A 57,671-nucleotide genomic window follows, 5' to 3' on the forward strand; every position below is an offset into this window, starting at 1 on the left:
CTTTTCTGACGGTAAAAGACCTTGAGCTTCATTGGGAATTTTTAAGATATTCCCTTCAAAAATTTCGGGCAAGTTTTTGGGATTTGCCAAAACGGTTTGCATTTTGTTTTTTAATCCTAAAGCGGACCACGCCCCCAATCTGACAAGCTTTTGGAAGCGTAAATAGAATTCCTCGGACTTGGCGTACTTTAATGCTTCTTTAGGGGAAGAAAAGGACCCATAAAGGGCCGCCCCCAAAGAGGCTCCGCAAGCGGCAAGGATTACATCCGGATTATAGCCCGCATCTTTGGCGCCCGCGATCATGCCTAAGGCAACACCTGGCGTGATACCACCTCCGCCAATGACCAAGGCTTTTTTAAAGGGTTTAGAGGGGCTTGAAAAAGCCGTGCAGCTGACAAACGTAATAAGGCTGATCACTGTCAAAAGTTTATTCATTCAACTGCAATACGATGCACGTTAAAGGCATCGTTTCCCTTTGCGAAATGGATATTCAGGATTTAGACCAGCCGCGTGCAGTGAAAGGTTTGTCCGTACCCAAGTAGTCGATCCCCAAGGCTTTCATCTCCTGATAGGTTTCGGGATCATTCGCGTTCCACGCCGTGACGGTGAATCCTGCCTGATGGCAAGCTTGAACCAACTCTGTATCAATCCAATTTACGCTGAGTGAAAGCCCTTGGGCTTTAGCGCTTTTGACAATTTCCACGGGATTCATGGGTAAGCCAAAGAGCAAGCATGTGGTGCGAATATCGGGGGCGGAATTTTTAAATTCGAAAAGCCAGCGATGATTAAAAGAAATAATAGTGATTTTAGAAACGTCGATGGACGAGCGCAGAACTTGGGCCAGAGCCTGGTAATTCCCTGGGGACTTCAGTTCGATTTGTAATTCCATCGAGGTGTTTTTGAAAATTTCCAGAACTTGTTCTAGGCGCGGTAAAGGGTCGCCTTCATGAGTTTCTATTTTGCAGAGTTCTGCCCAGGATTTTGAAGATAAATGTCCTGTGCCTTTCGTAGTGCGTTCCAAGGTGTCATCGTGATGAACCACCCAAACTCCATCTGCACTTTCGTGAATATCAAATTCAACAGCGGGGATGCCAGCTTCGATCAGGTGAGAAAAAGAACGTAACGTATTTTCTGGAGCTTTATCCCGTGCCCCGCGGTGGCCCATTAATTTCATAGGCGCCATTAAAGCAAAAATGGCGCCTAGGATTCAAGCTAGTTTCTTACGTATTCCACAAATTTGCAGTTGCGAACATTTTCTGTTTTTACCTTGGCTGTATAGTTTTGACTTAAGATAACGCGCACGTCCGCTTGGCAGCGATAAAGGTCACAAGAGCCTGCATCGTTGCGGGGATCAAAAGAGCAGTTTTCATAGCTTTCAAAATCATTAGCCAAGTAAGTGATCTCAGTCACTCGGTTGCCATTGCTGATCACGGCCTGCAATACAAGTCGGTCGATGCTAAAAGGAAGTTCTTGAAGATCTGAAGTCGAAGCTGCAATCGCTGACTTTCCAAGTTGAGCCACTTGCTCTTCAGAAGTAGCAGCAGCAAAGGAAGTTAAAGACACCAGAGACAATAACGCAGAAAAAAGAATGGCTTTCATTTCGGCTCCTTAGGGTTGTTTCCCCTAGGCAAATAGTGCATAAGTCCGCGAAAGAAAAGCCTTAACCGCCATTTTATGAAGTTTACAAATTTACCTTGCCTGGCAAGGCAAGTATCGAATATCTTCCGCTCATCAAATGACTAACTAGCTTTCCAAAACGCAGTTTTTTATATACGACCGCCCCAAATAGGGTTCGCGGCGTTTAGTTTCTATTTTTATTTTAATTTATTTCGGAGTTAGTCATGAAATCTCAATTTCACGAAGATTTTTATTCGTTCGCAAAATATTACGATATCGCCTTTGATTTTAAAGATGTTCCCCAGGAATGTCGGTTTTTGGAAGACGTATTTCAAAAACATTCAAAATCACATTTAAACTCATTTATAGAGTTCGGCGCGGGCCCTGCTTTGCACTGTCTAGAAATGGCTAAGAGCCTGCAAAGTGTGACCGCCGTGGACCTTTCGGCAGAGATGACCACCTATGCCCAAGACAAAGCGGCAAAAGCGGGTGTCGTCGTTCACTGCGAGTGCGCTGATATGATCAAGTATCAGTCTGAAAATCGCTATGACTTAGCCGTTTTGCTGATGGATTCGACTTCGTACTTGCTTTCAAATGAAGCCGTTATTGAACATCTCAGGTCCGTGGCGCAGATTTTAAACCCCGGTGGTTTGTATATTTTAGAGATGAGTCACCCCAAGTCCGTTTTTGAAATATCTAAATCCACCGCGAGTGAATGGGAGATGGAGAAAGACGGCATTAAAGTGAAAATCCAGTGGGGTTCCCCCAGCGACACCTTTGACCCTGTTTCCCAGATAACCAATGTATCGTTGAAAATGGAATATCAAGACGGGGAAAGAGTTGGAACCCTCAAGGATCAATCGCCACAGCGTTGCTTTACCGCGACGGAATTCGCGGCCCTGGTTGCGGCCTCGGGGGTATTTGAGATTGTCGATTGGTATGGCGCTATGTCCACGGGCGTGCCGTTTAATAACGCCGAAGCGGCCTGGAGAATGGTTCCCGTTCTTAGAAAAAGCTAGCGCCCAAAGCGCCTAGGACCGTCCAAAGCAGGTTGTCATTATTGTTCGGTGGAACGCCGGCGGCTTTATCTTGTTCGTAAACGATCAAAAGATCATTAAAGCCGGCGTCCACATCTTGAGCAAAAGCAGGGCAATTGCGAACCAGGATCATCGACTCCATATTTAAAGAATAGGATCGTTGATCAATGTTAAAGCTGCTGACGATAATATCTTTATCATCGCGAACGCCGACTTTGCCATGCAGGCGGTATTCGGTGTTAGGCGGGGATAATAACCAGTTATCTTGCAAGGCTCCGTGCATGGAAATCTGTTTTACGGCCATCGAACCTTGGTTTTGCAATCGAGCCGCACGATTGTTATGGCTGTCCTCGGCGTATTTCAAAATACCCGGGCCATCCATATTGTCGTTGGTGATAAATAAAACCGGAATTTTCTTCCAGCGTAGGTCGAAAAACTCATAGCGCATATTTTCATGCGGCATCAGCGACCAGTTTTCCATCACCATAGTTTTTTTAGTATTGCGAATGAATTTTAAAAACTCAGCCGTCGTATGTTTGCCTTTGCTTTCAGCCATTTCAATGCCGTTGCGATGTTGATCTAAAATTTTAGCACCGGGTTCATCAGCGATGAAATGGGTGTCAGGACAAGAACGTAATGGCAGAGCGTTCACCAGTTCAGTGCGGTATTTATTAAAATGATCTTTGATTTCAGCAGCCCGCTCGGACTCATCATATTCACAAACTTCTTTCCACGAAATACGAGTATGCGAGGGCTTGACTGTTTTCGTCCAAGAAGAGGCCCACATCGTATTAAAAACTTTTTGTGCTTCTTTCGCCGAAGCACCTTCCACGAAAGCATCACGATCAATAAAGTTGGCGCCTTCAAAAAGGCCGAAGTATTCGTCCGCGTAATTACGTCCGCCAGTGATATATTTTTGCCCATCAGAAACAATCAGCTTGATGTGCGAACGGAAGTTCAAATTTAAAAGCGGACTGGTATTAAACCAACGGATCTGAATCCCCTGTTGAGCAAAATAGTTGTTCAACTGCCACGCTTGTTTTTTATCGTGCATAAAGGCATCAAGCAGGATGCGCACTGAAACTCCTGAACGCGCCTTAGCCGCCAAGGCATCCATCACCACCAGAGTGCTAGCATGGCAGGGTTCAAAGATAAACGTGGTCATATCGATCGATTTACGCGAGTTCTGAATGATATCTAAAAAGCTCGCCAACGCGCCTTCAGAGTGAGGAATATAACGAACTTGGTCGGCAACCACCGCTTTAGAAAAAAGAAAAACGCTTAAAGCAAGAATGATAGAACGCACCAGAGCCTCCGAATAGGAGGATCCATAGCGAAAAAGATGCCACAAGATAAGGACCCTAAAATCATTGTCCAGATTTACACTGGGAAGTTTCTATAGGCCGGTGACAAAAGTTGCGCATCCATCAGCTGCATTTTCATTTAATTATTACCATGGCAGGGTTTTAAGAATCAGGAGAGTCCAATGAAATCAATAAGTCGAAGAGCATTTTTTAAAAACGCTGCCATTGTTGTGGGTGGAATAACGGCGTTTAATTTTGTAGGTCCATCACGAGCTGAGGCCCAGGCATCAAAAGGTGTCATCCCTCTTTTAATCCCAGGGGATTCCACCGCCAAGGCGGTGAAATACGTTGAAGACTATAAAAAAGTTCCAGCAAGTAAAGGCAATCACTGCGCAAACTGTGCATTCTATGCAAAAAAAGAAATTCGGGCAGGAAAAGAAGTTGGCACTTGTTTGATCTTTGCTGGCAAATACGTTTTAGCCGACGCCTACTGTGCATCCTGGGCCAAAAAGTCTTAAGAATTTTTTTGGGGGGATTAAAATAAAAAAAGCCGACTTATCCAGTCAGCTTTTTGCGGATCTCTTTCAAGAAGAGATTTGGTGCCCCGCGAGGGACTTGAACCCCCACGCTTGCGCACTAGATCCTAAGTCTAGCGTGTCTGCCAATTTCACCAGCGGGGCACACCTAAAATTCGAAAGTCATTTCTAGCCTAATCGGCCAGGCGCTTGCAAGTAAAAAATTACTTCTCAGCGATCAATTTTTTGTAGTCCGGAGCACGCATCAGATTTGCGAGTTCCTTTTCAGTATCCATTTCGATACGAACCAACCAGCCTTCGTTCACGGGGTCGTCGTTCAATACTGAAGGGTCATCACCCAAAGAAGCATTTACTTCGATAACAGTGCCTGAAACCGGAGCATAAAGGTCGCTCACGGCTTTAACCGACTCAACAACACCAAAAGTTTGGCCTTGAGTGATCTTTTGACCTTCCTCTGGAAGCTCAACGTAAACGATCTCGCCCAATGAATCTTGAGCAAACTCAGTGATACCAACAGTGACGATGTTCTCATCAACTTGAGCCCATTCGTGTTCTTTAGTGTAGTAATAGTCTTCAGGAATATGAAATGCCATGTGAGGCTCCTTATTTAGTCACAAAAGGGGTTTTGCAAACCACCGCTTTAACACGGCGACCGCGAACATCTAGGTGGAATTCCGTTCCTTCTTTGGCGTAAGCCGCATCAATGAAAGCAATTCCGATAGGTTCATCCAGGGTCGGTGAGTGTGTCCCACTAGTTACCTTGCCGATTTCTTTGTTGTCAAAAGAAAACAGGGCGTAACCCTGACGAGGGATGCCCTTCTCAAGCATCTTAAATCCCACAAGATTTTGGGTTAAACCTGCCTCTTTTTTGCCCACGATAATGGACTTCCCCATAAAGTCTTTTTTAGCCGGTTTAATCACCCAGCCAAGACCCGCAGAATATGGATTCGTCGTGTCATCAATCTCATGGCCGTAAAGCGAGTACTTCATTTCTGTACGCAATGTATCGCGAGCGCCTAAACCAATAGGGGCGACTCCCAAGTCCTTGCCTTGCTCCATAAGGGCCTTCCATAAAGCCGGGGTTCCCGCAGCTTCCACAAAAACCTCACAGCCTTTTTCGCCGGTATAACCTGTGGTTGCGACCATGATTTTGTAGTTTTGGAATTGGCCCGTTTTCACGGTGAAGGATTTCATTTCGCTGACTTTAAAGCCAAAAACGCGATCGCAAAGCTCTAGGGCTTTGGGTCCCTGAATCGCAATCTGACCCCACATATCGCTTTCATCTGTGATGTCAGCACCTTTGTTATGTTTGGTCATCCACGCAAAGTCTTTGTCTTTGTTCGAAGCATTTACGCAGACCAAATAGTCCGAATTTTTTGTTAGGCAATAAACGATGATGTCATCAACCAAGCCACCTTGGTCATTTGGAAGCAAAGAGTACTGAGCTTCGCCGTCGTTCAATTTAGAAACGTCATTGGTGGTTAACCATTCTAAAGTCTCAAGAGCTTTAGGTCCTTTAACGCGGACTTCGCCCATGTGAGAGACGTCAAACAAACCCACATTCTTACGAACATTGTCGTGTTCTTCGCGAAGGCCCGTGTATTGAACAGGCATATACCAACCAGCAAAGTCGACCATGCGGCCGCCGGACTTTTCATGAGTTTCTGCTAAAGGTGTCTTTTTCATCTTAATCCAGTTCCGCGGGCTCACCCGCTGCACATCTTGCGGCGCAAGCCGCCAGGCGAGTTTCCTTTCCCCTGGACAGACAGTCAACGAGGATTCTATTTATACTGCTCGATGTTCAAACTCTCCCCGCGCATGCAGCTTATTTACGATCAACTGATTCCCGGAAACCCGGTGTGGGACTTCTGTTGCGACCATGGCTATATGGGCCTGAATGCCTATGAAAGCGGTGAATTTCCGTCTATTCACTTCGTAGATCAGGTTCGCCATATAATTGAGCAACTTGAGCGGCGTTTTGAACAAGAGCATTATATAAAAGATCATTCCGCCCAAGCTTTCTTTCTGCCTCTAGCGGGGGAGGATTTATTGACACCGGTTGAGGGCAACGTCGTGATTGCGGGGGTGGGCGCTTTTACCATCGAAAGGATTTTAAGATCGATTTCTTCCCGTGGGCTTCTGCGAGCAAAAAAATTGATTTTATGCCCCCAGGGTAGAGCTGAAAAATTACTTCAGAGTTTGCCTGAGATTCCTGACTTTGATTACGAAATCGGCAATGAAGATTGCCAAATTGATGAGCGAGGACGGATTCGTAAGCTATTGATTTTTAATAAGAAATAAAATTTTTTTAATCGGAACTTAACGCAACCTCTTTGGGCAGCATTAAATGTATGTAAGGCGTGAACAAGTTATTGATTATTCGGTCTGCTATCAATAATTGTGTCCTCATGCAGGATGTAAATAAAAACTCAGATTTTAGACAGTTTCTTGAAGATGAATTGGCTCGCCGTAGCCAAAACTATCCTCGTTACTCGCTGCGTGCTTTCGCACGTCATTTGGAAGTGGACTCGTCATTCTTGTCCAAAATTCTTAATGGCAAACGCACAGTAACAATGCGTACTATTCGCATGTTTGGGGAGCGTTTAAACCTTTCACCGGAAGAATTATCTCGTTTTGGCGAGATGAGCCGCGAAAAGAAGATGAAACGTAAATTGGAGCGCCTTCTAGAAAAGATGCCAACTGAAGAGCGCGAACAATCTACGATCTCTATCAACGTGGATGAAAACCGTCTTCCAGAAGCCAAAGAAAGAATCAAAGCTTTCCGCCGCGAGATTGCCCAGTTACTAGATGCAGGGGCAACTCCAGGGAAAACTTATCAGATCTCTTTGTCGTTGTTTCCAATCTCCGGATTCGGTCTTAACGATTAAGAAGCGGTCTTCAGCCTAACATCGGAACGTTTCAAGGCTGCGATTCAAATTAAAACTCGACTATTTTTAAACACCCGGGGCTTGGACGCCTCGGGTTTTTTTTCGTCTTCGATCTGGCGAATGAAAAGGGCCCATCCACTTCGTTGTGCGGTTCGGGCTTGCTCTCCGACGTACTAGGAGTACGCCTCCGTGGCAGCCGAAATCCTCCGCCTCGCGGCTGAACCCTTTTGATTCGCCTTAGTTTGTAATCGTAGGAACATGTTCTATATCTAAGATCTAGTTTTTAAATTTTGATTCAAAATTAACAATTAATTGTTTATAATTGTTTCGATGGCAAAAAAACAAAATCAAAAAAAATGGCTTCACAGTCCGCTATTTCGGACCTTGGTATTTGCAGTCACTACCATTGGAATTGCACTATTGGTCGGAGTGACTGTAAATCAGACGACAGACAAAAATGGAACCGAATGGAATAAGCTTTTGTCCCTGTGGTCTTTTTGGCTACTCATTATTTTAATTCCGATTGCATTTTGGTACTATTATAAAATTGAAGACGCAGATAGACGCCTTAAGTCCCTCGTCGGTGATATCCAATTAGAGTTATCCGACGTGATTGTTCAACGATATAAAGATCTCGTAGCTGCGGGAAAATATGACGACGAGTTGGTCGATAGCAGTGTTATAAAGGACATCATTAAATGAAATTACTATTTACGCGCCACTCTAGAGATAAAATTGAAGAGAGTGGGGGGGCTTACTCGGGACTCTCTCAGTTCATTGAAATGGTCGAGTCCGCAAAAAATAAAGATCAGGTGATGAGGAATTCAGAGGAAATTGGTGAGGATCGTTATCTTTACAAAACTAAAGATGGCTTGAGAGTCATTTATTCTTTGACCGCCGATGAACACAGTCATCCGACGGCGATTGTAATTAGCGTGATGAGCCGCAAAGACTATTAAAATTCTTATATTAGGTGCCGCGACCTATTTTAGGTAGCGGGCCATTTTTGGGTCGTTCAGATTTGTGAAGGTGAAGCCTTCGCGTTTCAATCTGACGATGATTTCATCTAAAGAATACACTGTGCGCTGATGCACTTCGTGCATGAGTACGATACCACCATTAAGGCGTCGGACTTCGCTCAGAACGTGTCCGGCAAAGTTCGCGGTGTTAGCGGGTTTCACCGCGCAAAGAGCGGCTTGTTTTGATGTAACATAACCGTTCTTAGAAAAGGCCCAATCGCAAGAATCCACATGCCAGCCTACGATTTTATACCCTTGTCTTTGTGCTAAGGCGTTCGTGCTGCAAGTCGAGTTTCCGTAAGGATAACGGAACAGTTTGGTCGAAGATGGCATCTCTGAGCGCAAGATCGAATCTGTTGTTGTGAATTCACTGACTTGAGTCCCTTGTGATAATGTGTGGAAATTCGGATGGCTGTAAGAATGATTAGCCACGATGTGGCCTTCGGCGTTCACTCTTTTTACGATGCTCATTTTTGAAGTGGCGGCATTGCCCTTCATAAAGAAGGTCGCTTTGACCCCGTGCTTTTTTAAAATATCTAAAACTAGGGGAGTCAGTGACGAAGAAGGACCGTCGTCAAAAGTCAGCACCACCGTTTTTGCTGGGGGCGGAGAGAAAATACTAGAAACGTATTTACAGCTGCCTCCGGCGCGAGGACGCGCCCATGTGCCGCGCATCCAGTTTTCTTGAAGTTCTTCAAAATATTCTTTTTGTTCAGAACGGATTTGTTCCGTCATTTCGATTTCGGCATCTTGATTTTCGATGTCATCGAATTCGTGAGCATAGGTTGTGTTCGAAATTAAAACCAAGGAAGCAATAAGGCTTTTAAGAATGATTTGTTTTTTCATGGACCAAAAAATAACTCGGCCCCGAAAAATTTTAAAGAGCGAAGGCGGTCTTTGAAAAATCTAGCCAGCTAATGCTTTATTGGCCTTTTTAAGTCGGGTTGAGAGGGTTTTTACCAGCGCCTTAGCCCATGACGGCCGGGTAAAGATGACGTTGTCTACCGCCGAATTAGGGATGGCAATCAGCTCGACATCCGTAATCGCTTCGACGGTGGCCGAACGAGGTTCGTGATTAAAATGCCCCATTTCGCCGACAAACTCACCGGCAACGATCTCACCTAAAGTGATTTTGTCCCCTTCGGGGCTGGCGCAATAGGCGCGCAGGCTGCCTTTTTTTACGATATAGGTCAGCTCGGTTTTTTCACCTTCCGCAAATAGAATGGCTCCGGGTTCAAGCTGTTTGATTTGATATTGAACTTGAGTTTCTACCTTATGGGGTGAAACTATTTTCGAAACACACTCTACCAGGGCCGACTCGCGGTCGGGTTCATTTAAGAACTGCACGCGGCCGGAGGCCACTTCTTTGGTAAAGGCATCATGGTCACTCACGTAAGACATGATGATAATCGAAATGTCATTGTTGTTACGCTCTTTTAAAACCTTGGTGACGACGTCAAAGCCCGAGCCTTTAGGTAAATACTCATCCACCAAAATGGCTTTGGGATGGACGTTATCCAGCTTGTATTTTGTCTCGAACCATTCGGCACTGTGAAAGATTGAACAGTTAGGGAAATTGCGATTTAAAATGTCGGTGCACTTCTGCACGCGCACTTTATCGCCACTGACGATCAAGAACGTGTTCTTTTTTTCCTGTCCCATCTTAAACCTTCCATAATTAAACCCGTCTCACTTAAGGACGAGTCAATGGTGACACCTTTTACATTTTCGCTTACTTAGGAACACCTCACAAGGGTAAGGGGTCAGATCGAAACTGAATGTCGTGATTTGAGATTTTAAACTAGGACCTAGCTAATCAAGCCAAGAAGAAATCACATCAAGGGGTGGTAAACTGACAGAGTCAAAACGATAGGAATAAGCAAGACTCAGTTCAGCCAAGGTGCCACCGATTTCCCCATCGCCGACGTTAGAGCCTACGCGCTCAGCTAAAACCTGAAGTCCCACGACATGTTTCTGGCCATTGTAACCGGCACCCATTCGAAGGGTCGAATAAGTGCCCAGATCTTTTTTATTTTCCTGACCGCCATCCGTACTTTTAAACTGGGCATCTTGATAACCTAAACCTAGCGCCAAGAGTCCCGTGGCATAATATTTTTCTTTGAAAATCAAGATCGCACCAAAGCCCGCTCCACCGGCAAGCGTGAATCTATTGATATCAGTGATATCGGCAAGCGAGCCAAAAGTAGGCGCGGCACTCGCCGGGATGAGGGATTGATTGCCATTCGTGATTTTTGATTGGCTGGCGTGACCGAAGACACTCCAGCCCAAAGCATTTTTACGTTGATGTCCCGCCTGATCAAAGGCCACGGCAAAAGAGAACTCTTCGTCGTCTAAATTCCAGAAAAAATTCATCCCATAATTTTGAGTTTTTAGGTGGGGATACAGAATTTTTTTATCAGTATTTACATAGGCTGGATCAAGCTCGGCCGAGTTATCTAAATAGTAGCCATGATAGGACTGGTAAAAGAACTCATAGGTTCTTTTACCATAAAGTCTGAATTGAAAGTCGGTTCCATCACTGCTGCCTTTGGTGGATTCATCTTCGTGGCTTTGCGCTTGGGTCGTGGAAGCGGTGGCAGAAAGATTGCGATAGCCTAAATTCAAAAATACTTTTGAATTTGCATTGGGTTCAAATTTCGCTTTGGTTTTGTTTGGGCTATCGAATTCGACACTGTATCTGGGGACTGAAAATCCCGTTTTGACTTTTAATTGATCAGATTTTTGCGGCTCCCAAAATGGAGTTTCTTGAGATTGGTATTCTTCGGCTAAGATTTCTTGAGTGCTTTTAGTTTCTTCCGCAAAAGTCGTGGCTGAAACAGCTAAAAGAATCAGGAAAAGAAATCTTTTTAATAAGGACATTACTTTAATACCTTGATTTCTTGATTCACGCGAAGTTCGTTTGAAACCTTTGGTAAATCCGCGGGCAGATCAATCAAAACTCCGCGCGGAATTTCTTGGCGTAAGCCTGTTTTATGCAGCCACGCTAGGAATTCCCTTTCGGGACTGCGGCAGACCATCTGGCGGTCTTTGCCTTTTTCCTCTAAGCGATCACCGACCACGCGAGCCGCCAGGATTTTTGGGGCCGGTGTTTTTCGCATCAATACATAGCTCATAGTCAGCGTGCGATTTTTCATCGGCAGTTGCTCTTCCATTTTCAAAAACCAAGAAGGGGCGGCAAAGTGAACGCGATCATGACACCAATCGTGTTTTGATTGGGAATAAAGTGGGCAAGCTAATTGATGAGTGCAGGGCGCCCAGGCTTGATAGCCCTTATCAATGAGTTTTTGTCTTAAATCTAACAACTTCCGCCCATCTTGCTGGGTGGAAGGTTCCACCAACATCAAGGCCTCGCAATTGTAAGCCCAATCAGGGATGTCGGAAAGTTCGGTCAAAGAGTAACTGAATAATGCCAAAGTTTTCTTGGGATCTTTGAGGTTTTGTTTGCCCCAGGTTTTTTGCCACTCTTCAGCCTTAAACTGTGTGAAATATTTTTCGATCAGTTTTTGCGGTTCTTGGGAACGTTCGACCAAGTGAAACTTGAAATGATGCTTTTCTGAAAGCGTCAGGGATGCGGTGGCGAGTCCTGCGCCAAAATCAATCACATGTTCGATACCTTCAAAAAATCCACGAGCATCGGCTTCATGCACCAACCGATTTAAGCGCGTGGCATTTAAAGGAAGGAAATAGGCCAGGTAAGCGATCTGCGCCCAAGATTCATGCCACGGCGTTTGTCCGTCGGGCTTTTGGATAAAGTAATCTGAAAGAGCCAAGACACATTTCGCCAAGGCTTTAGAGTCTTCCAATGTCAGATCAAAGCTTTTTAAAGCTTCGCGAATTGAGGATTCAAAAGACGGGGGAAAGCTCCAAGATGTGTGCATGCTTTTATAGTGCTCTTAAAGCTTTCAGCAAGTCACTGACTTTGATTTCAGACATGACTTCCGGCCCGACGTCATCGGGGTCATGCCCTTCGGGCATAAAGATTTGGACTTTATCTCCTCGGGCCGCCCAACGACGCGGATGCTGGACGCGCACCGGAGAATAAATTCCTAATACCGGCGTACCTAAAGAGGCGGCGATATGCGCAACCCCCGTGGAAGGAACCACGAGGGCTTTTGCGTGCTTTAAGATCAACATGAGCTCTTTGGTGTTAAGCTTATTCTGTAAAATCAAAACACGCGTGTTGTGTTTAAATTTTTCTTTGATTTCTTTAAGCCAAGGTTCATCTGCCGGCGTGCCAGTGACAACCACTTGGGTCTTTTCAGCCACTTCGGCGATCAATTGCAGGTAATTGGGAATCGGCCAGTTTAAAGCCGACCCCGCCATTCCAGGATGAACCACGATATATTCTTGCGGCGACAATTGATGCTTTTCTAAAAGTCCTGGGGAGCTAGGTGCGATCAATTTTAAAATTGGCGTCGCTTCGGTTACCGGGGTTGCATCAAAAGCATGACCTAAAAGATCTTTATTGTAATCGGCTTCATGCTTATTCGCGATGCTGCGACGTTGGCGTAAGCCTTTATTCAAAAACAAAAAGCTGTGCCATTGGGATTTTACACCCGCACGAACCGCTACGCCTTCGGCCCACAGAGCATAATTCACCCACCACGGAGCTTGAAAGCTGACCGCGATGTCGGGCTTAAATTCCCGAATGAATTGTCTTAAAGCTTTTAAGGACGTCTTCCAATCTTCTTTAGAAATTTCGATGAAAGAGCGTCTAGGATCGGCATTTTCAGGGATAAAAGAAAGTCCTTTAGCGATCACCCATTGAACTTCACAATCGGCTAGAAAGCGGACCTGATCGACACACAAAGTGCAGATCAGGTCTCCGATTTTATCTAGGCGAATCAGCAGAACTTTTTTTGCCACTATTGATATTCTTCAATCGATGGGCAAGAGCAAACAAGGTTACGGTCACCGTACGCATTGTCGACCCGGCCTACAGAAATCCAGAATTTATTTCCGCGCAGCCATTCTAGGGGATAAACCGCTTCTTCACGTGAATACGGATGATTCCACTCTGGTTTCATTAACATCTGTGCGGTGTGCGGAGCATTTTTCAATGCGTTGTTTTCTTTATCCATTTTGCCGGACTCTACCGCGGCGATCTCTTTACGAATCGCCACCATTGAATCGATGAAACGATCTAATTCTTTTTTAGATTCAGATTCAGTCGGTTCGATCATCAATGTACCCGCAACCGGGAAGCTCATGGTTGGTGCGTGGAATCCGAAATCCATCAAACGTTTCGCGATATCTGTCACATCAATCCCCGAAGTCTTCTTCACTTCGCGAGTATCAACGATACATTCATGCGCCACCAGACCGTTTTTACCTTTGTAAAGAATCGGGTAGTGCGGTTCTAATTTTTTAGCGATGTAGTTGGCGTTCAGCATGCTCACCAAAGTTGCTTTACGTAAGCCTGCCGCCCCCATCATCGTGATGTAGGCCCAAGAAATTGGTAAAATACTAGCGCTGCCCCAAGGAGCCGACGTTGTCGCTGTGATACCCTCTTTGGGTCCCGCTTCAGGAACCAAAGAATGCGTTGGCAAGAACGGCGCTAAATGCGCCCCCACGCCAATCGGTCCCACACCTGGTCCGCCCCCACCGTGAGGGATTGAGAAGGTCTTATGCAAGTTCAGGTGAGAAACGTCAGGACCAAATGTTCCGGGACGGCACATACCCACAAGGGCATTCATGTTCGCGCCATCCATGTAAACTTGTCCGCCGTTATCATGAACGATTTTGCAGATATCAACGATACCTTCTTCAAACACACCGTGAGTTGAAGGGTAAGTGATCATCAACGCCGCCAAATTATCGCGATGCTGTTCCGCTTTCACTTTTAAGTCGGCAACGTCCACGTTCCCTTGATCATCACACGCGACAACCACGACCTGCATGCCGACAAGGGCGGCTGAGGCTGGATTTGTTCCGTGTGCTGATGAAGGAATCAAGCAGATATTTCTGTGACCTTGGCCACGAGATTTGTGATATTTGCGGATCACTAGCAATCCTGCATATTCCCCTTGGGAACCCGCATTGGGTTGTAAGCTTACGGCCGCAAAGCCAGTGATATCGGCTAATTTCTTTTCAAGATCGTGAATCATTTCAATCAAGCCCGAAGCTTGTTTTACCGGAGCAAACGGGTGAAGTTTGCCGATCTCAGGCCATGACACGGGCACAAGCTCTGTCGTCGCATTTAGTTTCATCGTGCAAGATCCCAGTGGAATCATTGAATGCGTCAACGTCAGATCTTTATTTTGCAAGTGATGGATATAGCGAAGCATTTCAGTTTCGCTGCGATGAGAGTTAAACACTTGATGAGTCATGTAAGTCGACGTGCGTTCCAACGCCGTTGGGACTTTCACGTCTGCCATGGCGTCATCAATGGACTGAGCCGTAAAGGCCGCAGGCTTACCACCGTTAAAGGCGGCCCAAATTTGTTCAATGTCTTCTAAAGATGTTGTTTCATTCAATGAAATGCCCAAAGTCGAATCATCCACTTTGCGGAAATTGATTCCTAAGTTTTCAGCTTGGGTCATAATGGCCGTAAGCTTGTCGGTTTTCACGGTCACCGTATCAAAGAAAGAAGCTTTCACTGTAGGCGTGCCAAGTTTTGCCAAACCTTCAGCTAAGATTCCGGTCAAGCGTTGTACGCGCAAAGCAATTTTTTTTAGGCCTTGAGGTCCATGATAAACCGCATACATCGAAGCCATATTTGCTAGCAATACTTGCGCGGTACAAATATTGGAAGTCGCTTTTTCACGACGGATGTGTTGTTCGCGCGTTTGCAAAGCCAAGCGCAATGCCGACTTCCCTTGAGAATCCACACTCACACCCACTAAGCGGCCTGGCATCAAACGCTTGTAAGCATCTTTCGTTGCCAAGTACCCCGCGTGAGGACCACCAAAACCCAATGGAACGCCGAAACGTTGGGAGTTACCCACAACCATATCCGCACCCCATTCACCTGGAGGAGTTAAAAGAGTCATCGCCAACAAGTCTGTTGAAGCGGTGACTAAGGCGCCATGCTCTTTATATTTTTTCGCAATCGCTGAATAATCCTCAACCGCACCGCGAGTGTCTGGGTATTGGAAGAACACGCCGAATACGGGTTTAGAGAAATCGTATTTCGCCGGATCCATGATGATCATTTCAAAACCCAAAGGCTCAGCCCGTGTGCCCATAACCTCAATCACGTGAGGATGCATGTTCGGCGAAACCACAAAAGCGTTTGCTTTATTTTTGCAAAGGGAATGTGCCATGAACATGGCTTCTGCTGCAGCGGTGCCTTCATCAAGCAATGAAGCATTGGCGATCTCCATGCCGTTCAAATCAGAGATCATTGTCTGGAAATTCAAAAGCGCTTCCAAACGACCTTGAGAAATCTCTGGCTGATAAGGAGTGTAAGCCGTGTACCACACTGGATTTTCAAAGATATTTCGTTGAATTACCGTCGGCGTGATTGTGTCGTGGTAACCCATGCCGATGTATGATTTGAAAACTTTATTTTTCGAAACCATGCTTTTCAGTTTGTTCAAAAGATCGTATTCAGAAATCCCTGAACCCACATCTTCAAAAGCGTGTTGGGTGCGGATTTGGGCCGGAATAACTTTATCGGCCATTTGATCGAGTGAATTAAAACCTAAAGTTTTCAACATCTCGTGGATGTCGCTGTCAGTAGGTCCAATATGACGGGGGATGAATTCGTTCTTAGCAGAAAGATCAGCAATTTTCATAGATACCTCGAGGATACGGGCTTTGCGCGATAGCGTAGCACACCCATTACGACTATGAAAGATCTGTAAGGACTGCGGATAGGCTAATGCGAGGCGTCCTAGAGATGTTCACATTCTGCGCGCAGTTCTTTGGCGGGACGAAGTCCTTTTTGGCAGCTTTGAATGAGCTCTCGGAAGCTTTGGATTCGATCTGACTCTTTTTTGAGCTCGTCCCATTTTTCAGGCAGGTCGGGCAGTTCGGCCAGGGCCGCTCCTTCGAAACGCAGGGACCAGGCCATTTTCTGGGTCCAACGAGGTTGGGACTCGCGATTTTGTTCCACATCCCTCCAGACACTTCGAAATGAAGTTGGGAACATTTCGGACAGAATGCTAAGCTCGCGCATCTTTAATTGGAAGGTCGGATCTTGCAAAGCCTTCGCGCCATTTTGGCGATAATAGTTTTGCAGATAAGGGGTGCGTTCTTCGAGCATACGATCTTTATCAAAAGAGCTGCCGTTACAAATAATTTCACACAAACGCGGTGACTTATGCGAACTGAGTTCTGTTTTAAGTTCATCAAATTGATTCAGCTCCGAAGCATACTGATCACCCACGCGAATCACATCTAAGATGTTGGCATTAATCCAGGTGTCTTCCGGAACAGCTTCGGGATCGACTTCTTTTTTGGATGCAGGTTTTGCTGGGGTTAGTGGCGTTGCTAATGTCAGATGCTCGACAGCGTAATAAGACACCGCCGTTAACGTCACGAAGGTCGCCAAGAGAGCGCCTAAGACAAAAGCTATTATCAATTTTAAGAATGTTCGCAAGTACCGCATGAAGATTGAATTTAACACGAAGGGTACGGTCGAGAAAAGTCCGTCCGCACCTAAGAAGGTGCCCTCGCAGCCGCTTCGTCCTTGGATCTTCCATCCGAGGATTTTATGTCCTTTCCTTAGTCCAGTACCTTGATGAAAAAGGAGAGATTTAGACCATCAAATTAGTGCAGTTCTTTAATCAATCTTATAATCATTAAGATGATCGCGAGAATTTGCTTAAGAATTCTCAAGATCATCCGAAAAGACCTATAATAGTTGTTTTTGGTCATTTCGGACTCCTTCGGATAAATCCGGACGGGAGCTCCTAAAAAAGCGAGTCTGCGAGAGCAAGATTCGCTTTTTGCATTTAGCATTCCAATGTTTTTGAATTGATGTGCTCAAAATAAAAAAGGGAAGTCGAATGACCTCCCTTTTTATTTAAGCTCGAATAAAACTAATTACTTAGCTTTTTTCGTCGCTTTGCGAACGGTCTTTTTTGCCGCTTTTTTTACAGTGGCTTTTTTCTTAGAAGTTTTTGCGCTCATTGTTTTGTTGAAAACTGATTTTTCCCATTTTGCTTTTTGGGCAATCGCTTTCTTTTTGTAAGCCGCGATATTTTTTTCTAAAGAATCAGCAGAAGCTTTTACGTTCTTAATTGTTTTGTTCACTTCTTTTTCGATCTTCTCTTCAGAAGCGCTTAAAGCTTTGATGATTTCTTGGTACTTCTTCCAAGCCATCTCAATTTTTTCGTCACGTTGTTGATCAAAAGCAGTTTTTAGTTCTGTTTCTTTCTTTTTGATCTCGTCGTTCAATTTTTGGAAACCTTCAAGAAGATTTTGAACACCTTTTGAAGCCGTTAAGTCTTGAATCATTTTTTGGAATGTTGGTGTAGCCATAGTGGCCTCCTTCTTTAAAAACAACCTACAGGGCGAACATACACTTCAAAGTGCAGAAATGAAAGCCCCGGTCTGCTATTTAACCGTAAAATTACGAGTTTCTAACCAAACTTCACGTTGTGCAGAAAATTGGCCTGGGAATTTCTCTAAGCCTTTTTCGCGGGTTTTCATTGCGTATTCAGTCATGTAAGTTTTCATGGCCTCTTCGTTTTCAACCTTGTAACTGATCATTACATCTTTGCTGGAAGCTTCCATGCTGCCCCCTTTTCGCAAGCAAAGATCAGCGGTAACGAAGCCCGGTAGAGCTAATACTTCAGGAATGTGTTCGGCTTTTGCCCATTCGACAAACTGCTCATAAACTTCATGACGGACCATAAAACGCACAAGATAAGTAACCAAGGAACACTCCTAAAGCGTGAATTTGAAATCTTTGACTAACATGCCCGGAACCTTTTTGCCACCGAAAGAACGGCTTTCATAAGTTCCAACTTGAGGATCGGTTTCTTGGAAGTCCGTAACCCCTAAAAGATTTTGCCCCAAGCAGTCATACAGGTTTTCGTCAAACCGCAGATCTTTAATGGGACCTACGATTTCGCCTTTTTCGACCCAGAAGCAGGCATATCGAGTCATCCCGGTAATACGAGCATTCAAACGATCTGACCAATTTAAATAGTGCAAATTCGAAAGATAAAGGCCGGTGTCTAGTTGCTTTAAGATCTCGGATTCTTTCAAAGTTCCTGGCAAGACTTCCATCGCGCGGGGACCTTCCCAGCCCTCGGCAGCGTTACCGGTGGTGGTGTATTCTTTGGCTGAACGCGTACTGACTAAGAAGCTTTTAAGTTCGCCCTTAGAAATTAAATCCAAAGTTTCGGGAGCCAACTCGCCCAAGGAGTTAAATCGGTGAGTCAGGCCCAAGCCGTAGTTTTCACGAACTGAAAACAAAGGCGATAAGGTTTTTTCTTTATCCGCGAGTTTGGCAAGACCACAAGCCCCTTGTTTGTAGGCATTATAACTTAAAGCCCCCCAAGCCAGCATCGATGTGAGTTCGGCCACGGCTCCCGGTGCCAGATAGGTGCGATAGGCCCCCGGTTTAAGTTCCACCTTGGGCCGATTCATAAGGGCCAGCTGTCTTTGGGTGTGGGTAAGGTTGGCTGCGAAATCCTTTTGGTTCCACTCTGTCCCCGCGTAAACGGCTTTGACCGCCTTTTCGCCCATGTACAAAGAATAATCCATAAAGAAATTTTCATTGGCAAACCAATGGCTTTGACCCATTGAGTTTTTATTAGCGGAAATCAAAGGACCCGCACAATAAAGACCTGCAAGGTCTGAACCCGCAGCTGGTGTTGTGATGGCTTCAACGACGTTGGCAGGATCTAAAAGTTTCCCTTGGAAGCTGTGATCACTTTGTCCGTTGTTTTGCAAAGGCACTTGAAATGGATCTTCAGGAAGTAAATCACACTCCGTGCGCGCCATTTTCAAAAACTGATCGGCGCGTTTTTTATCGTCTTCGATGTTCCCTGTGATTGAAAAGCTCAGGTTGATAGAACGGCTATTTTTTTGGAGCAATAAAGACAGTCCGCGCTGTTCAACTTGTGTATTCTGACGAACTTTATTGTTGTTAAAGCGAATGAAAGTTGAATCTTCTGCATGCAAATTGATGTTCGCGGCTTCGTTGTTTTGCAATTGATCTAAAATGTGATCGGCAACTTTGTTAAATCCATCTTTGGTTTTTTCGGTGAAGTTCATGCTCATCTCCTAGGCCCCAAACACTTCAATGTTCGCGAAAAGACAATAAGGTGTTGTATGACCCACACGGATCACTTGATTTGGCTCGCCCTTACCGCAGAACGGGGACCCGTAGGTTTCACGGGCTTGGCTGACGGCTTTTAAGCTGTTCCAGAAGGGCACCGTGATGCCGCGATAGTTAGGATTTTTCAAAGTCTTCGTCAATTGACCGTTTTCAATGAGTTTGGCGTACTCGCAACCGAATTGGAATTTATTGCGGTAGTCGTCAATTGACCAAGATTTATTCGCCATCATAAAGACGCCACGCTCAACAGAAGCGATCATGTCCTCGAGGCGAGATGTGCCTGGCTCTAAATTGATATTGGCCATGCGATCAATTGGCGCACGATTCCACGAGGAAGAACGCGTGTTCGCCACTCCCGGAAGTTTTAAGCGGGCTTGAGATTCTAAACCCCCCAGGCCACGTTCTAACTTTCCTTCGCGGATTAAAAATTCTTTGGTCGCTTTGTTGCCAGAATCATCAAACGCGTAAGAGGCCATCGCATCTTGCACCGTCGGATCGAAAGTGACGTTCATAAGTTTTGATCCGTATTGCAAAGTGCCGAAGTCTTGAGGCTTCACGAAACTCCAACCAGCATAGTTGCGCTCATCACCTAAAATGCGATCGTATTCGAGTGGATGACCGATGGACTCATGCACTTGCAAAGTCATTTGGTCCGGCGCCAACAACAAATCCATGGTTTCATTTGGGCAGTTTTCTGAAGTCAAAAGTTCGACGGCTTCTTCAGCCACACGACGGCTGCGCTCTAAAATAGAAACACGATCAAAGATTTCCGCGCCGACTTGGAAACAACGGGCTAAGCCCCCATTTTCGGTGCGAGTTTGAAACTCACTGCCTTCGGCCGCCGTGGCTGAAAAGTCAGTACTGACGATGGAAAAGTTTTGTTCCATTTCAGAACCGGACGAAGAAATAGAATAGAAATGAGTTTCCACGATCATCGCGGTTGCCTGTCGGCTGACAATTTTATCTGAAACCTTCATGGCTTTATTGGCATCAACAAAGATGTCTGAAATCTCTTTTGCTGAAAAACTATCTAAAGGCTTGATAACAGGAGATTTATAGCGACCTTGTGACTGGGGTCTTTGCTCTAGTGTGAAGTTAAACGCTTTTTTGTCCACGGCAGATCTTGCCATCAAAACCGCTCTGTCAGCGGCTTTGCGGATACCGGCGTCAGAAATGTCACTGGTGCCAGCATAGCCGAAATGACCGTTCACCAAAACTTCCACCATGACACCATCATCGTAAGAGATCTGATTTCGGTCCGGTTTTTCATCGCGGTAAGAGCGAAGCGTAGTTTTTTCTGTAACGTGGCGTAGACTGATCCAATCAGCGTGGTTTTTCACGGATTGCAGAGTGCGTTGTAGATCCATCATTCGGAAAACCTCTCTCAAAAAATGAGCAATAGGTGCTTTGTACTGGTGACAAAATAACTTGGCAAGGCCTTTGCTTTAACAGATTTGCAGGGAAAAGTGGGGACGATTTGGCGCCTCTGCTTAGAGCTTCGGCTTGGCCGAAGTAGGACGGGGATTTTATGAGAGTATTTTTAGCAGCTTTAGCCACCATAGCAATTGCACTTTTTACACAATTTAACATCGCCCAAGCGATGACGATGGATGAAACTCCGGCGTGCTTTGTTGCGAGTGAAGGAATTTATCGCGGATCATGGGTGAAGCACCGCATTTATGTGAACGAGGACGTGGTTTTTGGCGCCAATGATCTTGGTTCCATCCTAAATCAGCTAGAAAACTTGCGCGGACAGGGGACTTGCCGCTAAAGTCTGCCTGTTGAACAGAGCAGAATACCTTTCCCATCATTGGACTTCTTATCCCGCCATGCCTTCCGAAGTGAAAGTGGCGGGAAGGATATATAAGATCGAACGCGAAGAAGGTTTAAAACTTCAACTTATTCGCGATGAAAAGATCCACAAAGTTTCGTTTCAAATAGCACCGCCACATTCTGAACATCTGATTGAAGGTGATTTGGTCGCAGTGACTTCAGCTGAAGAAATAGTTTTACTCTCACCGCAATTAACGGCGCTGCCGTTAAGACATTTCGATAAAGTTTTTTTGCAAGAATGGTCAGCTTATTTAAATCAAATTCGCGAGTTCTTTAAAAAGAAAGAATTCGTGGAGGTGAAAACTCCAAGTCTGGTGCGTTGCCCGGGAACTGAGCCGAGCTTAGATGTGTTTACGACTTTGTTAGTTCAAGGTTCAAGACAGGAGCGCCTTTACCTCCCGACCAGTCCGGAACTGCATTTAAAAAAAGCCTTAGCCTTGGGCGGAGAGAAAATTTTTGAACTGGCCCCCTGTTTCCGCAATGGGGAAATCACCCAAAGACATCAGCCCGAGTTTTTAATGTTAGAATGGTATCGCGCTTACGAAGCGTTGCCAGCGATCAAAGATGATGTCGTGGCTCTTATTGGGCATATGGTAAAATTTCTTAATGTTGCAGCACCGGTCTCGGTTCATACTTATAGTGTCGCGGAACTTTTTAAAATATATTGCGATTTTGATTTCACGCCGCAGACTTCGGCCATTGATCTAAAAAATTTGGCGGATCGTTTAGAAGTCGATGTGCAAAGTGCAGAAAGCATTGATGATCTGTTTTTCCTGATCTTTATGGAAAAAATTGAATCACAGTTACCACCGGAAGATTTAGTTTTCGTAGAAAAGTATCCACCTTATCAAGCAGCCTTAGCGCGACTCACTGAAGACGGATGGGGTGATCGGTTTGAAGCTTATTGGAAAGGTTTAGAACTGGCCAATGCCTTTAACGAATTAAACGATCCCTACGTTCAGCGCCACCGAGCTCAAGAAGACCTCAATAAGAAAAAAGAAAGTCATCGCGAGCCGGTGTCTTTAGATGAAGAGTTTTTTCGCTGCCTGGAAGCGGGGATGCCGCCATCAGCGGGGATCGCCTTGGGAGTCGAGCGGCTCTATATGGCTTTAAAAGGCATCTCTGACATCGAGGACTTGCGTCTTTTTCCACAATTAAATTTGCGCTGGTAGTCACATAACTTATAGCGTCACGTGTTTGTGTTGAGACATACTTCGGACCCCGATAGGGTTACGAACATGAAATGTAAGCATCCAACAATCATTCAAGGTGGCATGGGTATCGCGGTTTCTAACTGGAACCTGGCAAAAACCGTTTCCATGACGGGGCAACTGGGCGTGATTTCTGGAACAGCTATCAATTCTGTTTTAGTTCGACGTTTGCAAGACGGAGATCTTGAAGGTCATGTTCGTCGCGCAATGCGTGCATTTCCATCGCAAACTATCGCCAACAGAATCTTAGAGACTTATTTCATCGAAGGCGGCCGCCAAAAAAATCAAACCTATAAAAGATCGCCTTTATATTCTTTAGAGTCGCCGCTGGCGCTACAACAATTAACGGTGGTGGCGTGTTTTGTCGAGGTGTGGTTAGCGAAAGAAGGCCACGACGGTGTTGTCGGTTTAAATCTTTTAGAGAAGGTTCAGCTTCCGAACTTGGCTTGCCTTTATGGTGCGATGCTTGCTGATGTGGATTACGTCATTATGGGGGCGGGTATTCCGCGCGAAATCCCGGGGGCGTTGGATTTATTAAGCGAAAATAAAACGGCCAGTTTGAAAATTTCAGTCGTAGGTGCTTCTGAAGAATCACTGACCTACTTCCACCCGCACCAAGTGATGGAAGAAACAGAGTTAAAACCTTTAAAACGTCCGTTCTTTTTTCCGATTGTCTCTTCAGCCGTACTTGCGGCGAACTTAAAGAAAAAATCCACGGGCCGCGTGGATGGTTTTATCGTCGAAGGCCCTTTGGCGGGCGGGCACAATGCTCCGCCACGGGGGCCGATGAAGCTGACTGATCAGGGCGAGCCGATTTACGGTGAACGAGATGTCGTTTCTTTAGAAGACATGAAGGCGTTAGAACTTCCATTTTGGATGGCGGGATATTATGCAACGCCAGAAAAGATGGCCGAAGTCCAAAGCTTGGGTGCTCACGGCATTCAAGTGGGAACATTGTTTGCGTTTTGTGATGAATCAGGAGTCGCGCTTGAGCATCGTGAACGCGCTATTGCTGATATTTTGAAAAAACAAGCCCCGGACGGAAGTTGGATTTTTACAGATCCACGTTCTTCACCAACAGGTTTTCCGTTTAAAGCGGCAAAATTAGATTGGACCGTTTCCCAAGAAACTCTTTACGCGCAAAGAAAACGTATTTGTGATTTAGGTTATCTTCGTCATGCTTATCAAAAAGAAGATGGCAGCGTGGGGCAGCGTTGTCCGGCAGAACCCGTGAAAGACTATGTTCGTAAAGGCGGCTTAGAAGAAGACACCGTCGGGCGCAAATGTTTATGTAATGCTTTGATGGCCGATATCGGTATGGGACAGATTCAGGCCGGTGGCATTGCAGAACTTCCGCTTTTAACTGCAGGTGATGATTTGAATAACGTGGCTCGCATGCTAAAGCCCGGTAAAAAATCTTACGGCGCCAAAGATGTGATTAACTATCTTCAGTCGCCGTTAGCCGTAACCGTTAAAATTAACGATGATAATAAGTTTCCGTCACGCCCCCACAACGACCGTGGTGAGCAAAACGCTGAAATTTTTTAAGCTTCGAAAATTTCCCGTACTTATAAAAAGGACGGTGAAAGTGGTGCGGGAAGATCATCATGATGACGATCTTCCATAACACAAAAGCCCCCGCGATATGCCAGAATGGAATGTCCAAATACTGAGCGGGCAGCTGCGAAAGATAAATCGGGGACAAGTAATTCCATAAAAAATAAACTGGAAGCGCCCACACAACAGGTCCAATAAGTCTAAATAATCTCATCTGCAAAGTTCCTTATTTGTTTAAACCAAATGCTTTTAAAAAGGCCTCGTTACCGTCGATTTCGATATCTGATAGGTGAACGTTTATAATTTTTAAATCTGACAAAGTGACGTTGCTGATCTTGATATCCGTCAGCGAGCAATCGCTGAACATCACTTTAGTAAGGTGACAGTTATCAAGCTTCATATCGGCAAAGCCTTTCTTTTTTAGAATCCATGTTCCTTCAAAAGAAATGATCACCTCATTAAGTTGCGAATTTATAAATTCGACGTCTTGAAAGCTGGCGCCTTTGATCACGCAGTCCTTAAGGGTTGATGATACAAAGTGCACGTCGTGAAAGGACACACCATGGGTTTCAAGGCCATCGATGGTGGATTGTCCCAAGGCCACATCCTTTAAAGAAGTGCCATGTAAAACCGAATCTTTAAACTGGGACTTTCCTTCAAAGTGAACATCATGAATCACGCAGCCATTGCACTCAAGATTATCTATCGCACTGCCTTCTTTGATAGCCACGTCGCTTAACTTGCATCCGTGAAAGTGCGTTTCAGACAGGGTCGCGTTTCTCATCTGCAAGTCACTGATTGAACTGCCAGCGACGCCGAGGTGAGCGATTTCGCTATTTTCGATATCCAGATCGCTGACCTTGCTGGCATCAATGCGGTTGTTGTTCATTTTAGAATTTTTCAAAGCAACGTCCGAAAAAGACGACACCGTGATCGCATTTTTATTAAATTCAGACTGCGGTCCGCGAGGGGCTTCGAATTTTGACATGGTGATAGAGTTCCCCTCGCCCGTATCTTGGCCGAAGGGACCGCCCATAGCTTCGTGCATTTTTTCGTGGATTTTATCATGAATAAAAGACGCGAAATGAGGAGGACCTCCGCGGAACTCGCGCGGTCCATGAGCCCAAGGACCACGGCGACCACGGCGTTTGAAGCGTTCATCGTGATGGTGATCATGACGTTCATGACGGTCACCGCGACGATCGCGTTCATCCTCCTCATTTTGTGAGTTGGCTTGGGCCGAGCCCTCAGCTTGGGCCTTCTTCATCAACTCCTCGATAAGGGCGGTGGCCTGATCATCGGTGAGTGCGCCAGATTTATTCATTTCTAAAACTTTTTTGATTTGTTCGTTCATCACTTTGAGCCTTTCTTGATCTGTTTCATAGCCTGATCAAAAGTGATCTCGCCTTTTTCAAGACGAGAAAGAACTTCTTCGGTCGCATTTGCCGAAGAAGCGGGTTTAGGTTTTTCTCCCACTTCGCTTTCTAATCCGACGGCGAGCTTATTTTTTAGCTGGGTCAAACGATTGCGGATGGTGGGATAGCTCAGACCCAAAGCGGGTTCCATGTCGCGGACTCTTCCTTCGCACTGAATGAAGATTCGCAAAAAATGTAAGTCTTCCGGTGGCAAGGTCGCGAATTCATTTAACTGAAAAGGGCCTTCCACGCGGATGTTACAGTGACCGCAAGACAAGACTGTTGGGCTCAAAAAGCCATTGCAAGCGGGGCATAGAATGTTTGAATCGATATTGCTCATATTCACATTTATAGCGCTTTTTATTTAAAATATCAATATCGATTTTAATATATTAAAAATTACATAGAAATACTAAGAATTTTAAGGGGTTATGGAAGGCCCCTTGAAAGTCGGCGCGATTCAAGATTTTCGGGTAATTAAAAATAAAAAAGGCTGCTCACGAGCAGCCTTTAGTTTTCTAAGCTTCTATCAAAAGACTTAGTTTTTGCCTTTATTGATGTCTTCTTTAAGTTCTTTTCCTACTTTAAAGAAGGGAAGTTTTTTCTCTTCGACATTGATGATTTCACCCGTGCGAGGATTGCGTCCTTTATAGGCGCCATACTGACGATTGACGAATGAACCAAAGCCACGAATTTCAATGCGGTCGTCACGCATCAAAGCTTCCACCATAGAATCAAAAATGGTGTTCACCACAGTCTCCGCTTTTACGCGAGTGATGCCTGCTTTTTCCGAGATCAAATTTATTAAATCCGCTTTCGTCATGCTGGTTCCTTAAAGTATTGATAACACTCTCGATTATACAGAGCCTGGGGGCTCTGACTATCAAAATCCCTGGTTTTAACTCATTGCTTCTTATACAAACCGGTATTAATCAGGATTTTACGATAAGCATCAAGGGTTGCCTGGACCATTTTGGGCGTATCGAACAGATCAACCACTTTTTGGCGGGCTCTTTCGCCTATTTCGTCCGCCGAAAGAGTGCCGGAAAAAATCTCTACCAGCACATTGGCCATGGAATCTGAATCGGCAGGTCTTAATAAGAACCCATCACGTCCGTCTTCAATGATATTGGCAATCGGGGACACTTCCGAACCCACAACCACCTTTTTTTGCGCCATCGCCTCTAAAGTCGAAGGTTCAAAACCCGTCGTGCGCGAGCCCATGTTTACAAAGACATCACCCAGGATGATATAATCTTCGATTTCCTGAGCCGGAACCGCGCCGGTCATTATCACGCGATTACCTAAGGCGAGGTTTAGAATCTCAAATTCAATATTTTTAAATTTGGGACCATTGCCGACAATCATCAAATAGCTATTAGGCTTTTTTAAAGCGACTTTCTCAAAAGCTCTTAAAACCGGCAAAATTTCTGCTACTTCCGTCATGTCTGAAATAGTCACGGCGACGTGAGCATTTTCGGGAATAGCTAATTTTTTTCTTAGCTCTAAAGACTTTTCTTTCGGAGTTAAGTCCCCCAATTCGATTCCGTAAGGAACCGTGTAGGTGTGAAAATCAGGGTAAAGATAATAGCGCTCTAAGATAATTCTTTGCTGAGGATTGGTGACAAAGATTCCGTCGGCGGTTGATAGCAAGCGACGATCGCCGCCGTAATAAGTCGTTAAAAACTTATAAGCGGTCGCCAGTCCCGTGGAAAGCATGCTTCCTAAGGTGTCTTGTTTCATGGCTAAGATCGCAAAAAGTTGTGACATTTGTGTCGCTTCCACGTCGTATGCGATCGCCACATTCAGATTTTTTTTTCGTGTGCCAATACGATAGCCTGATTTATCGATGCTATGAACGATATGAAAGGGCTCTTCTTTATGAAGCTGGGCAAAGCGTTGGCGCACGGCCATTTGGAAGTTTAAATGCGAAAGATTCTTGGCACCTTCGTGTAAGAAAAAAACGCGGACACCATCACGCACCACTTCAGGTTTCTTTAGTAAAGAACTTGCAGCAAGAACCGTAACCTTATGCCCTTCTTTGGCTAAACCTTTAGCAATAGGCCAAAGAAAGCCATGATCGGTTGCACGACTTAAAATCGGGAACCGATGAGACGTCAGACAGATGTTTAAAGATTCCGGCAAAGCCTTTTTAGCCATACTAATCCAGTTCCGCGGGCCGAGCCCGCCGCACCTCTTACGGCGCAAGCCGCCAATCTATCTTAAGTGATTGAGGGCTCGATTGTACAGACGATTGAGTTCATTTAAGGACGAATCCATTAAGTGACGCTCTTGAGAAAATTGTTCGGAAAGTGTTTCGGCAAGCTTCAGGCTTGGTTTGGCCAAAAGTTTTATGAGGTCTTTTTGCAACTGTTCATGCTGCAGGACCCAACAGTTCACGCCGTTTTTCCAAAGATCGGCATGGATGCTGGATTGTTTTGAATCCAAGACCAGGACGGCATGGGACTGAATCGCCCGCATTACGTATTCGGTCATTTCAATCGGGGTCAAAGATTGGCCAGCTAATACCAAAGCCGTGCTTTTTTGTAAAAGGGTGCGACTGATGGAAGGTTCAAGTTCACCGGTGACAGCCCAGTTGCCCGCGCATTGATGGGCTTCCATCCACGCGGCGAATTTTTTTCTATCGCGCAAGGACCAGTGAGAATAAGACCCCCACAAGATCACTTTAAATTTTGCAGCGATGGTTCTAAGACGAATGAAGGCGTCGGAAGAAGGTTTAAATCCTGTTTCTCGAAACGGAATGACGATAAACTCTCCTTGAGTCAGGCTATCGACAAAACGCAAAACTTCTTCGTCACTTGTGATAATCTCTGAGGGGTGTTGCAGATCCAAAACCGGTGGTAAGATGCCGCGTCCTTGCCGCCGAGAACTGACATTAAGACCACGCAATTGGCCAAGGTTTTCAACGGTCGGACAAGTGATGATGTCACTTTCTTCCACCAAATAGCGCACGGGATTTCGACGTGTCAGTCCGTGTTTAATATTTAAAAGCGAGGTTGTAAGAACGCAAGAGGGATGAGATTTGGCGAATGTGGAAAGCACAATTTGTGCTCCATTCATGCGATCTTCTTCTAAAAGCAGATGGAAAATCTGGGGCTGTAAGCCAAAAAGTCCCGGAATGATTCTTAATCCTTCAAGGGCGCTCCAGCGACGAAAATAAGCCATGATTTCAATGCCGTTGCTGTTTTCTGGAGGCACTTCTCCATAACTGGTCATCAAGACGACTTCGTGCTGTTGAGATTTGAGGGCTTTCGCCAATTGCCAAGAAGTCGAGTTGATATGCTGACTGGCCAGAATTATTTTCGCCATTCAAGTCCAAGGGCTTTATAGATTTTATCTAAGATTTTACGATTCGCTTCAGGGATGTTGCGATGGCGCAGTTCTTCAGGGTGAATCCATTCCAACATCATGTGATGTTTGGCTTTGGGTTGTCCCTTCCAATACAGAATTTCGTAAAATAAAATCAAAATGCCGACGTCACCAAAAGAGTGAGTGCAAGCAAGCTTTAGGTCGCCGACCTCGGCTTCGATACCCAATTCTTCATTGAGCTCGCGAGCTAAGGCTTCTTCGGGAGTTTCGCCAGATTCGATTTTGCCGCCAGGGAATTCCCATTGACCCGCCAGCGAGTTATTTTCAGGACGTTGACCGACCAAGATTTTACCGTCTTTGCGCAAAAATCCAGCGACCACGGGAATCCAGTGGCCTTTCCTAATTTTCGACTTTTTCGGCTTTACCTCGACCGCATTATCGTCCGTCATTAAACCTTCTCGCGACTTCATGGAAAAAATCGGGGCCATGAAATACAAGCGCACTATAAATTTGAACAAGATCTGCGCCCATTTGCAATCTTTCAAAGACATCTTCTGCGGATAAGACGCCTCCAGCGCTGACTAATAGTAATCCCTCTCGTTTTTTGCCTAAACTTTCAACAGCAATTTGCAAAGCGCGCTTTGAAAGGTCTTTCAAAGGTGCTCCGGAAAGACCACCTTCTGCAGGAAAATGACAGCCAGCGGGACGGGATAAAGTCGTGTTTGTTAACACAAATCCGTCAATGCCCAACTGTTGGCAGTGCTGCACAGTTTCGGAAAGAAGCTCTTCCCCCATATCCGGAGAAAGTTTTACGAGAACGGGTGTGGGTTCGAAGTGAGAGACTTTTTCTAAGATCGGACCCAGCAGATGGCTTAGATTTTCTTTGCTTTGTAAATCACGCAGACCTTTGGTGTTCGGACTCGAGATGTTAACCACAAATGCGTCGGCAAAAGGTCTGAATTTATCTATCAGGGTGACATAATCATTCACTGCCTCTTCATTGGGCGTGTGACGATTTTTCCCGATGTTTACAAAAATCGGGGTGCGATAGTTGGGTGCATAGCCCGCAAGATTAAAAAAAGTTTCGTCAGCCCCCGCGCTGGGAAATCCCATCTTATTCCACATCGCTTGCAGATGCAGATCGCGATCCATAATTTTTCCCGGATTGGGATCTTGGGGGCGAGGAGTGACGGTGCCGACTTCAACAAAGCCGCAACCAAGTTTCCACCAATCATTCAGATGATCGGCATTTTTATCGACGCCCCCGGCAATTCCCAAGGGGTTTGCAAAGTGCAGGTCACGCCAAGTGAAACTTTTCCAGTGCGGAGTTTTTTGTCCGTAAATTGCGGAGTAGAGAGGAAGAGCCAGTGAGCTCAAATCATGAGCCCACTGGGGTGGCAATAAAAGCCAAGGACGCATATCAGTCCTATCTTGGGTAAAGACCGCGAAGAAGCATCGCTTTTTCTAGACGTTGAACTGAAACCGCCATTGCCGCAGATCTCATGTCGACGTTTTTTTCTTTAGAAAACGCGTAACCTTTATCGAAAGCCTTGGTGATAATACCTTTTAGACGACCGTTCACTTCATCTTCATCCCAGAAGTAAGACATAACGTCTTGAACCCATTCGAAGTAAGACACGATCACGCCACCGCCATTGGCGATAACGTCTGGAGCGATGAAAACTCCACGTTTATGAAGAATTTTTGTCGCGGAGTTTGTGATAGGTCCGTTGGCACCTTCGCAAATAATTTTTGCCTGGATTTTTTCCGCATTGTGCGTGTCGATTTGATTTTCAAGCGCGCAAGGGAAAAGCGCATCACATTTTACTTCAAGCAATTCTTCATTCGAAATCGGTTGAGCTTTTGGATAGCCTTTAAGGACTTTGTGAGTTTTTACATATTCCATGACGTCGGCGATATCTAGACCATCACCGTTGTGGATACCGCCTGAAACGTCGCTCACGGCCACGATGCGGGCGCCACGTTCGCTAGCAAATTTTGCCGCGAAAGATCCTACATTACCGAAACCTTGAATCGCGATTGTCGATCCGCGCATGTTCATGCCGCAAACTTCGAAAGCTTTTTCGGCAACGTAAACAACACCCAAACCTGTGGCGTGGTTGCGACCCAAAGATCCACCGATTTCCACCGGCTTCCCTGTCACAACACCGGGTTGTGCAAAGCCACCTTGTTCTTGTGAGTACGTGTCCATGAACCAAGCCATGGTTTGCGGGTCTGTGCCCACGTCAGGAGCTGGAATATCTTTAGTGGGTCCGACGAAAGGTCCAATTTCAGAGGCGTAACGACGAGTTAAATTTTGTTTTTCAGTGCGAGACAGTTTGGTTGGGTCAACAGTGATACCACCTTTTGCTCCACCTAAAGGAAGGCCCAAAACAGAATTTTTGAAAGTCATCAAAGCCGCAAGGCCGACAACTTCCGAAAGATCTACGTTTTGGTGATAACGGATACCGCCCTTGTAAGGGCCTAAAGTCGGAGAGTATTGAACACGGTAACCAGTGAACACTTTCACACTGTAGTCATCCATGCGCACCGGCACTGAGACGGTGATAGCACGACGAGGTCTTTTTAGACGCTCAAGAACGTTTGGATCGCAGTTGATAAGTTTTGCACCTTCTTCAAGAGTTTGAAGGGCGTTTCTAAAAAGAGGCCCGTCATAGAGGGGCTCAATTTTGTGTTCCATGATTTTGTATCTCCATTTATTGAGTCTTCTGTGCGGAATTAGTCACAGTAAGACGGGAAAAGTTTATTGAAGTAAATACTCAAAGTCACCCCGGAAAAAGCTTGATGACTCAGTGGTTCTTTTTCGATATGAGGACCTATGCTTCAGTCGTGTCTTTTGACTCTCTTTTTATGCTTTTTGTCCCTGACGCTCACGTCAAAAACGTCGGCCGCCGCGGGAATCGTCTCTGAGCAGCGGGCCTTTATCGAACAATTTGCTAGTTCGCGCTTTTCAATACCCTCTGAAACATCTCCGTTGATTGACAACCCAGGGCGTTATCCGCAGCCCTTAAACTTCCTTTTTCAAAACGTTTTTGCTTGGACGCCGACGGGTGAAGCGCCCGAGTTTAGCGACGCTTGTTCCCGTGAAAAATGGCAAGAACATATGATGGATCCGCGTCTTGCTAACTCATTGCAGTTGCAGGGCGCTTTGGTGGAAAAGTACTTTAAGGACTGTCGTAAAGAGTTGGAAACCGGCTCTCAGAACACGTTGATCAATGCCTTACAAATCATGTCGCTCAGCTATGAGCCGCAAACTCATCCGTTCTTGCGTCGGGTGATCATCAACTTACCGGGGAACATCAAGCTGAAAGGTCTTTTGGCATTAAAGGGAGATTTGAAGCGCCGTCCGATGGTGGTGGTGCGCTTAGGAATCTTTTCGAATGTCGAAGACTTTAGACCCGAGCGTGGGTGGCTGATGATGCTCTTTGAACAGTCCCCATTTAATGTTTTGGTTGTTGAAAACATGACCAGCAATGATTTCATCACAAATAACACCCAGTTTTCTTTCGGTGGATATGATGAAGGGATTCAAAATATTCATATCGCAAAATTACTGACCAGTCCCGATGAGCCTTTGTCAAAGCTCGTCCAAAGTGTGCACATGTTTGGTATTAGTCTTGGCGGCCACGGCGTTTTGTTTTCATCTTTGCTGAATAAGTTTAATTCCTCGGCGAAGGACAATCTAATCAACAGTTTTACAGCGCTGTGTCCGGTTGTGAATTTAGAGCCGACCATGCGTAATATCACCGAAAACGGTTGGCGTTCGGCTTTGGTGGATGTTTGGAGTCAGCAGCGCCTTTCAGGTTTGGATGAAAAAGTTCCCAGCTTAAAGCAGTACGAGATGTTTCATTTCATGAGCAAAACCGTCAGCGAAATCGCTCGCACTTATAAAGGGGGGCTTTCTTATGTGTCGACGATCAAGCTTCCACCTGGTATGAAAGATCGCGGGGACTTTTGGGCGCTGAATGATTTTTGGAGCTATTATCAGGACGTTAAACAGCCCGTTGTTATCTATGCAACTCAGCAAGATTCTGTTGTTCCGTTTAATTTAAATTCAGAAAAAATTCGTGACGGCGCAATGAAAATCACCAGCAAAAATCTGCACGTGATTGATTTCCCACAGGGCTTCCACTGCACTTTGCCCATTCCTTATGACTGGTCGGCATTAACCACGATGTTCCAATCGTACATTTTGTCTCATTCGCCCGGATTTCAGTTAGAAGAAAAAACTTTCGAAGTCGATTTAAGCGATGAAGAGTGGAAGGGTTTTTTTGATCAAGGCACTCACGTGAAATTCAAAGTGCAAGAGCCTTCAACCAAAGATAAATTTGTAACCATCGCCTTTACGGTGAAGAACTCTAAGAACGCGGAAAAATCCATGCGCTTAAGTTTGCCGTTATCGGGTTTTGATTTTCAGTTTAGAAATGCCGAGCTTTCGCAGTCTGAAAAAGACATGATCGTGCGTTGGGTGAATCAAAACTTAAAAACGCGTATGACCGTTAAAGCCGGTAAACCCGTGCTTGTGGCTTCTTGGAAGATCGCGCAATAATTATTTTAATTGTTCTTTAAAGAATTCAGATTTTTCCGCAAGCTTTTCTACGTAGCCGCGCACATCCTCTTGGGCGGCGGCGCCCAAACGTGAAAACGGCACGATGTGATCATCGGGCACATAGCGGAAGGTGAGGTTGATTCTGCGGGTGTTAAAGTTCTCAATCTCGTTCAACTTAAAATTCAGATCTTCTTTTTCTTCCACGCGTTGGACGCGGTGAAAAAGATGTTTTTTAAACTTATCCCCGCCAAAGATTTGCAGCGAGCGATCTTCCAACCACTGTTGTAACACGACTTCTGATTTGGATTCGGTGCCGCGGCTTGAAACAAACTGAAACAAGGCGCGCTCTCCAAAAGAAACGGATGCGACCGGTCCCGGTTCAAAGTCTTTGTGTTCACCCACGCGGGCACAATCAAGCTCTTTGCCTTCGGGGGTGACCTGATTGCCGTAATAGTTGATCAAACAGGTGTTCAGATGCCAACCGCGAGGAATATCGCGAGCTTCAAAACTTTCATGCACCAAGGCTTCGATCTTTTGAACTAAGTATTCCAAAATGGGGGGATAAGGTTCGGCCGTCACACAACGGTCATACAAGCCCTTCGGCGGATGATAATAATTCAAGCACGCAAATTGCCAGTTTCCTAACCAATAAACGGGGCGCAAAAGGGGGCGCTGCTTTTGGTTTTCTGGGGGAGGATTGTTTTTAGAATAGCGCATTTCCCAAATCGGAAATAGCGAAAGAAGGTATTTTAAAATCTCCTCTTTTTCGCGCAGGGAGATATAGCCTTGTTTATAAACCAAGCCGCGGGCCTTCGGCGGACCTTTTTGGTTCCCAGCACCAGCAGTGGCGGAAGCTCCGGAGCGGGGTTTGTGAGAAGATGGAAAACGTGATTTGGGCTTAAACATGAGCGGCGGTTTTACCACACGGGGGCCTCCCAAGCCAAGTGCCACCGCTTAGAGAGTGACATTGGGGTTCCTGTCGGCTAAAAACAAGCGTGGGGAGGATGAAAAAATGACAACTCCAGTGAAAGCAAATGTAGGTCCTCAGGAAAAACAACTTCTTATAAATCAGATCCCAGCCCTTAAAGGGAAAAAGATTCTGATTGTCGGTGACGTCGGCCTTGATGAATACCTTATGGGTGAAGTCCGTCGCATCAGTCCTGAAGCCCCGGTGCCGGTTCTTGAAGTCGACTCTGAAGACATGCGTTTGGGTTTATCCGCTAATGTCGCGCAAAATGTGGTGAGCCTCGGTGGCGAAGCCATGCTGGTGTCGGTGGTGGGTGATGATACTGGTGCCAGCCTATTAAAAGATCTTTGTGAAAAAAATGGTGTGAGCTGGGAATACATGATCGTGGATAAATCTCGTCCCACGACCCGCAAAACACGCGTGATGGCGAAGCACCATCACATCGTTCGCGTGGATCATGAAATGCGTAAATATCTTTCTTCGGAAGCCGAGGCGCGCTTGATCGCTGCGGTAGAAAAAAATGTTTCTAAAGCCGATTGTGTGATCATGGAAGATTATGCCAAAGGCGTGATCTCGGGTCCGGGTGTCGCCAAGATCGCGGAAATTTGTCATAAAAATGGTAAAAAACTTTTAGTCGACCCACATCGTAACAATCACGCGGCCTTTTATTCGGGCGTGGATTTAATTAAACCCAATTACGATGAAGCCGTCATCATGGCTGGTCTTGATTTCAATGAATTGCGCGAAAATCCAAACCAGGTGGTGCAAGTCGGTCGGGCTTTACAAAAAATCACGGGCGCAAAAGAGCTGGTGGTCACTCGTGGTAAAGACGGGATGACGATTTTTTCTGGCGATCAAGTCACAGAAGTTCCGACTTATGCACGCAAAGTGTTTGATGTCACTGGGGCTGGCGACACGGTGATTGCTGCGTTGGCTTTGGGGTTGGTGTCCGGTCTGTCACTTGTGCATTCTTGCATGTTAGCTAACTATGCTGCGGGTGTGGTCGTCGGCAAGGTGGGTTGTGTGCCTTGTGAAATCCCTGAATTGATTGAGTATATCAAAACCGCCCATTAATCTGGTAAATGACATGTGGCCGCCAGACCGTGCTTTGTAATAGATTGGAATTTATGAAGATCGTGGTCTGGAGCTTTTTGATATTTGTACTTACAGGACCTTCCTGCCAAAGCATTCCAAAAAATTTTAATGCGACCCCCAGCTACCATTTTTTAGACACTGAAAACACTTACTGGGGAAAGTACTTCGCGAAAGAAATAAAATCTAAAAAGGACCAATCCGGTTTTCACCCGTTGGTGGCGGGCACCGACGCCTTGGTGGCGCGATTGGAATCCATTCGTCATGCGGAAAAATCTTTAGATGTTCAATATTATATCTGGCACGACGATGACACCGGTAAACTCATGCTCAGTGAGATTATTAAGGCCGCGGATCGCGGCGTGCGCGTTCGACTGTTGTTGGATGATCTTAATATCGGCAAATATCAAGATTCTTTATTGGTTATAGATTCACATCCCAATATCGAAGTGCGAATGTTCAACCCTTTTGCGAACCGGACATGGAGAATCTTTGAAGTCTTTCGCTTTGGCGAAATCAATCGGCGGATGCACAATAAGTCTTTGATCGCCGATAACCAGACCGTGATTATTGGTGGTCGTAATATCGGCAACGAATATTTTACTGCCAGCAGTGAAGCGAACTTTGGTGATTTTGACGTCTGGTGTTTTGGTCCTGTAGTTAAGGAAGCTTCCCAAAGTTTTGATCTGTATTGGAATGACCGATTGGCCATCCCCATCGCAGAACTTTATAAGCGCTCTCTGCGACCCGAGGACCTGTCTCAACTCAAAGAGGCTCTGAACGCCGATGCCAAGTCATTGGCCGCTTCCGAATATCAAAAAAGTCTGAACGAGGCTCCCTTGAGCGTTTTTTTGAAAACGGAAAAACTTAAGACATTTTGGGGCCGGGGCAAGATTGTTTCTGATTCGCCGGCAAAAATTCGTGGCGATGAAAATGCGGGCCCACCTTTAAATCAGGTCACGGGGTTACCGATTAAATCTCAAAAAGAAATTTTCATCGTCTCTCCGTATTTTATCCCAGGAAAAAATGGCGTTGATTATTTTGCAAAAAAGGTCAAAGCGGGTGTCCAGGTTGATGTGTTTACGAACTCTTTAGCCTCCAACGATGTGGGATTGGTTTTCGCCGGTTACAAAAAATATCGTAAAGGACTTATCAAGGCGGGAGTTCGCCTTTATGAGATGAAACCCAAGGTGCGCATTCCGCAAGGTTCTAAAAGTCGCATGGGCATCACCTCCGCGGGGCGCCTTGGTTTGCATGGAAAAGTTTATATCTTTGATCGACGGGTGATGTTCGTGGGATCCATGAACCTTGATCCACGGTCCGTGGATTTAAATTCGGAATTGGGGGTTCTCATTGAAAGCCCCGAGCTTGCCGATCTTTTTGTGACGAATTTAAAGCGAGAGATGTCTGAACTCGCCTACCGTGTCACCTTGGATGAAAAAAATAAACTGCGCTGGGAAACTCGAGAGGATGACCAGGATGTGGTGCTCACCTCGGAACCGGAGGCCTCGGGGTGGAAAACTTTTACTTCCGGATTTTTGGGACTTTTCGTTCCCGAAAGCCTGCTTTAGTCATCCCGCGATAAGAGAACCGCAATAAAGAGCGAAAACCACAAGCGAAGCGATGCTGGCGATTAGCACAGCACCCGCAAGGCAGTCCTTGGCAAAGCCAATTTCAGTGTCATGCCCGGGGTGAAGCTTGTCCATCAAAGCTTCAAGGGCGGTGTTAAGTAATTCCAATACCATCACGCCGCTTGCAGCCACCGCAAAAAGAGCGCACCAAACAGCGGGTGGTCTTTGAATCAGGCAAAATAATAAAATGAAGAGAGTGGCAGCGATATGCCATCGAAAACTGACTTCACGGCGAAAAGCGCCCGCGATTCCGGCAAAAGCAAAGCTCATTCTTTTGGTGAAGCTTAAGTTTTTCATTCGTTGATCGTATATGGCTGTCTCTTAGAGGGTCAGCTCCTATTTGTGGAAGCGGCGCTTCTTCAATCGAGGTGAGTCTTTTTTAGTGTGGCAAGTCACGCTGAATCTGTTTATGTTTTCGCTAAGAGGAAAAATAATGACGACAGAACAAAATACGGATGCCGCTCAAGAAGGAAAACTGTACCGCTTTTTATTAAAGGTAGAAAAGGTGGGAAATGCATTACCCCAACCGGCCTTGATGTTTTTGGCTTTATGTCTCTTTGTCATCATCTTTTCGGCCTTGGCCACAGCCTTTGATATGCAAGCGGTGCATCCGGTGACTAAAGAAGTCATCAAACCCGTGAATCTTATGTCGGCCGCGGGTCTTAGTAGCATCTTGACAGACATGATTAAGAATTTCACGGGCTTTGCTCCGCTTGGAACCGTGCTGGTGGCGATGTTAGGTTTTAGCTTGGCGGAAAAAAGTGGATTGCTAGGAACCGTATTGCGTTCCATTTTAGTTAAATCACCCCGAGCTTTAATCATTCCGGCAGTTTTATTGGCGGGAATCATGTCGCACACGGCGGGGGATGTCGGATATGTGCTTTTGATTCCTCTTTCGGCAATGGCTTTTCACAGTGTGGGTTTGCATCCCTTGGCGGGTTTGGCGATTTGTTTTGCCGGGGTTTCGGGCGGATTTTCAGCAAACTTTATTATCAGTGCGCTGGATCCTTTGCTTTCAGGTCTTTCTCAAGAGGCGGCTCGTATCATTGATCCACAATACTCCGTCACACCTTTGGTAAACTGGTATTTTATGTCGGTGTCTTCGATTTTGATTATTGCGGTGGGAACTATCGTCGCGAAGAAAATCACTTTGCCATTTTTAGGTGAATACAAAGGGGATGCAGAAAGATCTGAGCCGGCCCCATTGAGTGCTTTAGAAAAACGCGGTCTTTTGTGGGCCGGTATTGTGGCCTTCGTGCTTATTGTGGCGATCCTCATCGGTACTGTTCCCGAATCAGGTTTCCTGCGTAATCCTACCAACGGATCGTTGTTAGACTCTCCCTTTTTAAAAGGGATCATCGCGATCATTTTCTTTTTTGCGGCGCTGACGGGTCTGGTTTATGGGTGGGGAGCTAAAACTTTCCGTTCACAGAACGACGTCACAAATGCGATGCAGGAATCTATGGCGACCATGGCGCCTTATTTGGTGATGGTGTTTTTTGCCGCGCAGTTTATTGCCTTGTTTTCGATTTCTAACATGGGCTTAATCATGGCCGTTCATGGTTCAGACTTTTTAAAGAGCATGAACCTCAGTGCGGTGCCTTTAATGATTGGGTTTATTATTTTAACATGTGTGCTGGATATTTTTATCGGCAGTGCATCCGCGAAGTGGGCTTTGATGGCGCCGGTATTTGTGCCGATGTTTATGATCTTGGGTTTAGCACCTGAATTAACGCAAGCGTCCTACCGCATTGCTGATTCCGTGGTGAATATTATTTCCCCACTGATGCCGTACTTCCCGTTAATCTTGGCATTTGCGAATAAATACGATCCGCGCGCCCGTGTAGGCACATTGATCGCGTTGATGCTTCCTTATTCGATTGCTTTTTTGATCTCATGGTCGATCTTGTTGTTTATTTGGATTGGTTTTGAATTGCCATTAGGACCGGGCGCACATTTGAAATATATCATGCCATAAATGCGGCATCAGGATGCCGCATTATTTCAGTACGCGACGCTTCGGTAATTAGGAGCGGGCACTTTCAGAGTTACGATAACGCAGTAGTGCTACCTACGTAGGTAGCACTAGCGCGTTAAGCCATGAGCCTTAAAAATGCTTTGGTTATTACGACGAAAACTCCGCCGACGCGGGAACTAGCTGTGCAATGTTACGGACATGCTTTAAAAATTTCTAAATCAAAGATGCCGCAAAATTTCTGGAAGCTCTCGCATATCAGAAAACACCTTGGTTGAGCCTAGCCCTTTAAGAGTATCCGAGTGACCCAGCTGAATATGTTGTCCCCCGGTAAAGCCCAAGACTCGCATTCCCGCAGCGAGGGCGGCCTGAACACCCGCAACACTGTCTTCGATTACAATACAATCCTGTGGCTGCCACTGCAGGGTCTTTGCCGCATACAAAAATAAATCGGGTGCGGGCTTTCCTTGGCGCACCATCTGACTGCTAAAAATAGATTTAGGAAAATGGGGCAGCAGGCGAGTGAACGCCAGTTTGCGCACGATGGATTCTAAATCACTGTTTGAGGCGACACATTTGGGAAAGTGTAATTGATTTAAGGTTTCATGAATTCCCGAAATGGCAGAAAGTTCTTGTTCATAAACTCTTTGGATGCGCTTGTCGACCACATCTAAATAATCGTCGGGCAGACGTGACAGCTCTTCTTTCACTAAGGGATGATTTGTCGCAAGGCCCGTAAACTTGGCGATATGATCTTGAGTTGAAATGGGAAAGCCTAGCTCTGTTTTATATTCCGCTTCCACGCGGTTGGCGATGATCTCGCTGTCGACCAGGACTCCATCGCAATCAAAAATAACGTATTTAGGTTTCATTCCTAAATCCTTTCGTGATCGCATGAAAACAGGACGCACCAATGCCTTGGGGCGAAACGCCTTCGCGCGAAAATGTGCAGATGTTATGGTTGATCACTTTGAAAACAGATTTAGGAAAAAGATATTTTCCTGCTTGGTGAATTTCTTTGTCGCCACCGTTGCCAATGGTTTTTAAAATTCACTTCAAAGGTCTAAGCCAACCTTCAGGGTACCCGCCGAGTGTTTCGATAATCCCTGTTCCTCGTCACCTGTCTGCAAAGCCAGGCCTGGCGCTCATGATCAGAATTTATATCTCATTTTTTACTGCGGTTGGGAAGTTCTTTTATCTAAGGCTGATGCGAACGTCGTGGTCTTTGTCTTTAAGCTTATTGAGCTCGGTGAACAAAACCGTCATGCGATCATAAGTATCAATGGAAGAGTCCTGCCATGGATTTTGAAGGCGAGCGCCATCCGGGTTAAGTTCAGAGACGACTTGTCCATTGCGCGTGCGCAGAAAGATTTTATTTTTGGTGTCGATTTCAATGTCCGCGTTTAACAGTGCGGTTAATTTTTTGGTACGTAAGTAGGTCGCCGCCGAACGAATGAAATGGCGTTCAAACTTATCGGCAAGGTCTTCAGGAGTTAATTCAACATCTTCTTGGCCTTGCTCATCCATCGAGACATTGGTGTCATTGGAGCATTCCTCCAAATTCTCTTCGGCCTCTTCTGCCAATTGACGATACCAATTTAAACCCACCGCCAAAATCGAACGAACCGAGGTGAAAGTTTCCGGTTCAAAGCCATGCCGTTCGCAGAACAGTTGAAAGCCGGCCTTTAACAATTCAGCATCAAGAGGTTCATAGAACATATGTTCATCAAAGCTGGGCGAGCGTAAGGAAAGGCTTAAACGTAAGATAGAATCTAGTGCCATGGCGTTGGAAAAAGGACCGATGACATGCTCTTCATCTGCTTGATTGCGCATGGACGTGAAATCGCGATTAAAAAAAGCCAATTCACGACGGCCGACTTTCAAGCTGATATTGTAAGGTGGGTTCCACTTTTTTATTTCATCAGTTTCTAACAAAGCAGACTCTAAGGGACTGCCCACCACGGTCACGCGCAGATCCCATACTTGGGTGAGCATTTCTAATTTTTTGGAATCCCGATTTTTCTGCCCGCGGAAATAACTGTTCACACGATCATGCAAGGAAGTCGCTTTACCGACGTAAAGGATTTCACCCCAACGGGAGAGCATGCGATACACGCCGGGCTGCTTTGGCAGGCCGAGACGTTTTTCTTTGGGCAATGGGTATTCGTATTTTCCACGAGCCGTTTTCGGAGTTTCCGCCAGCCATTCATGAATAGCTTCAAAAGTCGAAAGGCCTTTTTCTTCTAACGCGGCCATAAGACCCTGCCAGATCACCTGCGTGGCTTGCACGTGGCCTTCAGCGCGCTTTAATTCGCCAGAAGGGCAACCAAAGTAACCGGCTAAGCCCTTAATGCCGCGAGTGGGAAGGTTCGGGAAAAGACGTTTGGCAATTTCATGGGTGCATAAAATCTGAAATGGCATTTCTTCGCCCAGCTTTTCGAAGGCATCCATCAAAAACGGGCGTTCAAATTGGGCGAAGTGAATGATCGCCAAAGGTTTTTCTTCGTTCAAAGATTTTAGTGATTCTTTAAAGTCTGATAAGACTTCTGGTAAAGTTTTTGATGCCAGCATGACTTCGTCTTTAATTCCCGTAATAAGTTGAATTCTTTTGGGAATTAATTCGTCATTTGGCAATTTCACCGTACGCGAATGCACGGCTTCACCATGCATAAAGGACCAAGCCATTTCTAAAATATGAGCGGTGTCGGGTTTAGCGCCCGTGGTTTGTAAATCTAAGAAAATAACATTCTTAAGTTTAAGCGCCATGGGCCTCCCAAAACAGTTTTACGTCTTGGAGGATTTGTCGTGATACTAATTCTTGCGGGGAAGTTTCAAACCAGCCTTCGGGCATAGTCTCAAAATAGCTATTTTGTAAGAAGCGAGAATCCAGCATCACAATCACGCCGCGATCACTTTCAGAACGAATCACGCGGCCCGCAGATTGAATGGCTTTCGCCATCGCCGGATAAACGTAGGCATAATTAAAAGCATGATCTTTGCCGTAACGCCTTTCATAGTACGAACGTATCTGTTCACGTTCAAAATCAAAGCTCGGCAATGCGGGCCCCACAATAAAGGCGCCAATCAACATGTCACCTGGAAAGTCGACGCCTTCGGAAAAAACGCCGCCTTGAACACCGAATAAAATCGTCGGCTCTTTAGCCGCTTTTAACTCTTCAAGATATTCTTGGATCTGCGATTGCTTCATCTCGCGCTCTTGCACTAAAAGCTTAAACTGCGGCAGGACCAGTTTATCTTGAGCCATGCGCATGAACTCAAAGCTTGGAAAAAGCGCAATATAGTTTCCGGGCTTCACCGAAGAAATACGCTGAATAGTTTCTGCAATTTTCCCGGCACTTTGATGTCGGTCCGAAAACTTCGTGGAAATTTGTGGAATTATTAATAGTTTCCGATTTTCTTTTTCAAATGGCGATTGGAATTCCACTTGTTTGGCGTCTTCGTCAAAACCCAAAAGCTCTTGGTAGTAACGAAAAGGTTTTAATGTCGCCGAAAAAGCCACCACATTCTTAAATTCGTCATAAGCGAGCTTCAAATGTTCAGAGGCATCACAGCAGGTGATCTTGATCATCTCGTGATGATTTTGGCGCTGATACGTTTGAAAAAACTCTTCCCCAGCAAACTGAATGGACGCTGTAAAGTCCGTCCACAAGTTCATCAGTCGCAAGATCGGATCTTGGGATAAGATTTCCACATCTGAATCTAAATAATCCGTGGTCAAATCGCGGATGTCTTTTTCTAAATCTAAAATAGGTTCAAACTCGACTTTGATAATTTTTGAAACACCATCTGTACCGTAAGATTGAATCAAACGCCGGGCCCGAGCCGTTAAGCTGTGCGCTTGTAACGCATACTGGGCGGGCAATTTAACAAAATCTTTTTCCAAGATATTAAACTGCAAGGTGGAAAGAGTCGGGGAAAAGTAGTCTTGAGAACGTGAAGGCAGGTTGTGGGCTTCATCAATCACCAGATTTGCTTTTTGATCCGGTTCGAGCAAAGGCAAAGCCAAGCGGCCTACCAAGCTGCGCGGGGCAAAGACGTAATTGTAATCACCAATCACGACATCGGCTTGTTCGATGGCCTCAACCGATAGCTCAAACGGACAGACTTCAAACTCTTCGCCCATTTTTTTTAGCTTCTCGGAATTCAAACTGCGGAGGCGGGACATCTTATTTACCAAATCATGCGTCGCCACTTTGGCGTAATAGTCTTTAGCAAATTCACAATATTTCGGATTGCACAAAGGTTCGTTCTTAAGGCACATCTTGCTTTTGGCCGTGATAGTCAGTGAACGGACTTTGCAGCCTTGCTCTTGAATTTTCTCGACCGCTTCTTCGGCCACTTGGTGCTGGGAATTTTTCGGCGTCACGTAAACAACCTTTTGCCCTCGCGACAATGATTCTTTAAGTGAGGGATAAAGGATGCCCGCAGTTTTTCCTAAACCCGTCGGCGCTTGCACCAACAATGCCTCGCCACCTGAAAAAGAATCCGTGATTGTTTGCACTAATTCTTTTTGACCACGACGAGGGGATGAAAATGGAAAAGTCATTTCTTCAGCCATGGCCACGCGTTTTTTAAATAGCTTTTCTTTCACTTTAGTTTCTTCAAGCAACTCTTTTAAACGCAATCCCAACCAGAACTCATAGGACTCAATATCCAGATCAATTGACAAAGTGTGGGATTTAAAATTTCGCGATGAGACCAAATGCAGATTTAACTTGGGGACCACGCCGGTTTCTTTATAATGAATGTATCCATAGGTGCGCAGTTGCCAAACGTAAGGGTGATCGGGCTCAAAGCGCATTTTTCTTTGCAGCTCTTCGACGTCAAAAGCTGATTTGATTTCTTCAATCATGGCGGGTTCAGCGACAAAGCCATCCGCGCGACCAGAAACGACAAACTCATAGGGACCAGACAAAAAACTATAAGATAATTTTTTTTCTGCTTCATATTTTGGATTTTCGCGCAGGCGCTGACGTTGCACAGACTGATGAATTTCTTGCCCACTGGTCGGCGCATTGCCATAGCCAGAGTGGGTTTCGATACTTCCCACTCGTGGACAAGGCAGCGCGAATTGTTTAACGTTCAGGGCAATTTTTCTCATTTTACTCTATGTTAAAACTAAGTTGGCCATGGCTTCGACTCGGGTCCAAGTGGGCTGGGGGTCTTTTAAAATGCGCCACGGACAGATTCAAGTCTTTCATGTTCAAACCATATTTGCGAGTGTAAAGCTTAAACATCTGCGCCATGGCGTCGGCTCTAGGGCCTTCTCCGCGCATCCTAGAGCCAAAATTAGGATCATTCAGCTTTCCACCGCGGATATCACGCACATAGTTAAGAACTTTATCTTTTTTTAATGGGTCGTGAACTTCCAGCCATTCCGTAAAAATCGGTAAAACCGTTGAAGGAAGGCGCAATGGAGTAAAACCTGCCGACGTCGCCCCCGCATCTGCTGCGGCTTTTAAAATTTGCGGCATTTCATGATCATTTAAACCGGGAATACAAGGAGCGACATTTACGCCGACAGGCACACCGGCTTTGGCTAAAGTTTCAATGGCTTTAAGGCGTGCTTCGGGATGCGACGTGCGAGGTTCTAAGCGGCGTGCCAGGTCTGGATCTAAAGATGTAATAGAAAGATAAACTTTGGCGCCACTCCACGCCGCCATTTCTTGCAAAATATCAACATCACGAGTGACCAGGGCATTTTTGGTGATCATGCCCACGGGGTTTTTAAATTCAGCCAGCACTTTCAAGCACCCGCGGGTCAGTTGCATTTTTCGCTCTAAGGGTTGATAGCAGTCCGTGATCCCACTCATAAAAATCACTTCTGGCTGCCAAGATTTTTTCATCAAAGCTTCGCGCAACAACTGGGGTGCTTCTTCTTTCACAAAAATCTTAGATTCAAAATCAAGCCCTGGCGACATGCCCAGGTATTCGTGGGTAGGGCGCGCATAACAATACGAACACCCATGCTCGCAGCCGCGATAAGCATTGATGGAATAGCTAAATCCAATGTCCGGACTTTTATTGCTCGTGATAATAGTGCGTGAGGAGTCCTTGAAAACTTGCGTTCTCAACACCGATTTTTCATCTTCTAAATAATTATCGAAATCTTCCTCAGTAGCCTCGTAAGCCAGGGAATCATAGCGGTTGCTGACGTTGCTACTGGCACCACGACCACGAATGTCCTTGCGAAACTCTCGTGTCATAGGGAAATTATCACCTATTTACACATTATTTACACCAAATAACTTTGCGAGTCGAGGTAGAAAAAGAACTATTTAGCGGTCTCGCGATGAAAAATAAATCGGTATGAGTTGATCATCACAAACGACAGAACCACGAAACCCAATCCCGAAAGAATGGCATTCTGAATTCCAATTAAATCCGTTACTTTTCCGATCGCTAAATGCATGACGATCAACATCAACGAATCCGTCGCCATCATGTAAGACACAACAGTGTCGAGATCTTGAGGGAACTCTGACGAAATCCAAGAAATGGACAGCGGATAAAAGGGGGCGATCGTAAATCCACCGAAGGCTAAAAACAGAGGGTGAATGTAAACACCCAATAAAATAGCAGCACCAGTTGAAACAATCGAAGTCGTAAGTAAAAACCGTGCGGATTGTCTGAAATGCACAAGAGTGAAAAGACCGCGACCCAGCATCATAAAGATAAAAAAATAAGAAACATACAGGCTTGAAGTTTCCATGTCATAGTTCCACACCCGTTGCATGTACAAGGCCAATCGTGAAGACAACATCAGCTCCGTCGCCACGGCAAAGCTTAACATCAAAGCCAAAAAAATCTGCGGCTTAAAGTTTTTGGCTTTGTGAGCTTTATGTTCTTCGGGCGTAAAGGTCGAGCGAGTGTGCAAGTTTTTATGACTGCCGTGAAAGCTGTAAGCTAAAAGTGAAATCGGCGCCAGCATCGCCACCGCAAAAGTCCATCGCCAGTTGCCTGCAACGAGCTCAACCCCGGCCGCCAAAAGAGGGGCCATCAAACTGGCAACCCCATACATCGTGTGCAGGCCCGAAAGCATTTGCTGCTTGCGGTGCGCGCTGGAACCTAAAGACACCAAGACATTGGGAATCAACCCGATGACCCCTTGGCTGAGGCCGAATGTAAACGCAAAGATCAAAAAGACCCAAAAATAAGGCGCAATAGCTAAGCCCAAAAGTGAAAAGATCAATCCGATAGCGCCCCCGCGCAAAACAGTCAGGCGGTCATAGCGACGCAAAAGGTGGCGACATGCATAACTTGAGATCAACCCGGAAATATTTCCCAGGGCGAAAATGAGTGACCCCATAGAGTCGCTCACCGCAAAGTGTTTCATAATCTCAGGGAAAAGGGGCCCTCGGATGTTGTCGCTTAAGCCGTAAACCAGAAGACTTGCGTAGGAAATGATAATAAAGGGCCAAACCATGGACACACTTTAGCGGGCGGGCGTGGGGATGACAAGGACGGCCCCCAAAAAGGTCTGGAATACGAGCCCATGTATTTTTTCATTCCGTTGAAATCGCTAGGCAATATGGGGTCCCTATGCTAGAAACCACCCCACATAAACATCCTTAACTAACAAGATCACCAAGATCTTTGCTGTAACAAGCACGGCTGTGAAAAGCCAAGGAGCCCCGAAGATGGAATTAAAGACTGAAATCACCGCCGATGGTGTTTCTACTGCGCCTTTTAACTATGCTGACGACGACGTCGCTAAACCTGTCGAAAACAAACCCGTCAATTTCTATTCACTGACCTTAGATGATTTGAAAACTTACCTCAAAGGTAAAGGTAAAGAGCAATTCCGCGCTCAGCAAATTTTCAAATGGGTTTACGAACAGCGTATCACTGACGCTGAACAGATGACGAATCTTTCAAAAGATTTCCGTCAAGCTTTACCGCAAATTTTGACTTTCGAATTACCGCCTATTTTGACTCACTTAAAATCGGTCGATGGCACGCAAAAATTCCTTTTTGATATGGGCAACGGTCAGAGTGTAGAGTCCGTCGTGATTCCTTCTGAAGGCCGTCAGACGCTTTGTATTTCCTCTGAAATCGGATGTAATATCGCTTGTAAGTTCTGCTTTACGGGAAAACAAAAACTAAAACGCCGATTGCGCACTGAAGAAATCATCGGTCAATACATGCAAGTGGCCGATCGCATGCCGGAAGGTCAACGCATCACCAATATCGTATTCATGGGTATGGGCGAGCCACTGGACAATCCAGAAGCAGTATTTAAAACCATCGACGTTCTTCATTGCCAATGGGGGATTAACCTTTCCCGCAAAAAAATTACGGTTTCAACTTCAGGTATCGTGCCTGAGATGTGGCGCATCGCTGAAGCCAAAGTGCGCTTAGCGGTAAGCCTCAATGCTCCCAGTGATGAGATCCGCTCGCAAGTGATGCCTATTAATAAAAAATGGGACACAAAACAGTTGTTAGATGCGTGTAAAGACTATGCTCGTAAAACGGGCGAAAAAATCACGTTTGAATATGTTTTGCTTAAAGGTGTGACGGATCAAATTGAACACGCGCGCCAGTTGGTGAAGCTGGTTCACGGTGTGCCTTGTAAGATCAATTTGATTCCGTTCAATGAACATCCAAGTTCTGGGTACGAACGTCCTTCGGACCAAGCGGTTCAAGATTTCCACACAGAATTAAGCCGCCTGGGGGCACATGTGCTTTTACGTCGCTCTATGGGTCGCGATATTTTTGCGGCGTGTGGGCAATTGACAAGTCAGGTACCTAATAAGCCATTATCAATGGATATTTCAAATTCAGAAATCGGTGGTTTGCCAAAATTCAGACGTGAGCAAATCAAACAAATGCATGCGGCCGCAGCGGCTAAAGCACAGGAGCAATAAATGTCAGAAATCTTAGTTGTCGGCAGCGTCGCTTACGATTCAATCACAACCCCATCAGGAAAAGCCGAGCGCGCACTTGGTGGATCTGCGAATTACTTTTCGTTAGCGGCGTCTTTGTTTTCAAAAGTCCGCGTTGTTGGTGTTGTTGGTGAAGATTACGATCAACAAGACATTGATCTTTTAAAAAACCGTGGCGTTGACTTAGAAGGTCTTTCTAAAGCTCCAGGTAAGACTTTTCACTGGGAAGGCTCTTACGAAGGCGATTTGAACGAAGCAAAAACTTTGAAAACAGATTTGAACGTGTTTGAACACTTCAATCCCCAATTGCCAGAGTCGTATAAGAACTCGTCATTCGTATTTTTGGCTAACATCGCTCCTGAATTGCAATTGCAAGTTCTTGAACAAGTCAAAGCGCCAAAGTTTGTGGGCATGGATTCTATGAACTTGTGGTTGACGATCAAAAAAGAAAAAGTCATCGAAGTTCTTAAAAAAGTGGACCTAGTTTTGATCAACGAAGGTGAAGCAAAAATGTTGACGGGTGCTGCGAATGCGATTGCGGCGGCTCCGTTGATCACGGATATGGGACCTCGCGCGGTGGTTATCAAACGTGGTGAATACGGTTTTGCGATGTACTCGCGTGAACAAGGTTACTTCATCTTGCCGGCAATGCCGATTCGAACGGTGATTGATCCAACGGGCGCGGGTGATACTTTTGCTGGTGGTTTCTTTGGATATCTTGCGGCTCAAAAAGAAGTGCCGACAGTGGCGCACATGAAACAAGCTTGTATCATGGGTTCGATCATGGCCAGCCATACGATCCAAGATTTCTCGGTTCGTGCTTTAGCTAAAGTGACTTTGAACGATTTAGAAGCGCGCTTAGCTGAATATCGTAAAGTTATTACGATTTAATACGCCCATCCTTGAGAGCTGACTCGCATCATGCGATTGCGGGTCAGTGCATTGTAGTCGGTAAATGTTCCCCCGATAATGACATCTCCCGAACCATCCGAAACATTCGCGATAGAATGGACCACTCCCGTTTTCGCTGAATAAGCCACGCTGCCATCAGAATAGAAGGCCGCAAGACCTGCCGTCGTACTTTGCAAATTTAAATAACTGAAGTGACCACCAACCACAATCACTCCATCGGGCCGTTCTTTTAAAACATATCCATAGCCGAAATGGACGCTGTCTGAAACGGCGGTGATCGAATTGGCATAAAAGCTGGTATCAATAGCGCCCGTGTTCTTTAAGCGAGCGATACCCATCGCAGGAAGTCCGCGATAGGAGGTCATGATCCCCGTGATATAGAGCGTGCCGGGAACCGCTTTGGAAATCTCGATGTCATAGACGGACATGGTCCCCTTGGTGGTTGTGACACCGCTGCCCACCACAAAACCCGAATCAACTGTCCCGTCAGGGTTTAGTCGAACGATGCCTGATCTTGACGTTCCGTTGTATGCGGTAAAGTTTCCGCCTACATAAATATCCCCACTGCCGTCATCTGGCTGAGCCATAGACCACACCGTATTATTAAATCCGGAACCATTGTTAAAGGTGGTATCAAATCCGCCCGTTTTTAAAAGCTTCACAATCCGTGCGTTGGCCACGCCATTAATGGTGGTAAAAGAACCCCCTACGAATAGCGATGTTTCTGTTAATAAAATTCGCGTGACAGTGCTATTAGCACCAGTCGTGGCGAGAGGATTGATGAAAGTCGTGTCTAAAGTACCATCCGGATTTAAGCGAGCCAGGCGATTGACGTTCGCGGTCCCATTGTATGTGGTAAACGTTCCGCCAACATAAATTTTTCCAGTCGCGGCATCCGCTTTGATAGTATAGACGGTCCCGTTAAAGCCGGCGCCGGAAATAAAGCTAGAGTCCATTGATCCGTCTGCATTTACACGTACAATTCTATTAACTGTGATATTTTGATAAGTGGTGAATTGACCGCCCACGTACAGGCGACCGCTATCGTCCGGCATGGGTTCAATGGTTTCGACATAATTATTAAATCCAGAAGCAACGTTTAAGGCGATATCTAAAGTTTCCGAACCGTCGACTCCATTGACGCGAGCAAGGTAAGGAGTTTCAGCCGCCTGGAATGTGGTGAACTGTCCGCCGATCCAGATTTTATGAAAAGGATTTAAAAGCGTGCTTCCTACTAAAAGGGCACGAACTACGCCGTTAACTCCTTGGACCGTACTTCCGCTGGATACAGCAAAATCCGGATCGGTAGCCGTCATTGCGGTGCCAGAGGAAGGATAACTTAAAGTCACCACGCGGTTGGCGTAAGTTTGGCCACCGCAGGCGGTGAAGGAGCCTCCCGCTACGTAATTAGTTTTTCTTTTTGCTAAGGTATAAACAGTGCTATTACAGCCTGATGTATATTGTAAACTGCCGTTCGTAGAGTTTACCACGACATAGTATGCTCGCGATGCTACGGCTTGGTAAGTGGTGAAAGTGCCGCCAACGTGCACGCTTGCTCCATCAATTAATAGGTCATAAATGATCGGAGTCCCACCCGTAAACCCCGTGCCGTAAATATTTGCTACGGTGCCATTGGACTGAAGGCGGACGATGTTTCCTAAAGATGCGGTTCCGTTATAGGCCGTAAATTGCCCCCCTACATGCAGGTATCCCGATCCGTCATAAGATAATGCGTAAACACCTCCGTTAAAGCCGGTCCCGATGGTAAAATCAGTGGTGTTCAGGGTACCGTCAGCACGAATGCGCGCAATACGGTTTGTGGTGACGCCGTTATAAGTTGTGAAAGTTCCGCCCACTATGATGTCAGTAGAAGAAGGGACCTGAATAATTTCCCATACGTCACCATTGAGTCCCGTGCCCATCGCAAAATCGGTGTCTATAGTTCCGTCTGAGTTCAGCCGCACTAAGCGATTGGCCGTGTTGCCATCGTAAGTTGTAAAAGCCCCACCGACGTAAACTTTTCCTCCGGTGATCGGCAAAATGCTGTAAACGGAAGCGGAGAAGCCCGCCCCTGTAGAAAAAGAAGTACGGACGCTTCCGTCTTGCTGCATTTTTATCATTCGGTTAATGCCCACGTCGCCATAAAGCGTGAACGCCCCACCAATAAAAACATCATCTGTGCCGTCTTCAGCCGAAGCTAAAGCGTAAACATGAGAATTTAATCCCACACCACTTGTTTGCAGAGCTGGTGAATAGTTGAAATTACGGACCACCGAACTTGCGTTCCCCGCAAAAGTTCTTGAGACGGTCACCTGCCGTGCGCCGTTGTTACCTGTTAAACTTGCAATTAAAGAATATCGTCCTTCGACACAAGTTGGATTCGTGGGGCCACTCACTCCGGTTCCATAGACCACGGACATGATCGATCCATTTTCACAAGCGCCTTCTATTTCTCTTTGCGAAGCTAAGGCGTATTCACCTTCGGCGGGGGATGAAAGTGTAAGTGAAGGACTTGAAGTGTCTACCGTCCATCCATCACCGTAGGCAATCAAGCTTGAATTTCCTAAGTTATCGATCGCGCGAACGCTAGCAAAATAGGTCACGCCATCAATCAGCATCCCTCCAGAGGTGACTCCGGAAACGTTTGCTAAACCTGTAAGTCCCGTTTTTGAAAAACTATAAACCGAACCCGCCGACAACCATCCGTCGGTATTACCCGGAATAAGATTGGAAAGCTCTTTTCCTCCCGAAGTGATTCCGAAGGCTACCTGGAACTCTTTGAAACCACTGCCGCCGTCGGGTCCGCCGCCACTCCATAAAATCGTGGGCGTGATGGTATTACTGCCAAATAGGGCGCCATCGTCGACAGTTAAGGGACTTACCGGTCCTAAATTATCGTGAAGGAATGTGGTGAAATAGGAACACACCGAAGACTTCGTAGCGCCCGAATTAAAGGCTTTAATGTAAATCCCCGTGGAAGTATTGGCCGTAAGATTTACCGTTATACCAGTGCTTAGAAAGTTTGCGCGAGTTTCCGACCCCAACACGGAAGTACAGGACGAGTCACTGTAAAGAGTCACATTCGCCACAACACTGTCGGCCGATCCTCGAATCGAAGGTGTTGTCGAAACCTTGCTTGGAGAAGAGGGGATGGCGGCGTTAAATACTGGCACGGGTATTTGAACATCGAGATGAAACGGTGCGGAGCCTGGAACTACAGTTTCATTCCCTGCTGCATCGGTGACTTTCATATTTACGTAATAATCGGCACCGTCCACCAGCGAAAGTCCGGTCACCGTGAAAGGCGTGGTGGTTACAACCGTCCAGTCGGCGACATCGTTGAGGGTTGCACCCGATGTTCCGGATCCGACGGCGTAAAGATATGTGATCGCGGAAGTATCTGCCGCATTTCGACTGTAAGTGACGGAGGGTGAAGAGATTGTAGAAGTCGATAGAGTGGCATAACTCAGACCGGGTGTTCCCCAGGCCGGTAATACCGTATCCAGTCGTACAGGGTTTGAGTCTACCCGAGAGCTGATGTTTCCCGCGGCGTCGCGCACCCAAAGGCTTAAGGTTTTGACTGTTTGGGCCGCAGTGACAGAGTAAGCGGAAGGTAAAGGGAATGCCTGCCAGCTGCATGAATTAGAATCTATATTGTTTTCTAAAAGGCACCAATGAGTGGCGCTTCCAGCCACAGAGCCGATATTAAGATTGTAAGTCGTGCTATTCGTCGGGTTGGTATTTGTGATTACCAGTGTGGCTAGTGTTGGTGGTTGGTTGTCGTGAGTGAATGAAAATGCAGATCCTGAACAAGAAGAAGCATTCCCGGCGTTATCAAAAGCCTTAGCATAAATTTGCGTTGTAGTATTTGCAGTCACGGAAGTCGGAATGCCAGCCCCCATGAAATCAGTTCGAGAGCCCGCGGAAATTTGCACAGTACAGGAACTGTCTGAATAGAGCTTTATGGTGTGGGTGTCCGCCGTCGCTGATCCGATCACTGAAGGAACAGAGGTGATTCTGGACGGGCTTGTGGGATTAGTAGAAGTAATTGTCGGGGCACTTGCCGGCCCAGTTGCATCCACGAGCCAAGAAGCACTGGCGGTAGAAGAAATATTACCAGCCAAGTCTATTACTCTCATATTTAAGTAATAAGTTGATCCGTCTACCAAAGTGAGACCGGTAACATTTGCGACCGTCGGTGTTGAGGTCAGGGTCCAACTTTTAAGATTACTTGCCGAAGCCCCACTCGTTCCGCTTCCAAAAGCATATTCATATCGAGCAATACCGCTGGCATCCATCGCATTTTGTAAATAACTAAAAGATGGAGAGGAATTGAGAGAGTTGCTAAGACCTGCCATCGTCATGGAGCCTGACCATGAGGGGGCAACGTTATCGTGTTTATAGGTCGTCAAGAACGTGCATGGGGTGCTCGCCGAAAAACTATCAAGACCTTGGCCATAAATAGTTGTCGTCGTATTGGTATTCACCGAGGCGACTATGCCCGTACCGGTGAAATCGCTTTTGGAGCCGTTCCCAATTAACGTCGTGCAAGCAGAATTAGCGTAAAGATTGACACTGGCGATGTCTGACGAAGTCCATCCTACGATATTAGGTGTATCATTGTTCGCAGGTGATGTGGGACTAATGGAGACAAACCCCACACTTAAGGTGGCTCCGCCAGATATAGAGTGAACGTAGGAAGTTAAAAGATCGCAATTTGAGCTATTGCCTGCTTTGTCTTGAGCTTTGGAATATATAGTAGTGGAAGAGTTTGCGCTTACGACAATCACCACTCCGCTGGAGGAGAATTGCTCTTTAGTTCCGTAGCCCAAGGGGTTTGCGCAAAGTGCATCAGAAAATAATTGTACGACATTCACATCGGGATCCACAGCGCCGCGAACCAATGCAGTTAACGAGTTAGAAGGAGATGTTGGGTTTGTTAGTCCGCCTGTGGGGGGCGCTGGAAGGGTCGTATCGATGACGACTTGGTTTGAAATCACAATAGAGCTTTTCAGACCGCTTTCATTTTTCACCCAAGCTGAATAGCGCAGAGGCCCATCTGTTAAGCCATGAGTCACGGTCGCAGGCAATGGCCAATCCATCCAAGAGCAGTCTGAGTCATCCGTCGAATTTAGCTTTAAGCAATATTGGGTGGGGGATCCGAGCGCGCCAGCTACATGTAAATTTAAAGTAGCTTGATTTGTGACGGTCTCTCCAAGAATGGAGAGACCTGCAAGTCCTATAACGGCCGGACCTGATGATTCTTGAGAGGGCAAGGATGTAGGATCGGTGACGGAGAACATACCTTGACCGCAACCCAATAGGATTGAAGAAACTAGCATTAGAGCTATACCGGTTTGTACCATCACGTTCATGAAAAACTCCGATATATTTATCGGAGTTTAGGGTGCGCCACTTTATAAAAACGCCTAATTTTGTCAGGAATTTGTTTTAAAAAGAGAACAATTAGGACCTTCGAATTGTTGGTAGCCCTTAGAAAGTCCCGTGCAAGCCAATCTCTAATCCCGACAATAACACTTCTTCGTTGGAATTGGTCTGCTTCATGTAAGTGTACCCCGCATCAAGACCCACGTTTTTCGTCATTTGTAAGCCCGCGCTGGCTTGCACGCCAATGTTTGGGTTGTAGTCATCACGCATACGGGCCGGGATCACGAATTTGCTTAAGTTGAGGCCGGCTTTCACGTTCAGGTTTTTTTCAAAACCATAACCGATGTTTGCATCCGTGCGAATCACGCCGTATTTTTCGCCGGCTTCAAAAATTTCAATATAGGTGCCGTTTGCCGTCCAGCCGATTTCTTTGTAAGGAAGATTGGCATAGCCGAACGAAAATCCAAAGGTGTTATCCAAAGTTCTTTCATTTTGGTTTCTATCTTGGTCCTTAACTTTCATGGTTAGGACGGGTTTAAAAACAGAAATGCGCACACCCTTTGGGGCAACGTCATAAGCCGAAGGACCCGGCATTTTGATCGAAGATGTCGTCGTGCTAGAAGATTCCGTCACAGTCGGAGTCGAAGCAGCAGAGCGAGCCTTGATTTTAGAGCTAGGAGCAGCAAAAGCCGAGAAAGACGCAATACTAAGAGACAAAACGATCCATTTCGAGTTCATGAGAATTCCTTCAGTAATGTTTAGAACGATGTACTAAACGACTTCACGGAACTCAAGTGGCAACAGTTTTTTGCGTTGCGCCACCCTGAATTGGTTAATTCAGGGATTCGGCCGTAGCTTTTATTTCTTTAAATCTAAAAGAAGCTTTAACCAGCAATCGCGGTTCTAACGTCATAAATTTCGTAAGATAAAGACCCATCGGATTTAAGAAAAGGCTTCCGGTAGTTTTTTTGGGAATCTCGGGGCACGCGTCGGACAGGCATTTTTTTTCGCAAGAAAAATCCTGCACGCATTCCGCGGCTGCGATTAACTCCTGGAAATTTTCATAAATCGTATTTTGGGTGGCTCCTTGATTATAAAAAAGAAATCCAATTTGATCCCAGATTGTTAAGGACAGGCCGCCTTTTTTTTCCTCTAAACCCAAATCACTCAGCTTAAAATTTTTAGATAGTGCCAGCTGTGACTCAAGTTCCCCGACAAGCGCATTTTTGGTGGCGATCAGTCGCGCATCAGCGATTTCTGCCAACAGTTTTTTAATTGTCTGATAGCGATGCGCGGAAGTTGATGACTGCAGCTTGTACCTCTCTGGGGTTTCATCCAGATATTTAGCAATAGAATTAACAATCGCCAGTTCGACACTGAACTGGATAAATGCGATTTTTTGGTTCAGCAGATTTTGAGATAATTTTAATGAGGCTTCCATGTACGCCAGTTGTTCATCAACGCTCAAGCCGGAAAAAGAATTCAGGGTTTCGCGATTAAGGGCAAAACGATGGCTAAAAAAAGAAGTGATCGCCAGTAGAGGTCGAATTGTGGGGTAGTCATTATTAGCGATGATGAGTTTACGATATTTTTCTAATGTCGCAAGGGGCACGGGAGTTTGCATCTGATCAAAATCTTGGACGAAACGGAAAAACTCATTGGGCCAATCCGGTTTTTGGCGAATCCAGTCTCCATCGTCAGCCGAGATGGCTGTGATTTCCTTAAGGGGTTCTGACTCTATCTGATTCAGTCCTACCCACGCGATAAGAATTACGGCCAAAAGAAGAAACGCTTTAATTAGTATCTGCATTACTTTGTGCGCCATCGTGATCTCCTAGACCTTTCGCTTAGTTTTCAAATATCAATAAATCGGGATTGAAGCTAGCGAGTTCGTAGGAACGCGTATCAAATTGAGATGGCCTGGACCTAGATCCTGATCTGCCGTTCAGGACGCAATACCCTTAAAGAGGTCGAGGGAAAATGCCGATATTTCCGAATAGATATGAGTAAAAAGAAACCGAAATCTTCAGCTGCAGAAAATCTGATTGAGTCCTTGATGGAGGACTTAAAGGATATCAATCCTGAAGAGAGCTATGACGGTTTGCCTTTAGATAGCGATCAAGACAATCGCGTGGAAAATACCTCTATCAAATCAAATAGTCTTTGGGACAATTTAGCTAACGACGTGGATAGCAATGAGTTGGATCAATCTGAATTCAGCGGTGGCGCTGCAGAGTCTGACTCAGAGTCCGAATACGAAACGGACGATGAACCTGTAGCAAGCGATTATGAAATGCCAGAGGGTTTTGGCTCTGATTTGCCGGCTTCAGAAATGTTCATGATGCCAAGTGTGGATGAAGATGAACGTTATGACGGTCCTTCAGCTGATGGTGGCTATCAATCTAATGATGATTTAGCGGATGATTCCACGAAGCCTATTATGGGCCCAGGCATGTCTTCCGCTAAAGGTGGCGAAGATAAAACTGTTTCTATCCAACAAGAATTAAATCTGACTTCTTCGGTGGGCAGCTCGGGTATGACGGATGCTGAAAAAACCGTGGCGGTCGATGGTTTCGCGAACGCCCGCTTGGGTGTTCGTCGCAGCAGACCTGATGTTGATGTGAAAGTCAGTGTGGGTAACTTCCGTGGTGGTGGCCAGCGTGGGTCCGCCAACGTGATGACTTCCGTTGATGCAAGCTTAGCGCAAGCGGAAAATTTAAAAATTGCTCAGCAACGCATCTTAGAACTTGAAAGAGAAGTGGAGCACTTACGGGCCGAAAATGAAGAACTGGCCTCCGCCGGTGAAATTATTCGTTCGCGCACCGACGAGCTGGGTGTGCGTATCACCGCGGTAGAAAAAGAAAAAGCCGAAGAAAGAGAATCTTACCAAAGCGAGATTTTGATTCTTAAAGGCAATCTTCAGTACAAAGAAAATGAAGTGGCGAAAGCTCGTATTAAAGTTGACGAGTTAGAAACTCGACTTAAATCTGACTTTAAAAAGATTCGTGTTCGTGAACGGGAGCTTGAAAATCGTTTAGAGCTTTTGCGTGCGGAAAAATCCGCCCTTGTTCGGTCCAAAGATGAGTATATCTTAGAACAAAAAAGAAAGATTGATCAGCTCTCTCAGGAACTCGATAATTATCGTAAGAAGTGTCTTGAGCTTAACAAGACTATCGAGGCCAACCAAGATCAGGTCAAACGTACCGAGCGCGCTCTACGTTTA

The 57,671-nt window shown here is 45.8% G+C and carries 52 protein-coding genes and 1 tRNA gene (2 of these 53 running past the window's edge); 16 read left to right on the forward strand and 37 right to left on the reverse strand.

All coding sequences use genetic code 11. The features are described 5' to 3' along the window. The 3 genes in view from AZI86_RS09700 to AZI86_RS09710 are tightly spaced (at most 55 nt apart) and all read right to left on the reverse strand, a layout consistent with a single transcriptional unit that may run on beyond the window. On the reverse strand, positions 1–435 hold the start of the coding sequence (locus tag AZI86_RS09700) for a patatin-like phospholipase family protein (protein WP_061834844.1). Its footprint begins 696 nt before the window's first position; 435 of the gene's 1,131 nt are visible here — the first part of the coding sequence; its start codon is at positions 433–435; its stop codon lies beyond the left edge, outside the window. A 55-nt stretch (positions 436–490) separates the two neighbouring features. Further along, positions 491–1,174, reverse strand: a complete 684-nt coding sequence (locus tag AZI86_RS09705; RefSeq protein ID WP_061835135.1) for a glycerophosphodiester phosphodiesterase — start codon at positions 1,172–1,174, stop codon at positions 491–493. Between the two features lie 38 nt (positions 1,175–1,212). Then, positions 1,213–1,599 carry a hypothetical protein gene (locus AZI86_RS09710; RefSeq protein WP_061834845.1) on the reverse strand — a complete coding sequence of 129 codons (387 nt, stop codon included), beginning with the start codon at positions 1,597–1,599 and terminating at the stop codon, positions 1,213–1,215. A gap of 242 nt (positions 1,600–1,841) precedes the next feature. Here AZI86_RS09710 and AZI86_RS09715 point away from each other — a divergent pair, with 242 nt between their 5' ends. Next, positions 1,842–2,636, forward strand: a complete 795-nt coding sequence (locus tag AZI86_RS09715; RefSeq protein ID WP_061834846.1) for a class I SAM-dependent DNA methyltransferase — start codon at positions 1,842–1,844, stop codon at positions 2,634–2,636. Here AZI86_RS09715 and AZI86_RS09720 read toward each other — a convergent pair. Continuing rightward, positions 2,623–3,960, reverse strand: a complete 1,338-nt coding sequence (locus AZI86_RS09720) for a phospholipase D-like domain-containing protein (RefSeq protein WP_061834847.1) — start codon at positions 3,958–3,960, stop codon at positions 2,623–2,625. The two genes, AZI86_RS09715 and AZI86_RS09720, sit on opposite strands and share 14 nt — an antisense overlap. Positions 3,961–4,140: 180 nt before the next feature. On the opposite strand from AZI86_RS09720, the gene AZI86_RS09725 reads away from it, so the two are divergent. Next, complete coding sequence (locus AZI86_RS09725) at positions 4,141–4,476, forward strand: high-potential iron-sulfur protein (RefSeq protein WP_061834848.1); 336 nt, start codon at positions 4,141–4,143, stop codon at positions 4,474–4,476. A 79-nt stretch (positions 4,477–4,555) separates the two neighbouring features. On the opposite strand, the gene AZI86_RS09730 is transcribed toward AZI86_RS09725, so the two are convergent. The 3 genes from AZI86_RS09730 to gcvT all read right to left on the reverse strand — a co-directional run bounded on the left by AZI86_RS09730 (position 4,556) and on the right by gcvT (position 6,180). Beyond that, a tRNA-Leu gene (locus AZI86_RS09730) sits at positions 4,556–4,638 on the reverse strand. Between the two features lie 59 nt (positions 4,639–4,697). After that, positions 4,698–5,087, reverse strand: a complete 390-nt coding sequence (gene gcvH, locus AZI86_RS09735; protein WP_061834849.1) for a glycine cleavage system protein GcvH — start codon at positions 5,085–5,087, stop codon at positions 4,698–4,700. Between the two features lie 10 nt (positions 5,088–5,097). Further along, complete coding sequence (gene gcvT, locus AZI86_RS09740) at positions 5,098–6,180, reverse strand: glycine cleavage system aminomethyltransferase GcvT (RefSeq protein ID WP_061834850.1); 1,083 nt, start codon at positions 6,178–6,180, stop codon at positions 5,098–5,100. A gap of 132 nt (positions 6,181–6,312) precedes the next feature. On the opposite strand from gcvT, the gene AZI86_RS09745 reads away from it, so the two are divergent. The 4 genes from AZI86_RS09745 (at position 6,313) to AZI86_RS09760 (ending at position 8,341) form a co-directional block, all read left to right on the forward strand. After that, positions 6,313–6,795 carry an SAM-dependent methyltransferase gene (locus tag AZI86_RS09745; RefSeq protein WP_061835136.1) on the forward strand — a complete coding sequence of 161 codons (483 nt, stop codon included), beginning with the start codon at positions 6,313–6,315 and terminating at the stop codon, positions 6,793–6,795. A gap of 59 nt (positions 6,796–6,854) precedes the next feature. Beyond that, a complete protein-coding gene (locus tag AZI86_RS09750) occupies positions 6,855–7,382 on the forward strand; it encodes a DUF4423 domain-containing protein (RefSeq protein WP_253715851.1) in 528 nt (175 codons plus the stop codon). 330 nt (positions 7,383–7,712) lie between these two features. Then, the gene (locus tag AZI86_RS09755) at positions 7,713–8,084 is read left to right on the forward strand and encodes a hypothetical protein (protein ID WP_061834852.1); all 372 of its coding nucleotides are present in this window, start codon (positions 7,713–7,715) and stop codon (positions 8,082–8,084) included. Beyond that, positions 8,081–8,341, forward strand: coding sequence for a hypothetical protein (locus AZI86_RS09760; RefSeq protein ID WP_061834853.1), 261 nt, complete (start codon positions 8,081–8,083; stop codon positions 8,339–8,341). Before AZI86_RS09755 ends, AZI86_RS09760 begins: the two co-directional genes overlap by 4 nt. A 24-nt stretch (positions 8,342–8,365) precedes the next feature. Here AZI86_RS09760 and AZI86_RS09765 read toward each other — a convergent pair whose 3' ends face one another. From AZI86_RS09765 to AZI86_RS09815, 11 genes are all read right to left on the reverse strand, one after another. Continuing rightward, on the reverse strand, positions 8,366–9,247 hold the full coding sequence (locus tag AZI86_RS09765) for a polysaccharide deacetylase family protein (RefSeq protein WP_061834854.1): 882 nt from the start codon (positions 9,245–9,247) through the stop codon (positions 8,366–8,368). A 60-nt stretch (positions 9,248–9,307) separates the two neighbouring features. Beyond that, positions 9,308–10,063, reverse strand: a complete 756-nt coding sequence (locus AZI86_RS09770; protein WP_081111832.1) for a cyclic nucleotide-binding domain-containing protein — start codon at positions 10,061–10,063, stop codon at positions 9,308–9,310. Positions 10,064–10,213: 150 nt separating this feature from the next. Next, a complete protein-coding gene (locus tag AZI86_RS09775; protein ID WP_061834855.1) occupies positions 10,214–11,281 on the reverse strand; it encodes a DUF4421 family protein in 1,068 nt (355 codons plus the stop codon). Continuing rightward, the gene (locus AZI86_RS09780; protein WP_061834856.1) at positions 11,281–12,300 is read right to left on the reverse strand and encodes a small ribosomal subunit Rsm22 family protein; all 1,020 of its coding nucleotides are present in this window, start codon (positions 12,298–12,300) and stop codon (positions 11,281–11,283) included. The genes AZI86_RS09775 and AZI86_RS09780 overlap by 1 nt, the downstream gene beginning before the upstream one ends. A gap of 4 nt (positions 12,301–12,304) precedes the next feature. Then, positions 12,305–13,288, reverse strand: coding sequence for a glycosyltransferase family 9 protein (locus AZI86_RS09785; protein WP_061834857.1), 984 nt, complete (start codon positions 13,286–13,288; stop codon positions 12,305–12,307). After that, entirely contained in the window at positions 13,288–16,161 is a 2,874-nt protein-coding gene (gene gcvP, locus AZI86_RS09790; RefSeq protein ID WP_061834858.1) for an aminomethyl-transferring glycine dehydrogenase, read from the reverse strand. The genes AZI86_RS09785 and gcvP overlap by 1 nt, the downstream gene beginning before the upstream one ends. A 98-nt stretch (positions 16,162–16,259) precedes the next feature. Further along, complete coding sequence (locus AZI86_RS09795) at positions 16,260–16,976, reverse strand: hypothetical protein (protein ID WP_157684672.1); 717 nt, start codon at positions 16,974–16,976, stop codon at positions 16,260–16,262. Positions 16,977–17,413: 437 nt separating this feature from the next. Then, entirely contained in the window at positions 17,414–17,851 is a 438-nt protein-coding gene (locus tag AZI86_RS09800) for a hypothetical protein (RefSeq protein ID WP_061834860.1), read from the reverse strand. Between the two features lie 75 nt (positions 17,852–17,926). After that, complete coding sequence (locus AZI86_RS09805; RefSeq protein ID WP_061834861.1) at positions 17,927–18,250, reverse strand: DUF4286 family protein; 324 nt, start codon at positions 18,248–18,250, stop codon at positions 17,927–17,929. Positions 18,251–18,259: 9 nt separating this feature from the next. Further along, positions 18,260–19,597, reverse strand: coding sequence for a TldD/PmbA family protein (locus AZI86_RS09810; protein WP_253715852.1), 1,338 nt, complete (start codon positions 19,595–19,597; stop codon positions 18,260–18,262). Positions 19,598–19,606: 9 nt separating this feature from the next. Beyond that, on the reverse strand, positions 19,607–21,028 hold the full coding sequence (locus AZI86_RS09815) for a TldD/PmbA family protein (RefSeq protein WP_061835138.1): 1,422 nt from the start codon (positions 21,026–21,028) through the stop codon (positions 19,607–19,609). Between the two features lie 161 nt (positions 21,029–21,189). Here AZI86_RS09815 and AZI86_RS09820 point away from each other — a divergent pair, with 161 nt between their 5' ends. The 3 genes from AZI86_RS09820 to AZI86_RS09830 all read left to right on the forward strand — a co-directional run bounded on the left by AZI86_RS09820 (position 21,190) and on the right by AZI86_RS09830 (position 24,253). Then, a complete protein-coding gene (locus tag AZI86_RS09820; RefSeq protein ID WP_061834863.1) occupies positions 21,190–21,432 on the forward strand; it encodes a hypothetical protein in 243 nt (80 codons plus the stop codon). 10 nt (positions 21,433–21,442) lie between these two features. Beyond that, positions 21,443–22,666 (forward strand): EF-P lysine aminoacylase EpmA, encoded by a 1,224-nt coding sequence (epmA, locus tag AZI86_RS09825; RefSeq protein WP_253715854.1) that lies wholly within the window; start codon positions 21,443–21,445, stop codon positions 22,664–22,666. A gap of 66 nt (positions 22,667–22,732) precedes the next feature. Further along, complete coding sequence (locus tag AZI86_RS09830) at positions 22,733–24,253, forward strand: nitronate monooxygenase (RefSeq protein WP_081111833.1); 1,521 nt, start codon at positions 22,733–22,735, stop codon at positions 24,251–24,253. Here AZI86_RS09830 and AZI86_RS19210 read toward each other — a convergent pair. The 9 genes from AZI86_RS19210 to AZI86_RS09870 form a co-directional block, all read right to left on the reverse strand. Continuing rightward, positions 24,183–24,476, reverse strand: coding sequence for a hypothetical protein (locus tag AZI86_RS19210; protein ID WP_157684673.1), 294 nt, complete (start codon positions 24,474–24,476; stop codon positions 24,183–24,185). The two genes, AZI86_RS09830 and AZI86_RS19210, sit on opposite strands and share 71 nt — an antisense overlap. Before the next feature lie 12 nt (positions 24,477–24,488). Next, positions 24,489–25,616 carry a pentapeptide repeat-containing protein gene (locus tag AZI86_RS09835; protein ID WP_061834864.1) on the reverse strand — a complete coding sequence of 376 codons (1,128 nt, stop codon included), beginning with the start codon at positions 25,614–25,616 and terminating at the stop codon, positions 24,489–24,491. Then, positions 25,616–26,017 carry a DUF2089 domain-containing protein gene (locus tag AZI86_RS09840; RefSeq protein ID WP_061834865.1) on the reverse strand — a complete coding sequence of 134 codons (402 nt, stop codon included), beginning with the start codon at positions 26,015–26,017 and terminating at the stop codon, positions 25,616–25,618. Before AZI86_RS09840 ends, AZI86_RS09835 begins: the two co-directional genes overlap by 1 nt. A 198-nt stretch (positions 26,018–26,215) precedes the next feature. After that, complete coding sequence (locus AZI86_RS09845; protein WP_061834866.1) at positions 26,216–26,500, reverse strand: HU family DNA-binding protein; 285 nt, start codon at positions 26,498–26,500, stop codon at positions 26,216–26,218. An 80-nt stretch (positions 26,501–26,580) separates the two neighbouring features. After that, entirely contained in the window at positions 26,581–27,837 is a 1,257-nt protein-coding gene (locus AZI86_RS09850; protein WP_061834867.1) for a glycosyltransferase family 4 protein, read from the reverse strand. Positions 27,838–27,894: 57 nt separating this feature from the next. Then, the gene (locus tag AZI86_RS09855) at positions 27,895–29,007 is read right to left on the reverse strand and encodes a hypothetical protein (protein WP_061834868.1); all 1,113 of its coding nucleotides are present in this window, start codon (positions 29,005–29,007) and stop codon (positions 27,895–27,897) included. Further along, on the reverse strand, positions 28,995–29,456 hold the full coding sequence (gene mutT / locus AZI86_RS09860; protein ID WP_061834869.1) for an 8-oxo-dGTP diphosphatase MutT: 462 nt from the start codon (positions 29,454–29,456) through the stop codon (positions 28,995–28,997). Before mutT ends, AZI86_RS09855 begins: the two co-directional genes overlap by 13 nt. Then, positions 29,443–30,426 (reverse strand): quinone-dependent dihydroorotate dehydrogenase, encoded by a 984-nt coding sequence (locus tag AZI86_RS09865; RefSeq protein WP_061834870.1) that lies wholly within the window; start codon positions 30,424–30,426, stop codon positions 29,443–29,445. The genes mutT and AZI86_RS09865 overlap by 14 nt, the downstream gene beginning before the upstream one ends. Positions 30,427–30,433: 7 nt before the next feature. Continuing rightward, positions 30,434–31,708, reverse strand: a complete 1,275-nt coding sequence (locus tag AZI86_RS09870; protein ID WP_061834871.1) for a Glu/Leu/Phe/Val family dehydrogenase — start codon at positions 31,706–31,708, stop codon at positions 30,434–30,436. Between the two features lie 138 nt (positions 31,709–31,846). Between AZI86_RS09870 and AZI86_RS09875 the strand changes: the two genes are divergently transcribed. Further along, on the forward strand, positions 31,847–33,577 hold the full coding sequence (locus AZI86_RS09875) for a hypothetical protein (protein WP_253715855.1): 1,731 nt from the start codon (positions 31,847–31,849) through the stop codon (positions 33,575–33,577). Here AZI86_RS09875 and AZI86_RS09880 read toward each other — a convergent pair whose 3' ends face one another. Continuing rightward, a complete protein-coding gene (locus tag AZI86_RS09880; RefSeq protein ID WP_061834872.1) occupies positions 33,578–34,483 on the reverse strand; it encodes an alpha-ketoglutarate-dependent dioxygenase AlkB in 906 nt (301 codons plus the stop codon). It abuts the gene before it with no gap. A 106-nt stretch (positions 34,484–34,589) separates the two neighbouring features. Here AZI86_RS09880 and rfaE1 point away from each other — a divergent pair, with 106 nt between their 5' ends. After that, the gene (gene rfaE1 / locus AZI86_RS09885) at positions 34,590–35,618 is read left to right on the forward strand and encodes a D-glycero-beta-D-manno-heptose-7-phosphate kinase (protein ID WP_061835141.1); all 1,029 of its coding nucleotides are present in this window, start codon (positions 34,590–34,592) and stop codon (positions 35,616–35,618) included. 53 nt (positions 35,619–35,671) lie between these two features. Then, on the forward strand, positions 35,672–37,207 hold the full coding sequence (locus tag AZI86_RS09890; protein ID WP_061834873.1) for a phospholipase D family protein: 1,536 nt from the start codon (positions 35,672–35,674) through the stop codon (positions 37,205–37,207). Here AZI86_RS09890 and AZI86_RS09895 read toward each other — a convergent pair whose 3' ends face one another. Continuing rightward, positions 37,208–37,564, reverse strand: a complete 357-nt coding sequence (locus tag AZI86_RS09895; protein ID WP_061834874.1) for a diacylglycerol kinase — start codon at positions 37,562–37,564, stop codon at positions 37,208–37,210. 136 nt (positions 37,565–37,700) lie between these two features. On the opposite strand from AZI86_RS09895, the gene AZI86_RS09900 reads away from it, so the two are divergent. Next, entirely contained in the window at positions 37,701–39,245 is a 1,545-nt protein-coding gene (locus AZI86_RS09900; RefSeq protein ID WP_061834875.1) for an AbgT family transporter, read from the forward strand. Positions 39,246–39,463: 218 nt separating this feature from the next. On the opposite strand, the gene AZI86_RS09905 is transcribed toward AZI86_RS09900, so the two are convergent. The 5 genes from AZI86_RS09905 to AZI86_RS09925 form a co-directional block, all read right to left on the reverse strand. After that, positions 39,464–40,114, reverse strand: a complete 651-nt coding sequence (locus AZI86_RS09905; protein WP_061834876.1) for an HAD family hydrolase — start codon at positions 40,112–40,114, stop codon at positions 39,464–39,466. A gap of 322 nt (positions 40,115–40,436) precedes the next feature. Continuing rightward, the gene (locus AZI86_RS09910) at positions 40,437–42,008 is read right to left on the reverse strand and encodes an exonuclease domain-containing protein (RefSeq protein ID WP_061834877.1); all 1,572 of its coding nucleotides are present in this window, start codon (positions 42,006–42,008) and stop codon (positions 40,437–40,439) included. Further along, entirely contained in the window at positions 41,998–44,364 is a 2,367-nt protein-coding gene (locus AZI86_RS09915; RefSeq protein WP_061834878.1) for an ATP-dependent DNA helicase, read from the reverse strand. The genes AZI86_RS09910 and AZI86_RS09915 overlap by 11 nt, the downstream gene beginning before the upstream one ends. Position 44,365: 1 nt before the next feature. Further along, a complete protein-coding gene (locus AZI86_RS09920; protein WP_061834879.1) occupies positions 44,366–45,469 on the reverse strand; it encodes a PA0069 family radical SAM protein in 1,104 nt (367 codons plus the stop codon). A 68-nt stretch (positions 45,470–45,537) separates the two neighbouring features. After that, positions 45,538–46,689: an MFS transporter gene (locus AZI86_RS09925; protein ID WP_061834880.1), complete on the reverse strand. Its 1,152-nt coding sequence runs from the start codon at positions 46,687–46,689 to the stop codon at positions 45,538–45,540. A gap of 214 nt (positions 46,690–46,903) precedes the next feature. Here AZI86_RS09925 and rlmN point away from each other — a divergent pair, with 214 nt between their 5' ends. Further along, positions 46,904–48,130 carry a 23S rRNA (adenine(2503)-C(2))-methyltransferase RlmN gene (gene rlmN, locus AZI86_RS09930; RefSeq protein WP_061834881.1) on the forward strand — a complete coding sequence of 409 codons (1,227 nt, stop codon included), beginning with the start codon at positions 46,904–46,906 and terminating at the stop codon, positions 48,128–48,130. Next, positions 48,131–49,039: a PfkB family carbohydrate kinase gene (locus AZI86_RS09935; protein ID WP_061834882.1), complete on the forward strand. Its 909-nt coding sequence runs from the start codon at positions 48,131–48,133 to the stop codon at positions 49,037–49,039. Here the strand turns inward: AZI86_RS09935 and AZI86_RS09940 are convergent. From AZI86_RS09940 to AZI86_RS09950, 3 genes are all read right to left on the reverse strand, one after another. Beyond that, positions 49,036–54,435 (reverse strand): beta strand repeat-containing protein, encoded by a 5,400-nt coding sequence (locus tag AZI86_RS09940; RefSeq protein WP_061834883.1) that lies wholly within the window; start codon positions 54,433–54,435, stop codon positions 49,036–49,038. The two genes, AZI86_RS09935 and AZI86_RS09940, sit on opposite strands and share 4 nt — an antisense overlap. A 118-nt stretch (positions 54,436–54,553) precedes the next feature. Then, positions 54,554–55,186, reverse strand: coding sequence for a hypothetical protein (locus AZI86_RS09945; RefSeq protein ID WP_061834884.1), 633 nt, complete (start codon positions 55,184–55,186; stop codon positions 54,554–54,556). A gap of 94 nt (positions 55,187–55,280) precedes the next feature. Further along, positions 55,281–56,273: a hypothetical protein gene (locus AZI86_RS09950; RefSeq protein ID WP_061834885.1), complete on the reverse strand. Its 993-nt coding sequence runs from the start codon at positions 56,271–56,273 to the stop codon at positions 55,281–55,283. A 177-nt stretch (positions 56,274–56,450) separates the two neighbouring features. Here AZI86_RS09950 and AZI86_RS09955 point away from each other — a divergent pair, with 177 nt between their 5' ends. Next, on the forward strand, positions 56,451–57,671 hold the 5' portion of the coding sequence (locus AZI86_RS09955) for a hypothetical protein (RefSeq protein ID WP_061834886.1). The gene runs 60 nt beyond the window's last position; 1,221 of the gene's 1,281 nt are visible here — the first part of the coding sequence; the start codon lies at positions 56,451–56,453; the stop codon falls past the right edge of the window.

This window comes from Bdellovibrio bacteriovorus (assembly GCF_001592735.1).
Classification (GTDB): Bacteria; Bdellovibrionota; Bdellovibrionia; order Bdellovibrionales; family Bdellovibrionaceae; genus Bdellovibrio; species Bdellovibrio bacteriovorus_D.

Bases quoted from the DNA above. Each gene is read 5' to 3' on its own strand.
- AZI86_RS09820 (WP_061834863.1), top strand. From the start codon at position 21,190: ATGAGAGTATTTTTAGCAGCTTTAGCCACCATAGCAATTGCACTTTTT.
- AZI86_RS19210 (WP_157684673.1), bottom strand. From the start codon at position 24,476: ATGAGATTATTTAGACTTATTGGACCTGTTGTGTGGGCGCTTCCAGTT.
- AZI86_RS09910 (WP_061834877.1), bottom strand. From the start codon at position 42,008: ATGGCGCTTAAACTTAAGAATGTTATTTTCTTAGATTTACAAACCACG.
- rfaE1 (WP_061835141.1), top strand. From the start codon at position 34,590: ATGACAACTCCAGTGAAAGCAAATGTAGGTCCTCAGGAAAAACAACTT.
- AZI86_RS09835 (WP_061834864.1), bottom strand. From the start codon at position 25,616: ATGAACGAACAAATCAAAAAAGTTTTAGAAATGAATAAATCTGGCGCA.
- AZI86_RS09770 (WP_081111832.1), bottom strand. From the start codon at position 10,063: ATGGGACAGGAAAAAAAGAACACGTTCTTGATCGTCAGTGGCGATAAA.
- AZI86_RS09810 (WP_253715852.1), bottom strand. From the start codon at position 19,597: ATGAACTTCACCGAAAAAACCAAAGATGGATTTAACAAAGTTGCCGAT.
- AZI86_RS09800 (WP_061834860.1), bottom strand. From the start codon at position 17,851: ATGGCTACACCAACATTCCAAAAAATGATTCAAGACTTAACGGCTTCA.
- gcvT (WP_061834850.1), bottom strand. From the start codon at position 6,180: ATGAAAAAGACACCTTTAGCAGAAACTCATGAAAAGTCCGGCGGCCGC.
- AZI86_RS09925 (WP_061834880.1), bottom strand. From the start codon at position 46,689: ATGGTTTGGCCCTTTATTATCATTTCCTACGCAAGTCTTCTGGTTTAC.
- AZI86_RS09890 (WP_061834873.1), top strand. From the start codon at position 35,672: ATGAAGATCGTGGTCTGGAGCTTTTTGATATTTGTACTTACAGGACCT.
- AZI86_RS09945 (WP_061834884.1), bottom strand. From the start codon at position 55,186: ATGAACTCGAAATGGATCGTTTTGTCTCTTAGTATTGCGTCTTTCTCG.
- AZI86_RS09755 (WP_061834852.1), top strand. From the start codon at position 7,713: ATGGCAAAAAAACAAAATCAAAAAAAATGGCTTCACAGTCCGCTATTT.
- AZI86_RS09950 (WP_061834885.1), bottom strand. From the start codon at position 56,273: ATGGCGCACAAAGTAATGCAGATACTAATTAAAGCGTTTCTTCTTTTG.
- AZI86_RS09780 (WP_061834856.1), bottom strand. From the start codon at position 12,300: ATGCACACATCTTGGAGCTTTCCCCCGTCTTTTGAATCCTCAATTCGC.
- AZI86_RS09775 (WP_061834855.1), bottom strand. From the start codon at position 11,281: ATGTCCTTATTAAAAAGATTTCTTTTCCTGATTCTTTTAGCTGTTTCA.
- AZI86_RS09865 (WP_061834870.1), bottom strand. From the start codon at position 30,426: ATGCGTCCTTGGCTTTTATTGCCACCCCAGTGGGCTCATGATTTGAGC.
- AZI86_RS09760 (WP_061834853.1), top strand. From the start codon at position 8,081: ATGAAATTACTATTTACGCGCCACTCTAGAGATAAAATTGAAGAGAGT.
- AZI86_RS09855 (WP_061834868.1), bottom strand. From the start codon at position 29,007: ATGGCGAAAATAATTCTGGCCAGTCAGCATATCAACTCGACTTCTTGG.
- AZI86_RS09875 (WP_253715855.1), top strand. From the start codon at position 31,847: ATGCTTCAGTCGTGTCTTTTGACTCTCTTTTTATGCTTTTTGTCCCTG.
- AZI86_RS09940 (WP_061834883.1), bottom strand. From the start codon at position 54,435: ATGAACGTGATGGTACAAACCGGTATAGCTCTAATGCTAGTTTCTTCA.
- gcvP (WP_061834858.1), bottom strand. From the start codon at position 16,161: ATGAAAATTGCTGATCTTTCTGCTAAGAACGAATTCATCCCCCGTCAT.
- gcvH (WP_061834849.1), bottom strand. From the start codon at position 5,087: ATGGCATTTCATATTCCTGAAGACTATTACTACACTAAAGAACACGAA.
- mutT (WP_061834869.1), bottom strand. From the start codon at position 29,456: ATGACGGACGATAATGCGGTCGAGGTAAAGCCGAAAAAGTCGAAAATT.
- AZI86_RS09870 (WP_061834871.1), bottom strand. From the start codon at position 31,708: ATGGAACACAAAATTGAGCCCCTCTATGACGGGCCTCTTTTTAGAAAC.
- AZI86_RS09705 (WP_061835135.1), bottom strand. From the start codon at position 1,174: ATGAAATTAATGGGCCACCGCGGGGCACGGGATAAAGCTCCAGAAAAT.
- AZI86_RS09715 (WP_061834846.1), top strand. From the start codon at position 1,842: ATGAAATCTCAATTTCACGAAGATTTTTATTCGTTCGCAAAATATTAC.
- AZI86_RS09840 (WP_061834865.1), bottom strand. From the start codon at position 26,017: ATGAGCAATATCGATTCAAACATTCTATGCCCCGCTTGCAATGGCTTT.
- AZI86_RS09915 (WP_061834878.1), bottom strand. From the start codon at position 44,364: ATGAGAAAAATTGCCCTGAACGTTAAACAATTCGCGCTGCCTTGTCCA.
- AZI86_RS09905 (WP_061834876.1), bottom strand. From the start codon at position 40,114: ATGAAACCTAAATACGTTATTTTTGATTGCGATGGAGTCCTGGTCGAC.
- AZI86_RS09725 (WP_061834848.1), top strand. From the start codon at position 4,141: ATGAAATCAATAAGTCGAAGAGCATTTTTTAAAAACGCTGCCATTGTT.
- AZI86_RS09845 (WP_061834866.1), bottom strand. From the start codon at position 26,500: ATGACGAAAGCGGATTTAATAAATTTGATCTCGGAAAAAGCAGGCATC.
- AZI86_RS09920 (WP_061834879.1), bottom strand. From the start codon at position 45,469: ATGACACGAGAGTTTCGCAAGGACATTCGTGGTCGTGGTGCCAGTAGC.
- AZI86_RS09900 (WP_061834875.1), top strand. From the start codon at position 37,701: ATGACGACAGAACAAAATACGGATGCCGCTCAAGAAGGAAAACTGTAC.
- AZI86_RS09830 (WP_081111833.1), top strand. From the start codon at position 22,733: ATGAAATGTAAGCATCCAACAATCATTCAAGGTGGCATGGGTATCGCG.
- AZI86_RS09850 (WP_061834867.1), bottom strand. From the start codon at position 27,837: ATGGCTAAAAAGGCTTTGCCGGAATCTTTAAACATCTGTCTGACGTCT.
- rlmN (WP_061834881.1), top strand. From the start codon at position 46,904: ATGGAATTAAAGACTGAAATCACCGCCGATGGTGTTTCTACTGCGCCT.
- AZI86_RS09795 (WP_157684672.1), bottom strand. From the start codon at position 16,976: ATGCGGTACTTGCGAACATTCTTAAAATTGATAATAGCTTTTGTCTTA.
- AZI86_RS09815 (WP_061835138.1), bottom strand. From the start codon at position 21,028: ATGGATCTACAACGCACTCTGCAATCCGTGAAAAACCACGCTGATTGG.
- AZI86_RS09710 (WP_061834845.1), bottom strand. From the start codon at position 1,599: ATGAAAGCCATTCTTTTTTCTGCGTTATTGTCTCTGGTGTCTTTAACT.
- AZI86_RS09745 (WP_061835136.1), top strand. From the start codon at position 6,313: ATGCAGCTTATTTACGATCAACTGATTCCCGGAAACCCGGTGTGGGAC.
- AZI86_RS09765 (WP_061834854.1), bottom strand. From the start codon at position 9,247: ATGAAAAAACAAATCATTCTTAAAAGCCTTATTGCTTCCTTGGTTTTA.
- AZI86_RS09935 (WP_061834882.1), top strand. From the start codon at position 48,131: ATGTCAGAAATCTTAGTTGTCGGCAGCGTCGCTTACGATTCAATCACA.
- AZI86_RS09895 (WP_061834874.1), bottom strand. From the start codon at position 37,564: ATGAAAAACTTAAGCTTCACCAAAAGAATGAGCTTTGCTTTTGCCGGA.
- AZI86_RS09880 (WP_061834872.1), bottom strand. From the start codon at position 34,483: ATGTTTAAGCCCAAATCACGTTTTCCATCTTCTCACAAACCCCGCTCC.